The sequence below is a fragment of the Vibrio sp. 10N.247.311.14 genome (assembly GCF_041467715.1).
Taxonomy (GTDB): Bacteria; Pseudomonadota; Gammaproteobacteria; order Enterobacterales; family Vibrionaceae; genus Vibrio; species Vibrio crassostreae_C.
Genome location: NZ_JBFSVE010000030.1, coordinates 1 through 57,671, shown reverse-complemented (window position 1 = coordinate 57,671; position 57,671 = coordinate 1). Strand labels below are relative to the sequence as shown.

Sequence of the window (57,671 nt, the reverse complement as noted above, 5' to 3'; positions counted from 1 at the left end):
TACTGTCGGCCACGTGGTTTACCCAGTGGATCAAGAGCGTAAAACAGAACTGCTTTCTGAGCTGATTGGTCGTAAAAACTGGCGCCAAGTGCTTGTTTTTGTTAACTACAAAGAAACAGCGAACGATGTAGTTAAAGAGCTTAAGCTAGACGGCATTAAAGCAGTATTGTGTCACGGTGATAAAGCGCAAAGTGCTCGTCGTCGTGCTCTAGACGATTTTAAAGAAGGTAAAGCGCGTGTAATGGTAGCAACCGACGTTGCGGCTCGTGGTCTTGATATCGAAGACTTACCACACGTAATTAACTACGACATGCCTTTCCTAGCAGAAGACTATGTTCACCGTATTGGCCGTACAGGTCGTGCAGGTAAGCAAGGTCACGCTGTCTCTTTCGTTAACCGCGAAGAAGAGCTGACTGTCGTTCAAGTTGAAAAACTGATTCAACAGCGCATTCGTCGTGTTGAACAACCGGGTTATGAACCGAAGAAACGTGATGCTTACATCGAGAAGCTGAACACTAAATCGGCTTACAAAAACCGCCAAGGTCGTAAGAACAACGCGAACGAAGAGACGCAAGATCAAGCAAGCGCTGAACGTCGTTTGACTATGATGAAGCGAATTAAAAACCGTCGTAAGTAATTACGGTTGGTGATTGAAAAGAGCCACTGTTATGTGGCTCTTTTTGTTTGTATTGATCGCAATATTGTTTATTGTCATTACTGCTTCGTTTCAACCTCGCTTCATTTCAAGCCCGATCAAGAAACAAGAACTAATAAATAAAAACAAGTCGATAAGGTAATAATATGGATAGCGCACTACTTTGGGCTTTTATTCCCACGTTTTTCTTCGTGTCAATCACGCCCGGTATGTGTATGACTTTGGCGTTGACACTTGGAATGAGTGTTGGATACAAGCGTACATTATGGATGATGATCGGTGAACTGGCTGGTGTCGCTGTGGTTTCTATTGCCGCGGTATTGGGTATCGCTTCGATCATGTTGAATTACCCATGGCTATTTACGGGCTTTAAATTTGTTGGTGCGGGTTACCTGTTTTATTTAGGCGTTCAGATGTGGCGTTCGAGAGGCAAACTGGCGATCAGTACTGACAACCAAACAACAAAAGTCAGCAATGATTGGGACTTGGTGGTTCAAGGTTTTGTCACTGCAATTGCGAACCCAAAAGGCTGGGCGTTTATGATTTCTTTGCTGCCTCCTTTTATTAACAGCAATAAAGACTTAGCACCGCAGTTACTCATTCTCGTGTCGATCATTCTGGTTTCTGAGTTTGTTTGCATGACTTTATACGCGACCGGCGGTAAGAGCTTAAAACATATGCTCGGCAAGGCGGATAACGTTAAGTTGATGAACCGTATTGCTGGTACGTTGATGATGGGTGTTGGTGTGTGGCTGTTCGTGAGTTAATTCTGAAAAGCGATAACGGTTAGAGATCTCCGACTCAGTCGTCCCTCCTTCTCGAGGATGACTAGAGCTTGGTATGACGAGCTCTTTGGATGATGATAAGTTTTTAAGGCTTGGTTCCTTACTTAAACCGAAGAATGCATAGAATATAAAAAGAGCAATAGGGCATTTGGCCTTATCGCTCTTTTTGATTTTACTGAGCTAGCGAACAGAAACTAGATAACAGAAATGTTTCTGCTCTTAGCTAGATTTGCGTATTAAACCGCGATTTCACCGCCGTCTTCACGACGAATCACAACCGTAGATGCTCTTGGACGAACATTGCCTTGAGTTTGTGCTGTTGCATCTTCAGACGATGGCCAGTTTGCAGGGTGTTGAATGTTCACAAACAGTGATTTGAAATCTGGGCTGATGGTAAAGCCAGTCACTTCACAACCGTTTGGACCCACAAAGAAGCGTTTAAGCTGTGCTTGGTTGTTTGCATCAATCACCGCACTGTTGCCGTTGTCATCCGTTAACTGAGATGGAACCACTGCCAGCATTTGGTCATTGGTGTAGCCAGTTACTTCGTCTGCGCCGTTATCTGTCTGAATCCACAAGATGCCACGAGCATCAAACGCTAAGCCGTCAGGGCTCGCGAATTGGTTCATGTCTGTTAGACCAGAGCGGTTAATAGACTTGTCTTCCACTGCTGGTGAACCAAATACGAAGATATCCCAATCGAACTCGCCTGCCGTTTTGCCTTCATCCCAACGGATAACATGACCGAACTTGTTGTCTACGCGAGGGTTCGCAGAGTTCGCTTCTTTACGCTTGTTGTTATTAGTCAGCGTTAGGTAAGCCGTACCCGTCATTGGGTCAACAGAGCACCATTCAGGGCGATCCATTGGCGTTGCACCAACAAGGTCGGCAGCGCCCGCTGTATTGATGATAAGCGCTGCTTGAGAGTCAAATGAATCACCTAGCTTGCCGCCGTTTGTAGTCTTGCTGCCCAACGTTAGTGGTAGCCACGTACCTGAACCGTCATCGTTGAACTTAGCCACATACAGCGTGCCTTTATCCATGTACTTGTCACCCGCACTTAGGCGATTACTCGGTTCTGCGTCACGCGGGTCCCATTTCTCTTCAGAAACAAATTTGTATAGGTATTCAAAGCGAGAATCGTGACCAGAGTAGAATACGATTGGCTCGCCTTCGGTCAACTTACCAAACGTACAGCCTTCGTGACGGAAACAACCCAGTGCAGAACGTTTCTTAGCGCGAGAGTTTGCTGTGTATGGGTCGATTTCAACAATGTAGCCGTGACCGTGTGCTTCGTTACGGTAATCGTCCATTGCTGACTCACCTGTTGGTGTTACGTCAAAGCGAGCAAATTCGTCTAGGCGTTCTTGTTTGTCACCAGAAAGCGTGTCCCAACCGTAACGTGTTTTGTCGGTAGCGATACCAATACGTTCTTGCGCTGGTGTTGTCTCGCCTTTGTTAACGAAATAACCCGGCCAGTTTTCTTCACACGTTAGGTAAGTGCCCCATGGTGTGTAGCCATTACCACAGTTGTTCAACGTGCCACGAGCTTGGCTGCCGTCTTGTGAGAACTTGGTTTTGGTAAATTCACTGTGTGCAACAGGACCAGACAGATCCATTACGGTCGCGCCTGTGTAGCGGCGGTTCAGAGGATCGTTATCGACCATCACCCATTGGTTGCCTTCAAGTTTTACACGAACCACACTCACGCCGTGTGCGTTGATCTCTTTACGTACTTCATCAAGGCTAGGGCGGTTGCCTTCATCGTATGTAGGACCATTAGCGTGCAGTGCTTTTTGGTCGATGTATTCGTGATTAATCACCAACAAACCGTCGTTGCTGTTGCCATTAAGCGGGAAGAAGTGCATGCCGTCGTGGTGCATGCCCAGTGAGTTTGCTTGATCTTGGGCGTTGTTGGTTCCATCTTTTAACCAAGCATTGCCTTGCTTGTTAAGTGGAGTACCCCAAGGAGCCAATACTTGTGCTGTATAGCCTTTTGGCACAACGACACTGTCTGTCAGTGAGCCTTTAACCGATTCGAATGCAAGTGTAGCAGTGCTTTTTTGCGGTGCGCTAGATGATGCTGTCGCCGCGTGCGCTGTGCTGTGGCCTGCTAAACCAAAAGCACCAAACGCCGTCATTGCACTGATGCCTAAACCGCCTTTGAGAACATTTCTTCTTGAAAGGTTCGCATCTAAAACTTCTTCGAAGGGTTTGTTTTTGCTCTTATTAAAACGAGTGCTATCAAATGTTTCCTTGCTCATCTCGACTGCTTCCTATTGGCTGATTTTATTATTCGTTATTCATGACTTACCCACCTACTAACTAATTGGTTAATAAGCTGGGTCAATGTGTGACTAATCGTGAAGCAGTTAAGTGACAGATTTTTATAGATTTGATTAAGGTTTTGTTTCTGTAGCACGATTTTTGCCATTAACACCCTTGTGTAATACAAAACTCTTGGGGATTGATGTGGAACTGTGTATAAATGCTTTATCAAACGAAAAGAGAGGCAGTTATGAAATTAGATAAAATCGAAAACAAAAATCGTCGCCTACGCAAAAAGCTATACCTAGGTGAATTCGCGATTCTGGGTTTTGAAGTAAGCTGCAAGACATCGATTACTGATTTTGATCAATACGATGTGTTCATTGATGAGTTCATTGATTTCATCGACAGCATCGGTCTGTGCTTTGGTGGCGGCGGCCTTGAGCTGTTTGAAGGTTTCTTATGCTCAATTGAGCGCTACCGTTCAGTAACAGAAGCAGAACAACTGCAAGTTGCTCAATGGCTTGAAGCTCGTGCTGAAGTAAGCAAAGTGGAAGTTAGCGAACTGATTGACGCAAACTACGCGTTCTAATTTGATGTTGTGTTGTTAGCTCGATTGAAAGGCCAAATACGGCTTAGGAAAGAGTAACAACAGTACGCTAGAATAAAGGCCGAATCGTTAAATCGATTCGGCCTTTTTGCGTTTTATTCGTTCCATTTCTATTCTTTATCTTCTTTTCTATCCCTTCTGACGTAAATGATAAATTGATATTTTTCGATTAAATATTAGTACTTTATCGCTATTTTTATTTGCAGTAATAAGTTTGGATAAACTTGTGAGAGTTTTATGAGAATTCAATGAAGTTGCTGATAGATTTGATCGTTATTCTTAGAGTCAACAACACCACAGTTCGTTCTGGCAAAGGTAACGGTATATCGCTGTTATTCGTTTTGTTGGCAACGATAGGACTCGATAAAGGATGGAATCAAAATGAATAAACGTACTCAAATCAGCTTAGTGATCAGCTCGGCTATGTTGGCCTTCGGAGCGGCTCAAGTTCAGGCTGCTGAGCTTGAAGTCACTGTCACTAATGCAACGAAAGGGATCTACTTTACGCCTATCTTAGCGGCGGCTCATGACTCAAGCTTGTTCATGTTTAGAACGGGTGAAACGGCTTCTTCGGAACTAGAGTCCATGGCCGAAGGTGGCGATATTTCAGGTTTATCTGGTGTCATTGCCAACGCGGGAGGCGTGGTGGTTGAGAACCCAGCGGCCGGCATCCTCAATCCAGGCGTCGCAACTACGTTTGATATCAGTACTGGTGATTTAGAGTACCTATCATTGGGTGCAATGTTGCTGCCGACAAACGACGGCTTTGTTGGTCTAGATAGCTGGAAGATCCCAACTCAAGCGGGCACCTACAAAGCGACTCTAAATGGTTATGACGCAGGCACAGAAGCCAATGATGAGCTGGCGGGCAGTATGCCGAACCCTCCATTCATTACCTTTGGCGCTGGTGGCACAGGTGTAGAAACGGCAGTATCAAACGCTAAGGTTCATATTCATCCAGGTAACATTGGTGATGGTGATGGTGATGGTGATGCGGCGGGCGGCATCAGTGACCTCGATAGCAGTAGCCATCGATGGTTAAACCCTGTTGCAACTATCACCATTGTTGTGAAGTAAGGGGGATGTATGAAAGCTAGAATTCTATTTATCGCTGCATCAGTAGCTGTGTTAGCGGGTTGTCCGGACGATGACGACGATTACTATCGCTATGATGTGAGTGTTACTAACCTCACCCCCAATCAACCAATGTCACCACTCGCGGTGTTGACTCACAATACGAATTTTGATCTGTTTGAAGTTGGGCAAAGTGCCTCTGTCGATCTGGAATACTTGGCGGAAGGGGGTAGTAATGCACAATTGCTTGCGCTCAGTGACAGTGACGCCAATGTTTATCAAGGCATCTCAGGCAATGGACTGATTCTTTCAGGTGAGCAAGACACGGTGTCGATTCGTGTCGACCCAAATCAAGAAGGGTATATCTCAGTTGCTTCCATGTTGGTGAACACCAATGATGCGTTTGTCGGCGAATCCGGATTATCGCTCAAGTCATTAGCGGTGGGTGATACCTTTACCATGAACATGAATGTTTGGGATTCGGGAACTGAGCTGAACGATGAGCTTGCTGCAACCATTCCGGGACCAGCAGGCGGTGGTGAAGGTTTTAATACCACACGAGACGACACCGATATAGTGAGTTTTCACTCTGGCGTAATCAGCCAAGATGATGGCCTTACGACTTCTACTTTAAGTGCAAATCATCGTTTCCTTAACCCCGGTGCAAGAATCACCATTACTCGAACTCAGTAACAGGTTGAAAGCACGATGAAAGAATTCCTGCTCTGTTCCGGTCAATTGAAAGGTGGGCGGACTCAGAATAGAGCAGGGATCATGAATAGTGCTGCGGTAAATTTGATGGCAAACATATTGTTGGTTGAAGACGATGATGACTTGGCTGAACTGGTGCAGATGCATCTTAAGTTCCAAGGGCATAACGTAATCAGAGCTAATGTGATTGAAAAGGCTCAGGCGCTCTATAAAGAGGGTCATTTCGATTTGATCGTACTGGATCGTGGCTTACCAGACGGTGACGGACTCGATTTCTGTCGAATGTTGCGTCAGCAAGAGGATTGGACGCCAGTACTCATGCTAACCGCAAGAGACGCTGAGTTAGATAAGGTGTCAGGCTTAGAAGCCGGTGTTGATGACTACATAACGAAACCTTTCAGCGTTCTCGAGTTTCAAGCAAGAGTGAGGAACGTGCTTCGCCGTTTAAGCCATGTCGAATCAGCGACTCAAGAGGTTGTGACAGCAGAATCGATTATGAATTTTGGCGGGCTCACTATTCAACCTGAACGCCATCAGGTGTCACTCAATAACCAAGACGTACCGCTGACAGCTACCGAGTTTACCTTACTTCATTTCTTAGCAACCCGCCCGGGGCGTGTGTATAGCAAAGACGAGCTGCTCGATCATGTTTGGAATACTCATCACTCTGGCTATCACCATACCGTGTGTAGCACAGTCAACCGTCTAAGAACCAAGCTTGCGATGCCGAATAGTGATGATGATTTCATTAAAACCGTTTGGGGTGTTGGTTATAAGTTTGAGTCGAAAGCTTAGGCCTATGTGTCGCGTCCGAAGTTTACTAAAAGGCCAGTAACACCTAAGAGCCATCGAGGAGAGAACATGAGTTTCAAATCGCGTTTAGTGTTGTTCACCAGTTTGTGGTTTCTGCTCGTGAGTGTGGTGATTGCTTACACCTATAATTGGCAAAAAGAGACCATAGAACAAAGAACTAAACAAAGCTTACATAAAGAGCTCGCGGTTCACATGCGCGATGATAACCCTCTGATGATTGGTACCGACTACAACCCTAAAGCGCTCAAATCCATATTTCACACCTTGATGTTAATAGGGCCAGATTTCGATATCTACTTCCTCGACAGTCAGGGCAAAATTACGACTCATGCTGCGCCAGAAGGCACTGTGTTAGCCAACCAGATAGACTTAGCACCCATTCAACAGTTTTTAAACGACGAGCCTTATCCCATTCTGGGGGAAGATCCGATCAATCCCGGGGCTCGTAAGGTGTTTTCCGTAGCAGCGATTGAAGAGCTAGGTTCGACCGTCGGGTATCTGTACGTTTTGATTGGCAGTAATCGTCACACCGTGATTGCCAATTCGCAGGTCGACACGCCATACATTGTACTCGCGGGGCTCATGCTGATCTCTATTTTGGGTTTTGCAGTTGGGGCTTATCTATTGGTTAAACGTAGCCTGTTAAACCCAATAGAAGCAGTAACCAACAAGCTGCAACAACAAGCAGAGCAAGATTTTCGATTGGACCCGAACTTCATTCATCAAGTACCAGAATTGGTGCCGATTGCACGCTCGTATCAGTTGATGGCGAAGCACATTCAACAGCAATTTTTGCAACTTGAATATCAGTCGTCACATCGAAGACAAAGCTTATTACAGCTCAGTCATGATTTGAAAACGCCATTGTCGAGTGTATTGGGGTATCTAGAAACGTGGAGGATTCAAAACCCACATTCGGATCCACTCATAGATGTGGCATATCGCAATGGCAACAAGTTATCTGAACAGCTCCATTCGCTGTTAGATAGCGCCAAGAATGATAACCCGGTACCCACATATCAATACGCTTCAATCGATTTCAATGGGCTGATGAGCGAATGCTTAGAAACGATACAAAGCAAATATCGCCATAAAAATGTTGAGTTGAACATTAATATGCCTATTGGAATCAAGGCTGTGGGTGACAGTGATCTGCTTGAGAGGTTGATTTTGAATCTGTTAGATAATGCATTGAGGCATAGCCCAAGTGGCACTGTGGTGTCGTTAGATGTTGGTTTTGAAGCGGATTCCAAACGGGTGAAGGTGGTGATTCATAATGAGGTTGAACTGGAAGCGCCGAATGGTTCTTTGGGAATAGGAACCAAGATCGCGCAGTCGATACTGATGTTGCATCACAGTGTGCTAGAAACAACAAAGGCAGAGAACTCCTTTCAGCAAAGCTTTTACTTGCCTTCGGTATAGCTCTGTCTGCCTTCGTTTAGCTCGATGTATACTTACGTAGAAGTAACGTTAAGCGTCTTTTCTGTCTTCGTTACCTTCGTTCACTTTCGCGTAGAAGTGAAGCAGCTCAGTTAATTCTTTAACCCAGCCAAACGCATCTTTAGGTGCGTTCTTTAAGATCTTTTCTACTTTCTCACAGTGCACTTCGATTGCGATGGCTTCTTCAAGGTTGAAAGAAATTGAGTAGAAGTGCCAAAGCAGTAGGCGAGTCATTCGCTCGATGTTCTGTTGCGAGTTATCCGACTCTGAGAAGGCTAGGTTTACTTCACCAAGCGCGATAGCTGTCATTCGAAGCATTGCGTCAAATTTCGCTGATTGCATGCGTTCTTCGCTGGTGACTTCTTCTTGCTCGAACGTAAACAATTCCGTCATTGCATCTTCAGGTACAAGGCGATGAATCATTCTTAAACTAAATTCTTCTAGTTCATGGCGAGGCATGGTGATTAAGCAATTTAAGGTGTAGTCGCGTTGCATGGTGTTCTCTTGGATCTGCAAAAAGGTCGGACAGTTTAATGGAGAAGCGAGTTTAGAAAAAGCAGATTTTAGATAAGCCTGCGTTGGCAGGCTTATCTGTGTACTACAAGCCCTAAAATCGATGCTTAGGGGAACTGTATTTAGGTTTGAACGCAGTATCAGGCTTTGCTATGGCTTGGCGGTTGGTACTGCATCGACTGGTCGTTTCTCATGAATATGTTGCTCGCGACCAAACTGCCGATGCAAATAGAACCAAGGGCGAGCCAAGTCATCGCATCAGGAATCTCGTTGAATAGTGGGATCGCCAACAAGGTCGCCACTGCGGGTGTTGCACTGCCAAAAGCGGCAGAGCGTTCAGCCCCTAAGGTATTAACCGCATAAAGGTAAGTGAACGCAGCGATTAAACCCGCCCCAACGCCTTGCACTGTTGAATGAACGGCAAGCTCCGTGAAGGGCCAATTAGCGATTGGTGTGTCCATTAGGTGGCTTGGGAGGGTTCCAGTCAGGATTAGGACGAGTAAAAGCAAAGTAGAACAGAGAGAAATAAAACCGGCACTGACTAACGCATTAAGATTAGCGACACGGGCTGAGATGGTGAACATCGCCCACATTAAGCTTCCGCTTAAAAACAATAAATGACCTTTGGTGTATTCAAAGTTGAAGCTGCTTAAGCTACTTCCTAAAAACAACAGTATACCGAGTAAAACCAAACCTAAACCAACAACACGGTGTCGGCTGAGTGGTTGCTTAAAAAAGAGTACCGCAATTCCTGTGACGAACAGAGGGAGCGTGCCCGGAACAAGAGCACTGCCATGTGAGACCGGAACAAACTGCATGGCCGTTCCCGCAACAAGCAGATAAGGCAATCCGCTACCGACAAACATACCCGTTAGATACCGTTTAGGGACGACGGCAATCGCGCTGCGTGCTTTCCACATCAAAGGCAATAACACCAAAGCCGGTATGAGAAATCTTGTGAGGGCGATATCTGCAGGTGTTAAATCTGAATTTGCGCCGCCTTTAAGAGACAGGAAAAAGCTCGCCCAAATGAGTAGGGTGACAGTAATAGATAAGTAGCCAAGATTCATAATATTGAAGGAGAGTGGGTGATGACTCATTATGGAACAGTTGTTGTGCCACAGGTTGGCAAGTTTTGGCCTAACTTGAACTATCGTTGATAATTTCTGCTAATATTCACCAAATAATTAACGGATTTAACTAATGTTTGGCATTTACTATGGATAGAATTGATAGACATCTTCTCGAACTGCTACAAAAAGATGGCAGGTTAACCACGGCTGAACTTGCTGATGAAGTGGGTTTATCACCTTCGCCTTGTGCAAGACGAGTCAAAAGGCTAGAAGAAAAGGGCATTATTGACGGTTATCGTGTGAGCTTGTCACGAGAACAAGTCGGCATCGCAATGAGTGTGTTTGTTGAGGTGAGCCTAAACAACCACCAAGAAGTGTCGATAGATAAGTTTGAGGCGGCTGTTGTAGAGATGGAAGAGGTGATCAGTTGCCACGTTGTATCTGGGGCTTATGACTATTTGCTAGAAGTGGTTAGCCCGAACTTGATGGCCTACGAGGCATTTACAAGAAAACTTCAAAGGCTCTCTAACGTGAAAGATATTCATACCCACCTTGCGATAAGACAAGTAAAAGGCAATGCACCACTGCCAATTTATACCGATTAAGCCAAACTCTGAGCAGTAACACGAAGGCAGAATGAGCTGAAAACGAAATGGTTTACTCCTGAAGTAGAAGCGCGGTCAATATCAAAAATCATCCATTAAGTGTCAGGCTTCAGGCAATAAAAAACGGAGCACCTCGTGAAAGGTACTCCGTATATGATAGGTGCAAAACTTAGTGATACTTAAAGTTAGAGATTGAACAATCCCCAGTTTGTGCATTAATTCTGAATGAAAAAGCATGTGAATGATAATCCACGCCGTCATTCCAAATTGTCTCTCCAAATATCTTACATAGCTCTAGCTCACTTACTGAACCGAACTCTTCCATGTGTTTAGCTACAGATAAAAGTTTACCTCTTATCTCTGCAGTCCATTCCGTGTTACTCAAGCAGTTGAAAGCCATAGTCTTTTGCATATTACCTAGCCAAAATGTTTCTTGTTATTAAGTTATATGAAGATTCATGATAACAATTTTCTGGCGTTTGTAAATCTATTTTGTGATGAATATCTCACATACTCGCTTGCATTGGTCGGAAATTGAACTTCATTGTTGATAGATAGCACATTACTTTTACAACCTATTGATAAAGCTTTGATTAACGAGTTCTTAGAATATTATGAATGGGATTGAGCATATTTATCGGAAAAGTCCAGTCGAACGAGTGAGAGAATCTAATGGTGATTTCAGTTTGATGCATCGTTTGCTGGTTGGTTTATGTGGCGCGCTTCATCAATCATCGTCCCTTCTCTGTGGTATTTTGAAGACAGCTGACGGAATTTTTCACTGAGTGTATGGAGATCTCGGGAGAGTGATTGTGAGCTTTGTACGTGCACCTTTGCGCTTTCTGCCTGGCGCGGGAGTCTTGCTTTGGTGCAGTGTTTGGCGACGGCTTGCCATGAATACGCTAGAGAGTCAGCGCCTTCAAGTTCACTAGACACAACATACGCCTGTTGTAGCAAAACCTCGGAGACGTCATACGCGGTATTCATATGACTATTGAGCTGCACATTAAACCTTTCTTCGTACTTTGCCCAAAGCTCAATGATCTGCTTTTCATTAAAGTGTTTAGATAACAATGTCTGTGACTCATAGGTTGAAAGAACTTGGTTGAACTCTTTGGTGTACTGACTATAGCGACCTTCAAAAGAGAGCTGACGATCCAACAGTGTTTGCCAGTTTTCACGGTCACAATGATTCGCTAGAGCGACATTGGCACTCAAAGTTACGCTTACAATGATAACTTTCCCCCAAAAACTCATGACTTTCCTCTACTTACCGTGCGCTCTATTGAGAGTATAGATGAGCAGCAGCATGAGTTGATGTACACTTGAGACATACCTATAACGGAAGAGCTGGTGGATTTGATGAAAAAAGCGCTGATCGCTTTACTTGTGTTGTTGATATTGGGCGGAGGGGGAGGAGCGGCATACTACTTCTTAGTCATGAATAAAGACCCAATCCCACAAGAGAAAACGGAAGAGCCGGCGTTAGAAGCTACCGAGCAATCTGAATCTGACCTTGTACCCATCATGGATCTTCAGCCTGAACCCGAGCAGACGGAATTTTACGTTTTGGAGAGAAAACTTGAAGTGGTCGAGCAACCTGAAATTGATGGCTTGATAACAGATTACCTCTATAAAGGGGAAAAGGTGGTGGTACTCGAGAAACAAGGCGAATGGGCACGTATCTCAGACTATATAGTCCTTAAAGAAGGCGGCCCACAGACGGCGGAATGGGTCTCTATGTCAGGCTTATCTAATGATGAAGTCATTATTTCGGAAAAAGAAAGCAAAGAGATATTGGATTCCTATTTGGTTAAGTCTGATGACCTCAAGATCCATCAAGAAAAATTCCGTAATTCGGTGGCTAAACTGATCTCTGAGGGGGAGTGTGCCCCAAGTGATTTTGAAGAATTAGGCGGATGGGTGAAATCTGTTAAGTACAGCAATCGAGATGTCTATTTTATTTATTGTGGTGGGTTGTCCCTTGAAAACAAAATTTATCTTGATGTAAATACAAATGAAATATTTACGAAGTAAGATCCCACGCTCAATTTATTAATGCTATTTACTTAAGCCCACTCATAGATTGAGTGGGCTTTTTTGTCTATTCATAATGCTCATCGTCCCCATTTAGAACGTTAATTATATTGAAGCTCATATAGAATTATTAGGAACCATTTATTAATTTCTAATAATAGTTTTATTATTATTCTCGTGATCAATCATTTCAAATTCCCACATTGCATTATTCTTGAAACAAGCTGGGAGATATAGATTTATCTCGTATTAACAAAGGCTTATCTGCTTGTTGATAAAAGTAAAATTAAATAAACCTTATTAATATCAGAGCTTTGCGTTAATTTACATGTTCGTAACATTTCATTAATTTTGGGATGCAAGTCTAGTTTTTAATCATAATACGAAAATATTTTATATTTGTAATAATACTTTTTGATTTTGAGTTGTAGGGTTTAATTAAAGCAAAACGTAAAGTTTAATTATCAGCTAAGACATTATCTTATTAACATCATTATTATTTAATTGCTTGTAAGGGATGGAACCATTAATGAAAAAGCTTGCTTTAATTACAGGGTCAAAAGGCGGTATCGGCTCAGCAATTTCCTCTAAATTAGTTGCAGACGGCTATCGTGTTATCGCGACTTATTTTACTGGAAATTACCAATGTGCCTTGGATTGGTTTAACGAAAAACAATTCACCGAAGATCAAGTGAGATTGTTTGAATTAGATGTTACCAATACTGCGGAATGTGCGCTGAGCTTAAGCAAGTTGTTAGAAGAAGAAGGCACGGTGGATGTACTAGTCAATAACGCAGGTATTACACGTGATAGCGTCTTTAAAAAGATGGATGCCGAAGCGTGGAAAGACGTGATTGAAACAAACCTAAACAGTCTGTTCAACGTGACTCAACCTTTGTTCGCTCCTATGTGTGAGAAAGGTAACTGCCGTGTCATCAACATCTCTTCCGTCAATGGTCTTAAAGGTCAATTTGGACAGACTAACTACTCAGCAGCGAAAGCTGGAATGATTGGTTTTTCTAAAGCTTTGGCTGCAGAAGGCGCTCGTAGCGGCGTAACCGTGAACGTGATTGCCCCTGGCTACACAGCAACTCCTATGGTTGAGCAAATGAAGCCTGAAGTACTGGATTCAATCAAGAACCAAATTCCGATGAAACGCTTAGCAACACCTGTTGAAATTGCAGACGCAGTGGGCTTTTTAGCGAGTGAATCTGGCGCGTACATTACAGGCGAAACATTGTCTGTGAATGGCGGCTTGTACATGCAGTAATTGGCGAAACTGAAGGGGTTGGAATGATGGAAAAAGTATTTATTGTTGCGGCTAAGCGCACTCCTATTGGTGCATTTACCGGGTCGCTAAAAAACGTATCTGCGGGTGAACTGGCTGGCGTTGCGATCAAAGGTGCACTTGAGTCTGTCGATCTTTCGTTAGATGCGATTGATGAAGTAATCGTCGGCAACGTGATTTCGGCAGGTCAAGGCATGGGGGTTGCTCGTCAGGCTTCCATCTATGCAGGGCTTCCTGAGGAAACACCAGCATACGGCGTGAACATGATTTGCGGCAGCGGAATGAAATCAGTGATGGACGCAGCGGCGCACATCAAAGCACAAGATGCTGAAGTGGTTATTGCTGCTGGCGTTGAAGTGATGTCACAAATTCCTTTTGTGGTACCAGCGAGCGTTCGTAATGGTCACAAAATGGGTGACATCTCAATGAAAGACTTACTGGTTGGTGATGGCTTAACCGATGCGTTTAATCACTACCACATGGGCATGACCGCTGAAAATATCGCGAACACGTTGAATATTTCGCGCCTAGCTCAAGATAACTATGCCTTAGAAAGCCAACAAAAAGCCGTTGCTGCGATTGAGGCGGGTAAGTTTAACGAGCAAATCGTGCCTGTAGAAGTTAAGCAGCGCAGACAAACCGTCACTTTTGATACCGATGAGTATCCGAAGTCAGACGCGACATTCGAAGGTCTGCAAAAGCTTCGTCCAGCTTTTGACCGTGAAGGGTCTGTTACGGCAGGTAACGCTTCGGGCATCAATGATGGCGCGAGTGCAATCATCTTAGCCTCAGAGAGTGCAGTAGCGAAATACGGACTGACACCACTGGTAGAGCTAACGAGCTACGCACAGTCTGGATTAGATCCAAAGATTATGGGGTTAGGCCCAGTAGAAGCCGTTTCTAAAACGCTTGATAAGGCGAATCTCACTCTAGAAGAAGTAGATTTGTTTGAATTGAATGAAGCGTTTGCAGCACAAGCTCTTGGCGTAATGTACCAATTGTCAGAGCAGCATGACTTACCGCTTGATGAGTTCAAGCCAAAGGTCAATGTGAATGGTGGTGCAATCGCGCTTGGCCATCCTTTAGGTGCTTCAGGCAATCGAATTATTGTTGCACTCATCCATGAAATGCTTGAACAGAAAACGACTTATGGCGTTGCTTCACTCTGTGTGGGTGGGGGAATGGGAACCGCTGTTTTGCTAAAAGGTATTGAAGGTTAGAGCCTGATATATCGGTAGCAAGCTTAAATATCGGATCAGCTTTTCAAAGCATCGCGAGTTAATCGATGAGCGTTGGCTGAAACGATAGTGACACAAATTTATTAAACTATGTATTCATCAGGAGTTACTTATGTACACGGATATTTTCAAAACAATTACTGACCAAACTGAAAAGCAATTTGAACCGTACTTAAAGTTCAACAAGTTGGTTGCAAAGAACGTCCAAACGATGACAGAACTGCAAATGAATGCAATGCAGACTTACACGAACATGGGTCTTGCGCAAATGAAAGCAGTGACTGAAATCAAAGACGTGACTAGCCTAACGGCGTTCAACAGCCAGCAACTAGCAGCGCTAACTCAATTGTCTCAACAGATGATGAGTGATAGCTCAAAAATGCAAGCTGCTGCAAAAGAGTTCAAAGAAGATGTTGAAACACTAACAACTGAAAACTTGAAAACAGTTACACCTGCATAAATAAAATCGCCATCGAGTCAGCACAGTGTTTACTGTGAGGCTCGGTGGCGATTTTCCGATTATTGGAGTCATGTTATGTTTCAACACTTCTTTTCGGACTACCTTGTTAAACTTCAACAAACAAACCAGCAATGGTGGGAAAACTTTGAACAAAACAAGGAAGCCGCGCAATCTCCCCTAAATCAAGCGATGCAAGAGTTGAATTTTGATGATGCGTCAAAAATCTTCGAGCAAGCCGCCAACCAACCCGCCGTTCTGCTTCAGTTACAATCTCAGTGGTGGGAGCAGCAACTCAAGATCTGGCAAAATGCCGCGCTGATGGGCAACACCGAGAGTGTGATAGCTGAAGATCGTAGCGACAAGCGCTTTATTGACGAGGCGTGGAAAAACGACCCGTTTTACAGCTTTATCAAGCAATCCTATTTGTTATTCAGCAAAAGCTACATCGATACCATCAACTCTATCGAAGGCATCGACGAGAAAACCAAAGAGCGTGTGGCGTTCTTTTCACGTCAGGCCATCAATGCTCTCTCTCCAAGCAATTTCATTGCGACTAACCCAGAGCTGATGAAACTGACGCTTGAGCGAAATGGTGAAAACCTGCTTGATGGGTTAGAGCAACTGCAAGCAGACGTTGAAGCGAGCGCTGATATCCTCAAAATCCGTATGACCAACAATAATGCCTTTCGATTAGGTGTTGATGTTGCAAATACTGAAGGTGATGTTGTTTTTCAAAACGACCTGTTCGAGCTTATTCAATACTATCCAAAGACACCTCAGGTGAATGCGACACCTTTGTTGATCGTTCCGCCGTTCATCAATAAGTACTACATTCTTGATCTTCGTGAGAAGAACTCGATGGTGCGCTGGTTGCTTGAGCAAGGACACAGCGTGTTCATGATGTCTTGGCGTAATCCGGGTGAGGCGCAAAAAGACCAAGAATTCGGTGACTATGTCACGGAAGGTGTAGTGAAAGCGGTAGCGGCGATTGAAGACATTACCGGTAAAGAGCAGATCAATGCTGCAGGTTACTGTATCGGTGGCACTGTATTGGCTTCTACGGTTGCTTACTACGCGGCGAAGCGCATGAAGAAGCGCATCAAAACCGCGACCTTCTTTACCACCTTGTTGGACTTCTCGCAGCCGGGTGAGGTTGGCGCGTATATCAACGAAACGATCATTAACGCGATTGAGAAACAGAACGATGCCAAAGGTTATATGGATGGTCGCTCACTGAGCGTGACGTTCAGTTTGCTTCGCGAAAACAGTCTGTACTGGAACTACTACATTGATAACTACCTAAAAGGCAGCAGCCCAATGGAGTTTGACCTGTTGTACTGGAACAGTGACAGCACCAACGTGGCTGCCAAGTGCCATAACTTCTTGCTGCGAGAGCTTTATCTGGAGAACAAACTCGTTCAAGACAAAGGCGTGAAAGTCGGCGGCGTGTGGATTGATTTAAATAAGATCAAAATACCAAGCTACTTCATCTCAGCCAAAGAAGATCATATTGCCTTGTGGCAGGGGACTTATCGTGGTGCACTGAACACAGGTGGCAACAAAACCTTTGTGTTGGGTGAATCAGGTCATATTGCAGGTATTGTTAATCATCCAGACAATAAGAAGTATGGGTTCTGGTTGAATGACAACCTTGATGATTCTGCTGACGAGTGGCTATCAAATGCGAGCCATAACGAAGGTTCATGGTGGACACACTGGGATCAGTGGTTACAGGGCTTTGAGACTGACGAGAAAATCGAACCTTTCAATCAAGGTTCTGAGCTTAACCCTGTGATTGGCAAGGCACCAGGTAACTATGTAAAACAGGTACTGCCGATTGTTGATCAAGAAGCGGTCGATAAAGAGCCTGCTGACACAGAAGCTCCGAAAAACGAAGCCTAGGTTTTGTTATATAAGGCTTTCTTAGTTTTAGCTGCGATGTCGCTTTACTAAGGTTTCATCATCCCCCTAGCTGGAAACAGAAACGCCAGATAATAAAAAAGCCACTGAATTCAGTGGCTTTTTAGTGTCAACTTGTCTCAAGCATAACTGGAAAAGTTAACGCAATGTCGATTCTTAATCGATTTCTTTGTCTTTACCCATAGATAAAATCCAAAGAGATACGGCTGCAACACCTGCGAAGCCGCCCAGAATGATAACTGGCATAGCGCTGTAACCTAGGATGTGCCAAATTACGCTTTCTAAAGTACTCATTCAATCGCTCCTTATTGCCAGCCTTCAACGCCGTGCATGTCTGGTAGTTTATGTGCAATACCTTTGTGACAGTCTACACACGTTTTCTCACCAGAAGCCAGCGCTGTCGAGTGCTGTTTCGCACTACGAGGGCTCTGCTCTGAGAAGTCCATGTAATCGAACTGGTGACAGTTACGACACTCAAGTGAATCGTTCTTTTTCAATCGAGCCCATTCGCGCTCTGCTAAGTGATGACGACGCTCTTTGAATTTCTCAGGCGTATCAATCGTCTTAGAAATAAAGTGCGCGTATAGCTCTTTTGATGCTTGAACTTTACGAACGATTTTATCAGTCCACTCATGTGGTACGTGACAGTCTGAACAGATTGCACGAACGCCTGAACGGTTAGAGTAGTGAATCGTTTCTTGGATCTCTTCAACAATAGGTGCGTGACAGCCAGAACAGAATTCTTCCGTGTTGGTTGCCTCCATACCCGTGTTGAATGCACCCCAGAACAAAAGACCACCCGAGAAACCCAAGAACAAAACAACGCCTACGGCTGCTTTGCTTGGTGTCGCAAGTCTTTTCCAAAACGCTTTAAGTAATTTTATCATATATAGCCTCTCTTACAGTCCGGCTACGATTAACGCAGTGAATCTACAGGTTTGAACTCGTTCTCAACTAGTGGCTTAGCATTAGCTTGAGGTACGTGACACTGTAGACAGAAGTAACGACGAGGTGATACGTCTGCAAGTACCGCATCTTCACGGTTCATGTAGTGAGTTACACTCACTTTAGTAGCACCCATTTCTTTTGCGTTTTTCCAGCTGTGGCAAGACAGACATTTGTTTGCGTTCAGAGAGACTTCGTAGCTACGGATATTGTGAGGTACCAATGGTGGCTGGTATACGTAATCGCTCTCAAGCACTTGGTCGCGAGGGTACTTTTTGAAGTCGTCAGCTGCTCGTGTTGCTTCAAGCTCACTTACACCACGTAAAGACTCTACGCCACCAATGCCGCCAGGGTTATCCAGCTCAGCTTGAGCTACGCCAGCTAGCAAAAGACCGGCTGATAGTAGGGCAGTAATCAGTTTTTTCATGTTAATTTCTCCGCCTAAAGGCTAATTCTTTGAGAGGACTACTTCTTCAAAAGGATGAAAAAGTAGTCGCAATATTAAATACTTAAGATCGTTTCTCTAAGCCTAGGGCTTAAGCAACTTTAGTGATCTTAACTGGACACTTCTTGTAGTCTGTCTGTTTAGACAGAGGATCCGTTGCATCCAAGATCAACTTGTTGATCAGAATTCTTGCATCAAAGAATGGTACGAATACCAAGCCCTGTGGTGGACGGTTACGGCCGCGAGTTTCAACACGCACACGAACTTCACCACGTTTGTTTTCGATAAGAACTTCATCACCACGACGTAGGCCACGAGCTTTAGCGTCAGCAGGGTGCATGTAGCAAAGTGCATCCGGTACTGCTTTGTAAAGTTCTGGTACACGACGAGTCATAGTACCTGTGTGCCAGTGCTCAAGAACACGACCGGTACATAGCCACATATCGTATTCATCGTTTGGTACTTCAGGTGGCGCTTCGTATGGTGCATTGATGATCAGTGCTTTACCATCTGGTTTGCCGTAGAAGTCCCAATCAGAACCTTTCTTAGCATATGGATCTGAACCTTCTTTATAGCGCCATAGTGTCTCTTTACCGTCAACAACAGGCCAACGTAGACCACGAACTTGGTGGTAGCGATCGTATGGTGCTAAATCGTGACCGTGGCCGCGACCAAAGGCTGCGTATTCTTCGAATAGACCTTTTTGAACGTAGAAACCTTGAGCTTGTGCATCGTCGTTAAGCTCTTGAGCTTCAGACAGTGGGAATGCATCAACGTTGCCGTTTTTGTAAAGCACGTCGTACATGGTTTTGCCACGGTACTCAGGCATTTTCGCAACCAGTTCTTCACCCCAAACTTCTTCAATAGTGAAGCGCTTAGAGAATTCCATGATTTGCCATAGGTCAGACTTAGCTTCACCTACAGTTTTCACTTGTTGGTACCATGCTTGTGTACGACGCTCTGCGTTACCGTAAGCGCCTTCTTTCTCAATCCACATTGCTGTTGGAAGGATGAGGTCAGCCGCTTGAGCTGTTGCCGTTGGGTACGGGTCAGAACATACAATGAAGTTATCTGGGTTACGGTAACCTGGCAGACGTTCAGTGTTGATGTTTGGACCCGCTTGCATGTTGTTGTTACACATTACCCAGTAAGCGTTGATTTTACCGTCTTTCAACATACGGTCTTGAAGAACAGCGTGAGCGCCGGGTACCGGTGGAATGGTGCCTTCTGGAAGTTTCCAGATATCTTCTGCAATTTTACGGTGTTTAGGGTTAGCAACCACCATATCGGCAGGTAAACGGTGAGCGAATGTACCAACTTCACGCGCTGTACCACACGCTGACGGTTGGCCAGTTAGTGAGAATGGGCTGTTACCTGGAGTAGAAATCTTACCTGTAAGAAGGTGGATGTTGTACACAAGGCTGTTCATCCATACGCCACGAGTATGTTGGTTCATACCCATAGTCCAAAGTGACATTACTTTGATGTTTGGATCGGCATATTGCTTAGCCAGCTTGATAAGGTCTTCTTGAGATACACCTGACATTTCAGACGCTTTCTCAACTGTGTATTCAGCAACAGACGCTTTGTAGTCTTCGAAAGAGATAGCAGTCATTTCGCCTGAGTTAGGGTTTGCGGCTGCTTTCTGTAGTGGATCATCGTCACGCAGACCGTAACCGATGTCTGTCGTTGCTTGCTTGAAGTTCGTGTGCTTGTTCACGAAGTCCCAGTTAACGGCATCGTTTTGAATGATGTAGTTAGCAATGAAGTTAGCAATTGCTAGATCTGATTGAGGTTCGAAGATGTAACCCGTGTCTGCAAGCTCGAAAGAACGGTGGTAGTAAGTAGACAGTACGTTTACTTTAACGTGTGGGTGGCTTAGACGACGGTCTGTAATACGAGTCCATAGTACTGGGTGCATTTCTGCCATGTTTGAACCCCACAGTACGAATGCGTCTGCGTGTTCAAAGTCATCGTAACAACCCATTGGCTCATCAATACCGAAAGTGCGCATGAAGCCTACTACAGCAGAAGCCATACAGTGACGAGCGTTTGGATCTATGTTGTTTGAACGGAAACCCGCTTTCATCATCTTAACGGCTGCGTAGCCTTCCATTACTGTCCATTGGCCTGAACCGAACATACCAACACCTGTTGGACCGTTCTTCTTCAGTGAAGCTTTCCATTTCTCAGCCATCACGTCGAACGCTTTGTCCCAAGATACGGGTGCGAAATCACCATCTTTATGGAACTCACCATCTTTCATACGAAGAAGAGGTTGTTCTAGACGGTCTTTGCCGTACATGATTTTTGAAAGGAAGTAGCCTTTGATACAGTTAAGGCCTTTGTTTACAGGAGCTTCTGGATCGCCTTGAGTCGCAACCACTTTACCGTTTTGAGTACCTACTAGTACTGAACAGCCCGTACCACAAAAACGACAAGGCGCTTTATCCCACGTGATTTTTGTTTGATCAGAGCTAGCAATCAGGTTGGTTGCTGTTGCCGGTAGAGTTACACCTGCAACGGCTGCCGCTGATGCAGCTGCGTTTGCTTTCACAAACGCACGTCTTGTCATTTTCATACTTCACCCTCAAGTTGAGAATTGTTACTTCCAGTTTCTAAATCCGTTTCGTCGAGTCCAGTTTCGATTTGGTGATAAACCAAAGCTGTCCCCAAAACGTTCTTAATGTTGTTTATTGCTTCGATGGTGTCCGTTACAAAACCTTGGTTTTCAGTTTCTAGGACCACGATGATTTTGCCTTCAGGGCTATCTCCGTAGATTTCAGCGTTATCGAATTGATCGATCTCCGCTTTGATCTCATTTAGATGCTCAGGGCTCACATGCACGACTAAACTTGATATATGCACTTCATTTAGTGCCATAAATTGCTCTCGTTATTTTTGTTTTATGCATTACTCACAAGAATAGCCGAAGTAGGGCAAATTGCTACGCAGGCGCCACAACCGCTACACTCATCTAACTTGATTTTTGGTAGAGCAACACTGCCTGCTCTAAGTTGAAATTGAATGGCCATAGGTTCACACATGTCACCACAGCTTCGGCATTCAACATTTTGTTGCGCTAAACACTTATCAGAGATTTGTGCTTTTGCTTGCCAAGGCTCTCCTTGCTTTGGCTTAAAAATGGGTTCGGGACAAACATCTGCACATTGATAGCAGAACGTACACTCATCAATAGAGAAATCTACAGTGGGAAAACCACCATCGCCTACAATGATTATCTTAGTCTCACAACTCTCGATGCATTTACCGCAGCGAGTACAGTCATCTGTAAAGCTTTCTAGGCTGTCAATCCAAGGCAAACGAATCTGGCTTGAGTCAACTTTTCGTCTAGAAAAAAGACGGCGTTTTGATAGATCTACCATTAGATACCTATAGATGTTACTAAGATGTTGTAATTGTAGGTCATTATTCTATTAATATCTTGTAATGAGTCCTCACAAGTAGTGTAGTTTTAGAAACAATTGTATAAATACCCCCTAAGGGCTAATTGGGGGCATATATTGTCTTAGATCAATAAATTACGGAGCGAGTGATCACATATTGAATGGAGCTATGATTTTTGATGTGTGACAATACGATATCGCTGGCAAGTCATTTATCAATAGGAAGGCACTTTTGCTTATAAAACCGGTTTCATCTGTAACAAGTACGATAGCAAAATCTTTGCTCTCTATACTGCTGTTGTCGGTTGCTACGACTGGCTTTGCCATCTTTACTTTGGCTTCAAGTTTGAATGATGCGGAAGCGGTTAACGTGGCCGGTTCAATGCGAATGCAAAGCTACCGTTTAGCCCATGATATTCAAATAGAATCTGTCGATTATGAATCTCATATTCGTGAATTCGAAAGTTCTCTTTACTCGCCATCCATGGCTAATTTGGTCAGTTGGAATGTTCCGACAGACATCACAGAAGATTACTATTTAATTATCGGCCGTTGGCATGAGCTAAAACAGGTCTTGAATAGCGAAGAGCGCGATCACTATCTCGTGTTGGTTGAAAACTTCGTGGCTGAAATCGATGGCTTCGTTTATAAGCTGCAAGAGTTCTCTGAAGACAAGTTAATAAAGTTAGCGTGGGCTGGTGGTATCGGCCTTGGTGGGATTCTGGTCATATCTCTTTTTGTTGTTCACTTTGTACGTAAACAGGTTGTTAAACCGCTACATGCTCTTGTCGGTGCGAGCCAAAGAATCAAAAACAGCGACTTCGAGGTAGAACTCAAGGTGACCAGTAACAACGAAATGGGCATTTTGACCAAAACCTTCAACTCGATGGCCAAAGATTTAGGCGTGCTTTATCGAAACCTTGAAGATGTGGTGGATGCAAAGACGATTGAGCTGCAAAATGCGAACCAGTCGCTGCAGGCACTTTATAACTCGTCACAAGAGCTCACGGTGACGCGTATTGCTCCTGAAAACTTCCGAGCTATCTTGCAGCATCTCGTGAGCTTGGAAGGGATTGGATCACTGAGGCTCGAGATTGTCGATAACTCAGGCCGTTCATTGATTATGGATGAAGGTTACGATTCGAATTTAGACTACGAAAAGTTTGAGATGAAACTCGACGATAACGAACTTATTCTCGGCTATTTATACTGTTCATATCACCACGGGCACTCAACTAAAGCTCTGATCGAAAGCTTCATTCAACTGCTATCGAGAGCGATCTACTACAATCGTGCTCAAAAGAAAGCTGAACAGCTTATTATCATGGAAGAGCGTGCCACGATTGCACGTGAACTCCACGATTCATTGGCTCAATCACTGTCGTACTTGAAAATTCAAGTTACACTATTAAAGCGTGTGATTGGCAAACTGCCAGAGCAACAGCACCGAGAGCAATCTGAACAAATCGCGTCTGAGATCGGAAACGGCTTAGCCGACGCTTATACCCAGTTAAGAGAGCTACTCACCACATTTAGGTTGACCATTAAAGAGGGCAACTTTGGAGACGCCTTAAGTACCATGCTTGAGGCGCTCAGCGAGAGAACCGATGCGAAGATTAACCTCACTAATAATCTCTCATCGATCGAGCTTGATGCGCATAGTCAGGTTCACTTGCTTCAATTGATTCGTGAAGCAACAATAAATGCAATAAAACACGCCAATGCCGACTTGATAGATGTATGCTGTATCGATGAGGACGGTGAAGTATTAGTCGTGATAAAAGATAATGGAGATGGCTTTGACTCAAGTAGTTCCAAGGTGAACCACTACGGGATGAGCATTATGCAGGAGCGTGCGGCAAGACTGAATGGCGACTTGACGATTGAAGCGGCGCAAGGTGAAGGCTGTACAGTCATATTGAAATATAAAAGTTTGAAGGAAGTTAAAGTTGACGATTTGTAAAGTAATGCTGGTTGATGATCATCCATTGATGCGCAGAGGTATAAGCCAATTACTGAGCTTTGAAGACGAATTCGAAGTGATTGCAGAAGCAAGTAACGGCACTGAAGCGGTTGCTCTTGCTCATGAAGAAGAACCTGATTTGATCCTTTTGGATCTCAATATGAAGGGCATGTCTGGTTTAGATACCTTGAAAGCACTTCGCACTGACGGTTCTAGCGCAAACATTGTTATTCTAACGGTTTCTGATAGCCCTGCAGACATTGAAGCGATTGTAAAAGCAGGCGCTGATGGCTACTTGTTGAAAGACACTGAACCCGATGAGTTAATTGAACTGCTTAAGCAAGCACACAGCGGTGACAAGGCTTACAGCAGTGTGGTTGCTCGTTACCTAAATGATGCTGGAAGCCGCAATGATATCTTCGAACAACTGACTGAACGCGAAATGCAGATCCTTCAAGAAGTCGCGAAAGGTTACCGCAATAAGCAGATCGCTGATCACCTGTTCATTTCTGAATCGACAGTTAAGGTACATATGAAGAGTCTACTGAAAAAGCTGCAAGTGCCTTCCCGTACCGCTGCCACGGTTCTGTATCTAGAACGCTATGGTGAAATGAAGTAGGGCTTGGTCCTTTGAGATAACACTATTTCAAGCCTGACTGTTTATACATGTCTCGATAGTTTTGACGATGTGAGAAAGTGACATTAAAAAAGGCGCTGAACTTACTAAGTTCAGCGCCTTTTTATTAGGGCATTTTATATCCAAATAATCATGTCTGTTTTACTGACAATTAAGCTGCCATTGGTACTAGAACAAGCGTACCGAAGATCACCGTGATAAGACCACAGATTACTGGTACTGAAGTACGTTTAACGACTTCAAACGGGCTGATTTTACCCATGCCAGAAGTCGCTACAATTACACCCGAAACAGGAGAAATTGTACGGCCTAGGTTCGATGCTTGAAGCATTGGGATGATTAGGAACGCAGGGTTCAAGCCCATTTTCGCAGCAAGTGACGGAGCCAGTTCTACGAATGCATAGAATGGCGCGTTACCAGAACCTGTCGCGATAGCAGCAGCAACTGTTAGACCAGTCAGGATAAGCATTAATGCGATACCGCCAGCGCCAGCTGATTCAGCAAGGCCGATTAGGTTATCAATTGCACCGATAGACATTAGGCCCTGAGCAAATACGCCCGCCGCAACCAACAGCATTACTACGCCTTTAAATGCTTCGGCCATACCTTGGTAGCAAGAATCTAGGTCTTCTAGTGTTTTTTCGCCGTCAAACTTCTTCACAACGTAATCGATAACAGCGCCCACGAAAATTGAACCTACTACGATGGTGTAGATATCAAGTGAAAGGCCCGGAATGGTACGACCGTTGAATAGAAATACTCCAAAAATAGGTAAGAATGGAAGAGCAGCATAAAAAGCCGGCGCATTCGTTTCAATTTCTGAAACGTCTACTTTTTCCATTGGCGTGTTTTCTTTCTTATCTAGGTATTTGTTCCAGAAGAAAGCCGCACCCGCCATCACGATGATCGCACAGATAGAAACAGGCAGTACCGTTTGAACAGCAAACACATCAAGAGACATACCTGATTTTTCTGCTGCGATAACCACATCACCCGACGTTGGTGAAAGAATGATTGCTGCAGGTGATGCACAAACCGCCACCGCTGCTGGACGAGAAATACCCATTGCCGTCATCATTGGGAATAGGGTTGCCATCAATAGCACGCCAAGGCCTGTTGCAGAACTTACTGCTAGAGACATTAGACACGCTACGATGTAAGCCGCAACAAGAAGTACGTATGGAGATTTGATAGCAGCAAGCGGTTTAGAGAATTGTTTTACTACCACATTGTTTGCGCCGATATGCGTCATGTAAGAAGCAAAGCCACAAAGAAGCATGATTTGCATGCCTAGGCCGCCTCCACGGTACTGAAGCATGTACTTAACGAATTCTAGTGAGTCGGTAACCATGTTACCTGTTGAAGCTACCTTAGCTGGTAAGACTGTGTGACCAATAAGGCCGGTGATAAGAAGTAGGGCAAGGCCAGCAGTTAGTAATACACCCGCCGCTTTATAGCCTTTTACAATAAAGTAACCAACAGCAATAGTAATCACTAATCCGATCAAGAGCTCTAACATAGAAATCTCCACAAAGTTTAAAAAATATAAGAAAGTGTTTCAGAATATGACAATGAATGTACAGAAAACTGCACTGTGGCACGAGGCATAGTTGAGGTTGATATGATCTAAGACAAACATTTTTTTCGATGTTAATTGTGGTTGTAAATCGTGAATAACTACTGTTGTTTAGATGTTAATAAACAAATTTTGTGGCTTGTTAGAATATAACTTGGATCACCTTTGATTGTGAGGAGTTGCATACAAAGTTGTGGATTTATAAATCTATGACTTTTGGGGCCTAACGTACAAAAATAAAGAGAAATGTGTGCTTTTACATGATATCTGATTAGTTTATGAACTGAAGCCGACTGGGAACGGAAAGTTAAGTAGGCTTCAGCGAGGGTTGAATTGATGTGGAAATGCATAGGTCCTAACGTATTGGCTTAAGTACAGCTACTGACCGAAATAGTTGATAGTTAGCCGATTAGTTAATGTTCAATTCAGGATCTGCATTTGAGTAAGCAGGTAGGTCAGAACATATTACTTTTTTACAGAAGTGAATCATTCCGCGCTGAGTGACCAATAATAATTCATCATTATTTAGTGGGATATAAGCCATGGTATCTGAAGAAAGCACTGCACCTTCACTGATCATCACCTTTTCGTAAAATGTGAGCTCTCTATTTGGTATGATTTGTTCATGTTGAGTCTCGTCTAAAGAAATGTCGTGTTGGGTTACCACGTAAGTACCTGACGACGCAAAGCCAGCTTCTTTCGTAGAGACATATAACAATTCATAGCTGTTATTCTTCTTAAACTCGATATTAACGGCAGCTTGATTATAAATGACTTTTTCTTGTGGGTTGACCACCGAGGCTGTGTTGGATAAATAATGACCTTTAAGATAACTTTGAGGAATAAAGGTTGTCATCCATCCGGCCATAATACCGATTATGGCGATTGCAACGAAGATCTGTTTTTCTTTATTCACAAGTCACTCCTTTAAATTCACTTGGGAAGCTCAGAGATTTTCCTGAATTATCGATGATGATTTTTTTTCCCTTATATTCGTAAAGCGTCACGTTGAATAACTCATTAAAAGTGAACTCGTCGGATTCGATTTTACAAGAGATAAAATGTTGACCCACGAGATCTTCGCCTAGGCTATTTCTATCTAAATAAGAAAACAGATAATGGGATAAACCTGCAGTCACTACAAATAATACAATCAGTGCTAGTACACTACTTGTTTTTTTCTTAGCCGCGGTTGGTGATCTGTCTGGCGCTGTGTTGTCTTCAGGTTGTTTCGTTTCTTGTATTGGTTGCGATTGAACTATACGCAGCGCGCGTTCTTTGTCTTGTGTCACTTGTCCTGCAAATCGGTAGCCTTTACCGCGCTCAGTGACGATGATCATCCCCCTCTTATCTTCTAACGCTTTTCGGCAAATCGAGATGGTTTGCATTAGACTGCCATCTTCAACGTAGATACCTTTAGACACCCACACTTGTTCAATAAGAACTTGGCGCGTGATCACCTCATTGGGTCTCGAGATAAAAAACTTAAGTAGCTCTGATTCGTTAGAACCTATTGGGTACGTACGACCTGTCTTAAAGTGATGGATTTCACTCTCTTCTAAATTGACCTGTATATCATCATTGATAATAAATTCAGCAGACATCTGGGTTCTCATTGTTATAAGCGTTCTCACTTAAATATAACAAATACCACTATAAATATAAACTCACTCACTTTGTCTTATTTTATGTTTAAATAATTGAATTTGTTTGATTATCCCTCTTTTTATATTCCCTTATAAACCTTTTTGAGGTTGTTTAATGTGGTTTCAGGTGCTTGCCGCCAGTCGCTATTAGATCATTAACGGGTGACGCTGATTTAGTGGGTGTGGGTTAACTGCTCAAATTTCTTACGTAGTTTTATCAACGTGTCATTCCAACTCTGTGTTGCCTTGCTCTCTACGAATAAAAGTCGAGCTTACCTCCGACTCAATCGGCAATTCAAATAACGATAAATCGCATGACCACACCAGTTAAATGCGAAAGCTACGAAGGAGCTGTTTTGAAAGATTTCAATAAGCCGTATATATGTGGACTAATTACGCTTGCCTTACTCGGCTGTCAGTCTGAAGACTCGGCTCAAGATGCCGTATTGATATTGGTTCCCTACAACATTAATGAATTACCAAAACCGAACGATGGTTATGGGTATGACGAGGATGGAACAATATCCGGTGTCGGTGAAGACGTTGTCGTAATGTCATCGACTAACGACGCGTATTATCAGGACTACAACAACTCATACGCAGCCCTAGACGGTTGGGGACTTTGTGCAGAACCGATTTTGATTCCTCTAAAAAGTGTTAATTCTGATAAACGTTATCCACTCAATAACGAAACCTTAGCCGGGAATGTTGTATTAATTGATGAAATAACAGGTGATGAAGTTGACACTCAAATATCGGCCGATGGTTCCAATATAATTATTCAGTGCGAATCAGGATTAAAAGAGGGGACGACTTATTCGATCGTTGTTACTGACGGGGTAAAAACTGAATTTAATGAGCCTTTAAAAGCAGATGCCAGTTTTGATGAGTTGATTTATTCAGACGTCCCATTAAATAACGAAAAAGAAGAAGTCCTTCAAGATCAAGTACTGAGTGCTATTGAATCATATTATGCGTTATATCCAGAGAAAGGTATTCCCGTTTATGCTGCGCAGTTTAAAACACAGAGTTCGTATTCGTCGCTAGATGCAATGAAAAGAAACCATCTGCAATATGGTAGTTCATTCACCCAAGAAGAGCCTGTAATTGTAGAGGAAAAGCGGGGATATAACCTGTATACAAAAGTGCTAAAAATTCCGTCGTACTTACCTTTTACAAAAGAGAGGGAGGCGGAATGTATCGTCGATGAATTTGACCCGAAAGAAAATTGCCCACCACTGTATGAATGGATTACCAACACTTCCGGTAGTTTTCCAACTGCGGAGAATCCAATGCCTCAAAAGACAGAAGACCTTGAGGTGACGGCAGATATATACGTACCAAAAGAGTTTAACTGGAATAGTTTTATAGAGTTACCTGTCGTTATTTTTATTCATGGTGTTACAGCAGAGCGCGGCACTGCTTCTTTAATGGCTGCGGAATATACTGATAAAGGTTATGCCGTGGTTACGATCGATATGCCATATCACGGTGAGCGGATACGTTATGACTCAAGCCCTGAGCACGTGGAAATTAGTGCCCGAGCAAACAAAGCCTTCTTCATCAATATTGATTCCCCTTTAGCGCTTCGTTCTAACCTCCAGCAGTCTGTTTCTGATTTTCTGGGTCTACGCTATGCGTTGAGCCAAGAAGGTTGGGTTGATAACAATAACGTTCATCTAATCGGACAATCGTTGGGTGGGATCATGTCGGTAATGGTGAGTGAGTTTAGTCAAGCAAGCCCTGATTTTCTCTCGGATACTAATCCTAATTTTGAATTCAATACGGTGAACTTTGTTGTTCCGGGGCAGGGGCTAACCAACTTGGTTCTGTCTTCTCAAACCTTAGGCCCTGAAATGTCAGAAGGGGTTAAGAAATCCCCAGATGTTCAGCGCGGCATTGCTGAAACGGTGATACCAGATACATGTACAACAGAAGCAACGAATCAGCAGTGCATTGAAGCGCTTCGTGATTTTGTCGCACTTTCAACAGATAACGCGCTGCTTGTTAGTCAGCTAGAGGATGACATCTTCGATTTGGTTGTGACAGACCTTAAACAAGGGGTCCAAGCAACAATTGATAGTGCTGACCCTGCGAGCTTTATCTCTCGCCAAGTCGCTGCTGAGCAACCAACTCTTTTGTTAGCTGCCGTTGGAGATTGCGGGGAGACTTGTGACGTTGGTGTTGATTATGTCCCAGATAGCGTAATTCCCAATACCGCGCCAGGTAACATTCGTACTGGTACTGAACCACTGATTACTGCGCTTGGCTTAGACCCAATAACAGGCACATCAGAAAATATTAATGAAAAGCGTGGAGCAGTACGAACCACAACCGGCGGGCATGGTACGTATCTGTTCCCCTATGAAGGTCCCGTTGATGAAAATGGCTTACCGGGCACACCAGGTGAAAACATGTCAGACGTTCGTGAAGCGGTGGACACTCAACAAATTGCCGTTGCTTCGATGGTGATGACTGACGGTTCGCTTGTTGTCATTAATAACGAAGATCATATCGAAACAGAGGTGCCTCAAAATGAAGAATAAACTTTTTTTGGGCACTGCAGTTGCTCTTGTTCCTTGCCTGATTAACGCGGCCGGTTTTCAACTTAACGCACAGTCCGTAACAGGGTTAGGTCGTGCATTCGCGGGTGATGCTGTTATGGCCGATAGTGCGGCAATTGTGGCTAAGAACAGCGCTGCGATGGCTTACATCGAGCAACCAACACTTTCTGTAGGTGCTATCTATGTCGATAGTGGTATTGATGTGTCTAATGTTAGCTACACGCCAATGATTGGTGATACTGAAATGTTGGATGACCAATCATTAGACGCAGGGACATTAGTTCCAAACATTCATTATGTTCATTCTATCGAAGATTCGAAGTTCACATTAGGTGTAACGGTTCACTCCAATTTCGGTACTGACGTTGAATTTGATAACTCGTTCGAAGCTGATGAGTTTGGAGGAAAAACGGCGCTTTCCAGTATCAATGTGGGTTTCGCTGTGGCTTACGAGTTGTCTAAAAAAAATAATTTGGGCATAGGGCTAGATGTTATTTACGGTGAGGGCGAAATATACCGCCAAAACTTGTTAAACGTAGATGCAGACGGTTTCGTTTTGGGGGCTAACGTTGGTGCGACCTATCAAGTCAATGAACATAACAAGTTTGGTATTACTTACCGTTACAGCCCAGATATCGAAGTGGAAGGTGACATTACTAAAGGTGGTGTCCCTGCCGACAAGATGAATGTCCCGTTACCTGACACTCTAGAGTTTTCCGGTTGGCACCAGCTCAACGAACAGTGGGCTTTTCACTACAGCCTGCAGTGGGTGAACTGGTCTGAATTTGACTCGCTAACATCTAACTCTTATGACGACTCGATCAAAGAATATCAATGGAAAGATGCAGGGCATGTTTCTGTCGGTGGTACGTACACCATGTCGAAAGACATCGTTCTACGAGCGGGTTATATGTACGACATTTCCCCAACTGATGAACTTACATCGTTATCAATTCCTGATGTTAACCGTCATTGGCTCACGGTCGGAGGGACATATAACTTCACGGCTGCCAGTTCTGTGGACATTGGTGTCGGATTTATCATCGGAGAATCACAAGGTATTGACGAAAGCCTGACGACGATCCCAGGAACGAGTTCCAATATAACTGCTGATGTGACTGCCGATGCTCTCTTGCTCGGTGTTCAGTATCAGCATCGTTTTTAACTTTTACTTTGGAGTTCAGAACGTAAAAATTTAGGAATCATATAAAAATTGCAGGGCTCGACAGTGAGTTGAGCCCTTTTCTCATTATTAGCTGTTTTAGTATTATTTAAATAGCTGGAAGCTCATTAAGTAAGAAATAGCTGCTTAGAAAAACGTTTTAATTCAGACGAATTCAACGGTTATGGTTATTAAAAATGAAATTTACAAAGCTTAGTAAAACAATCTGTTTGGCACTGTTTGCCTTACATATCTCTCCATCGTTTGCCCAAGACTCAAACTTAATTCCTGTGACTATCGAAAAAGCGCACAAACAAGCATTCATATCTTCAATCAACGAGGTTGGCAAAATCAGGGCAACGGATTCTGCAGCATTAACATTCAGTGCCTCCGACAAAATTCTCAACATCCATTTCAAAGATGGAGATTCAGTTAAAAAAGGCGAACTGATTGCTCAATTGGACAATACCAAAGCGAAAGCCGATTTAGATAAAGCAAGAAGCTCTCTAGCGCTAGCAAAGTCGAAATTAAAGCGAGTACAAGAATTACTAAAGAAACAGCCTGACTCTATGTCTCAACAAGATGTTGAAGAACTGGGCGAACAGGCGAATCTAGCAGCGGCTGATTTCCGTCAGAAAGAAGCGCTAATGAATGACTATTTGTTGGTTGCGCCATTTGATGGGCAGTTAACCAACTTTACCCACTCAGTGGGCAGTAAGATTGATAGTGCAACCGCGTTGGTGAGCTTGATCAAACTCGATCCTGTCGAAGTTCAGTATTCAATTGGACAGTCGGATTTAGGTAACGCGCAGCTTGGACAGAACGTTTCCATCCAAGTTGATGCTTTTGTCGATGAAGCCTTTTCTGGCGTAGTGGATTACATTGCCCCTGCGGTGGACGAGAGTTCAGGCCGTGTAGAAGTACACGCGCACGTAACCAACCCAGACCATCGCTTGGTTCCAGGTATGTTTGCCAAAGTAAGCCAAATGACGAGCGAAGACACGACTCAAATGGTAGTTTCCCAAAATTCCGTTCAAGCAAAAGATGCAGAGCGCTTTGTGTGGGTCGTGAATGGTGAAAAGATCGATCAACGCATTGTCGAATTAGGTGTGAATACTAACGATGGTTACGTTGTAGTAGAGAAAGGCTTGAAGCTTGGCGATAACGTCGTTGTGACGGGACAACAGAACCTCAAGAAAGCGTCGTTAGTTAAGGTCATGAACCCAAATGCTGAGCAGAAAACCGTTGAGCTAGTAACTGAACCGACAAGCAAAGAGAACGCTCAACAGATCGCTGAACCTAAAGTAGAAAAGACCGTAACGCAGGTGGATGAACCACATCCGATTGAACCCTCGGTTGATTGGACGGAAGCATCGAAAGGTGTAGACGAAGCGATCAAGGAAAACAGCGAGCAAGCAGAGACCCGTGCGACTGTTGAGGATTCATCGTGCGAAACTCACAGTAAGGACACACTAAGCAAGGAAGCTGTAACGAAGGAGAATCTGAATGAAGCTTCCTGAGATTTGTATTAAGCACCCTGTATTTGCATCAGTTCTGAGTATCGCAATTGTCTTATTTGGCCTACTGTCATTTCAAAAGCTCTCGATCCAATATTTCCCAGAACATAAAACACCGTCGGCGACTGTAACCGCGGCGATCAACGGCGCGAGCGCTGAGTTCATGTCACGCAATGTGGCAGATAAGCTTATTACCGCAGCAACGGGCCTCGACAGCGTGAAAACCATGACGACGGACTGTCAGGAGGGCTCGTGTAATCTAAAAATCATCTTTGAAGATGACATTAATGATGTCGAATACACCAGCTTGATGAACAACCTGCGCAGCAGCGTCGAAGCGATTGGTGATTTCCCGCCGAGCATGACGGATAAGCCAACGGTCACGGATGACTCTTCTGACACCAGTATGCCGAGTAACATCATCACGTTTGTGAATACTGGCAAGATGTCTAAGCAAAATATGTACGACTACATTAGCCAGCAAGTAGTGCCTCAATTTAAGCATATTCAAGGTGTGGGTGGCATTTGGGGACCGTATGGTGGCAGCGAAAAAGCGGTGCGAGTTTGGTTGCAACCGGATCGTATGATGGCGCTCAATATGAGCGCATCAGACGTGGTAGGTACATTAAGTTCATACAATGCAACGTTTACCGCAGGTACCATCAAGGGGCAGGTAAGAGATTTCTCAATCAACCCAGTCAATCAAGTGACCAGTGTTGATGATGTACGAGACTTGGTGGTCCGTGTTGATGACGGCAAGATCATTCGTGTCGGCGATATTGCAGAAGTTAAAATGGGAGAAGAAAGCTTAACCCCGAGTATTCTTCGAGTCGATGACAACTTAGCAATGTCGATTCAGGTGTTACCGCTAAAAAGTGAAAACCCAGCCACAGTAGCGAATAAAGTTAAGAAACAAATCGATGTGATTCAGCCTCAGTTGCCAGAAGGCATTGAGATGAAGATGGTCTACAACCAAGCGGATTTCATTAAAGCTGCAATTGATGAAGGCTTCATGACTTTAGTTGAAGCGATTGTTTTGGTTTCAGCAGTGGTGGTTCTATTCCTTGGCTCTTTTCGAGTCGCTTCAATTCCGATCATCACCATCCCGGTGTGTGTGATAGGCGTATTTGCCGTCATGCATTTACTTGGGTTTAGTATCAACGTACTGACGATTCTCGCTATCATTCTCGCCATTGGTTTGGTGGTTGATGATGCGATTGTTGTGGCTGAAAACTGCTACCGTCATATCGAAGAGGGTGAAACCCCATTCAACGCTGCAATTAAAGGGTGTCGAGAGATCGTCTTCCCGGTGATTGCGATGACGCTAACTTTGGCGGTTGTTTACTTACCAATTGGCTTGATGGCAGGCCTAACCGCCGATCTATTTAGACAATTTGCTTTCACGTTAGCAGCAGCAGTGATCATCTCTGGGTTTGTGGCTTTAACGCTCTCGCCCATGATGTGTGCTTACTTAATGAAGCCAGTTACAAAGCCGGCAAGGTGGTACAAAAAAGTTGATGCGAAGCTGAATGTTCTGTCTGACTTGTACACCAAGGAACTTAGCAAATGGTTTGAGCGTAAAACACTGATGAGTGGTATTGCCTTGGCATTGATTGCTCTATCTGCTTTGGCGGTTTGGACAATGCCTCAAGTGTTGCTTCCAACGGAAGATACTGGTTTTGTTGAGGTCACTTCAACGCCTCCTACAGGAGTCGGACGTCAGTATCACCTAGACAACAACGAGCAACTCAACAGTGTGTTCAAAGGTGATAATTCAGTAGAAGCGAATTTATCTTACATCGAAGGGACTCCGACCAATCACGTTTTATTGAAATCATGGGGCGAGCGTGACCAGTCAGCTGATGAGTTGGTGAACGAGTTTATCGCTAAAGCGCAAAGTTCGGTCTCTGCTTATGGCATGTCTTTCAAGGTTCGCTCGGCTGATAACTTGAACATTGCCACTAATATGATCCTAGAGTTAACGACGGTTAACCGTGATACCACCGTATTGTCGGAAACGGCGAATGAGGTGGTGGAGGCGCTTGAGAGTTATGAGGGCGTGACCAACATTAAAAATTCGATGTTGCGTGACCAATTGCGTTATGACTTGTCGATTGACCGCAATGCTATCGTATTGTCTGGTGTGGATTACAGTAATGTCACCAATGCGCTATCTACTTTCTTAGGATCAGTGAAAGCGGCAGATCTACAAGCGGATGATGGCTATACGTACCCAATTCAAGTTCAAGTAAATCTTAGTGATCTTGGCGATTTCAAGGTGCTCGATAAGCTGTACGTGGATTCACAGTCGGGTCAAAGGCTTCCTTTATCTCAGTTTGTATCAATCAAGCAAGTGACATCGGAATCTAATTTCAAGACGTTCATGGGTAAAGACAGTGCTGAAATCACCGCGGACTTGATGCCCGGATATACGGCGAGCGACGTGAAGGCATACATTGATGACACGGTACCAAGTCTGTTGAAACCTGCTCAGAGCTACGAGTTCAATGGCGTAGTTAAAGACCTGGTTGATTCAACCGCGGGCGCACAAGTGCTGTTCGTATTGGCGTTGATTTTCATCTTCTTGATCTTGGCGGCGCAGTTTGAAAGCTTTGTTGACCCAATGATCATCTTGCTAACGGTTCCATTGTGTATTGTGGGCGCGATTTTGACGCTTTCGGTATTTGGTCAAAGCCTCAATATTTACTCGAAGATAGGATTGCTGACACTGGTTGGTCTCGTGACCAAACACGGTATTTTGCTGGTGGAGTTTGCCAACGAGAAACGCAAATCTGGCGCGAGTGCGAAAGAAGCGGCGATCAGCAGTGCACGTTCAAGGTTACGTCCAATCTTGATGACCTCACTGACGATGATCCTCGGTTCATTGCCATTGGCACTGGCAGATGGTCCGGGCTCATTAGGCCGTATCAATATTGGTTTGGTGTTGGTCGGTGGTTTATCTGCTGGTACGTTCTTCTCATTGTTTTTAGTACCTGTCGCGTATGTCGGTATGGCGAACTTAAAGCAAATGGATGTGCTGGCTCGACTGAGAGCGAAATCAGTATAGCGAGATCGTTCAAATTTAAGCTAGATACTTCAAGGCACTCATACGAGGGCCTTATTTGTATACGGGGTAGGAATCGAAGGGATCTTTAAAAGTCGTAGTTTAGATTCATTGAACTGTAGATTTCAGCGTTACTTTGGTCTGACGCAACGGTGGTGTTATAAATGTATTCGGTATCAAACGTGAGTGCCAAATTGCCCATCAGGATGTTCTTCAAATAGCCCTTGAGGTTGTAGTTGGTGTTCTCTTCACCGTAGGCTATGTTTGCGGTTGCACCCATAGAAAAGGTTTCAGTAAGCGTTAGTGAGCCATCAACACTCGCATTGACGATCAGCTCATAGTTCTCTTTATTCGGAAACTCTTCATCGGAGGATTGTCGTTTACTGATTCGATAACCCGGGCCTGCAGAGCCCTGCAGTTTAATTCGTTCAGTATCGTAAAAGTGGCGACCTAAACCTGTTGCGGTAATAAACTGCTTTCGATAAGTACCAAAGTGGTCGTGCTCAAAACGAGTTGTTGCGACCAAATAGGTGACTTCGTTTAAGTCATAGCTGATGCCATAGTTGGTGGTATAGCGATTGGTGCCATCTTCATCATTTTCGGCATCGGTATAATACGTATCGAACTGTACTCGTTGCCCCCAGTTTTCTTTTTTGTAGCCTACTGATATTCCTGAGTTAATCGACAACGATGAACTGGTGTTTTGAGAGTAGATAAAACCCAGTTTGGTTAACGTAGTGAAAGGCGATTCGTCTTCTTGTTCTGACTCTTCATTCAAAATTGCTTCATTTTCGAAGGATTGTTCTTCAGTAACCTCGGCTTGTTCTGTAACAACAGCTTCTTCCACCGGTGCCGTTTCTTCAGCGAATACTTGAAAAGACAGAACCATCGCCGCTAAAGGTAGCGGGTTGAAATATCGTTTGTGTAGAACAGTGTTTCTTAATGTGAATGTAGTTTTTGATATAGCGTTTATCGACATAATGGTTAGGTATATAAATTGATTTAACACGACCAACCAAGGGTTAATCGTGATGAGTAGACAGTGATCGAATCGAAAGTTTTAGTGAGCTACGACGCGATAGGCAAAGGGGAAAAGAGGGTTTTAATCGCAGAGAACCCGTTGCCCCTATGAGGGTTGAAATCTTCAATATGTACAAAAAATTCAAGGATCTCAGAGGGCTTGTCATCTTCAATCAATAAGAATTCCAACAACCCTTTTTCGATATGACACGAAAGAATGGTTTCGTTTGAATGGTCTGCTGAAACCTGTTCAACATTGATCACGACACTTGTTTCGGGTAATACATTGAAAGAGTCCTGCGCACATTTAAGAATACAGCTGCACACGTACTCTCGATATAAGGCGTTGCTTTCTGAAAGGGACAAGGTTTCTAACTTTACTTCGCCTTGGCATAAGACCTTTTTATCTTTAGGGATCACGTTGTGCTTATTAACCTGAATGTTGATTTCTAACAGGTGACCATTTTTATAGGTATTGAAGTTGTGGTTTATCAGCTTAGTGTCGACCACTGTCGCGTTCATCGGGTTCTGCTGAGCTTCAGAAAGGGCAGATAGCTTTGCTTGGCTATCGTTATTCAAAACGCCTTGCGACAATTGATTGCCTTTTGCCCAGTAACTGTAGTTCTGTACCCAATCTACAAATTCCGCTTTGTAGTGTTCGATGTCTTTCTCTGCTGCTAGCTCGACATTGTTTGTGAGGGTGTGAAACTTAGATTTGTTACCCAACAGTATATCTAGCCAGTATGGTTTGTATTCATTAAGCGCTTCCATGGCTTTGACTTTATGGTCGAAGCGAACTGTTGGCATTGCAGGCGCAGGTTCCATGGCAATCGACTCCCAATTCACTTTTGGTGTTGGAATGGTATGCACGGATTGGATTAAGTGGAGGTGCTGATTGAATAAGCTCACTTCACTTACAGCGTCCTCAAGTTGTTTGGTATTCATCTACATTCCTGTCGACTGTTGTTCTTTTAATTTGGCGCTTAGTTTATGGTCAAAGCGCCAGAACAGTATTTAAATGAATGTGAATGATCTTTCGTGAGGTTACTTGATATTGGTTTAGGAATATTTGGGGAGGAAAGTTGGGTTTATGATTGAAATAACTGCTCAGAAACACAGAGAGCAAGGCGCTCTCTGTGTTGGTCATTTTGCTACTATCGAAACTTGCTGATGAGCATTATCTCTGGCGTCTTGCGACCAAAGTAAATCGGTAATCGTTAGATGTGAAGTAGTTACGGCTGTACTCGAACACTGTGTTATTGGCGAGGTAACCTCGAGTACGTTTTTCAATGATAGGCTGAGTTGGGTCAATCCCTAACTGTTTAGCAACGTCTTCAGGCGGAAGAATCGGCACCAGTTCTTGCTCACTTCTATCAATCACCATGCCTTTGGTGTTCTCAATAAAGTCGTACTTTGATGTCTGCATCACTTGATAGGTGAGATCTGGGAATAGGGCAACAGGTAACCAAGTTTCTTCAACCGTGATTGGATTGTTGTCTATGAAGCGAACACGCTTTACGTAGAAAACTAATTCGCCTTCTTTAATATCTAGATGTTCAGACATCGCCAAAGAACAGGGCTTCATTTCAAAGGCTAGAACATCACTGTGTGTAACCACATCCAAATGCGCCCACTTTTCTTGAAAGCTCGACTGTTTGTAGATGTCGTAATTGATCTTGTTCTCTTTGACGTAAGTACCGCTGCCTTGAACGCTTTCAAGCTCATCGTTTTCGATCAGTAGTTTCAGTGCTTGCCTAACCGTTACACGGCTTACCGAGAATACTTCACGCAATTGCGCTTCTGTTGGGAGTGCTTCACCAACTTTGTATTCTCCAGAACTGATCTTTTCTCTTATTGCATCGGCGATTTGGCGATACATAGGGAGTCTTGCCATTTTTGCCTCATTTGTGCGCTAGGACAACTAGACTTTGATTAACAACCTGTACCTTAAATACGTAAATTTGCTCTATATAAGCCTTGCTTTAAAGGTTAGTGTGAGCGTCGTATCGGCGTTTTGTAGTACATATAATACAAATTAAACGATACATAACAAGCTTTCTTAAAGGATTTACCAATACGATTTAAATACAAATTAAATACAAATATGTATTGATGAGATCGTGATCACGGATTAAATGTCTTGAAGTTGTATTATTCTTCTCGTCGACAGGGACGACTGTCGTACTAATCCGTGACTATGGGACAAAGGTTATGAAACTTACTACTCTAACGAATAAGTCGCTCGTAAATCTGCAAACTACGTTTAGCAGTCGAGAAGAAGCGATTTACGCACTTGCTGACCAACTGGATCAGCAAGGCAAACTGCATAACAAGCAAGAGTACCTTGATGCAGTATTTGCTCGTGAAGAGCAAGGCCCGACAGCGCTTGGCGAAGGCTTAGCAGTACCGCATGGCAAGACTGACGCGGTTAAAGAAGCTGGCTTCGCTGTAGCAACGCTTAAAGAAGACATGAAATGGAAAGGCTTGGATGAAGACGAAGATGTAAATCTTATCTTCCTAATTGCGATTCCAAATGCAGAAGCGGGTTCTACCCACATGCATCTGCTTACTGCATTGACAACTACATTGGTTGATGACGATGTTCGCGAAGCTGTATTAAAAGCGACAACCGCTGAAGAAATCTTTGCGCTTCTTGATGGCGACAATCAACAAGAAGAAAAACAAGACAACTTAGATACAAATGCGCCGACAATTGTATGTGTTACTGCTTGCCCAGCAGGCATTGCTCACACCTATATGGCGGCTGAGTACCTAGAAAAAGCGGGAAAAAAGCTTGGCTACAAGGTTCATGTTGAAAAGCAGGGCGCAAACGGTATTGAAGATCGCTTAACTGCGGAACAACTTAACAATGCTGTGGCGTGTGTTTTTGCTGCTGAAGTTGCGATTAAAGAATCTGAGCGCTTTAACGGCATTCCTCGTGTTGAAACACCAGTTGCAGAACCGATTAAACACGGTGAGCGCATTCTTAATGAAGCGATTGAAGAGTCGAAAAAAGGTAATGGTGCAGAACGCACAGTGGCTACTGACAACAAGCCTAAAAAGTTGCCACTGAAAACTGAGCTTAAACAAGCACTGCTTTCTGGTATTTCTTACGCAGTTCCTCTGATCGTTGCTGGTGGTACTGTTCTTGCGGTTGCTGTTCTTATCGCACAAATTTTTGACCTGCAAGATCTTTACGCAACAAAAGATTCTTGGCTATGGATGTATCGCAAACTAGGTGGCGGCCTACTGGGTACATTGATGGTGCCAGTACTGGCGGCTTACACAGCTTATTCACTAGCAGACAAGCCCGCACTTGGCCCTGGTTTTGCCGCAGGTATTGCAGCAAACATCATTGGCTCTGGTTTCCTAGGCGGTGTTGTTGGTGGTTTGATTGCTGGTTATGTGATGCGTTGGGTAAAAGAGCATGTTCGCTTAGGTCCTGCGTTTAACGGATTCCTTACTTTCTACCTTTACCCTGTGATTGGTACTTTGGTAGCGGGTAGCTTGATGCTATTTGTTATCGGTAAACCTGTAGCGTTCCTAAACCAAGGTCTAACGGATTGGTTGAACGGTATGTCAGGCACCAATGCGCTGTTATTGGGTGCGATTCTTGGTCTGTTTGTATCATTCGACTTAGGTGGTCCGGTAAACAAAGCCGCTTACGCATTCTGTTTAGGTGCAATGGCGAACGGTGTTTATGGCCCATACGCAATCTTTGGTTCAGTAAAAATGGTATCAGCGTTCACCGTAACGGCTTCAACCATGATTGCTCCACGCCTATTCAAAGACTTTGAGATTGAAACCGGTAAATCTACATGGCTACTTGGCCTAGCGGGTATTACCGAAGGTGCAATCCCAATGGCGATTGAAGATCCAATCCGTGTAATCGGCTCATTCTTACTAGGATCAGTGGTTACAGGTGCGATGGTTGGCGCGGCAGGTATTGGTCTATCGACTCCGGGCGCAGGTATCTTCTCTATCTTCTTGTTACACGATTCAGGTTTGGGCGCATTCTCTGCTGCTGCAATCTGGTTCGGTGCTGCGATTGTCGGCACAGTGATTTCAACTGTTACTCTTCTGATGTGGCGTGGTCATGCTGTAAAAAAGGGTAAGTTTGAAGCAAGTACTGCAACACAGAACTAACTGAATTTTGAGTTAGCTCCTAACTCACTGCGAAATCAATATATAAAAAATAACAAACAACTGGCTGTCCTAAATACCTGTGCTCCTAACGGTTTTATTCACACAGATTCTTGGCGTGGTTTTCTGCACCCTAAATTTAGTGGCAGCCAATTTTAACCCCTTGAAAAACTTTAATTTAGTCGTATTTGAGTTCGAATTTTAGATTTACTCGAAGCGACACATTTAGGTAAATGATTATGACTACATCACGCGTACATATTACTCCACACATGCACTGGGATCGTGAATGGTATTTCACAACAGAAGAGTCTCGCATTCTTCTTGTGAACAACATGGAAGAAATCATGAACCGTCTGGAGAGTGATCCAGAATACAAATACTACGTTCTAGATGGTCAAACCGCTGTTCTAGAAGACTACTTTGCGATCAAACCAGAGAACACAGAACGCGTAAAAGCATTGGTTGAAGCGGGCAAGCTAATTATTGGCCCTTGGTATTCTCAAACCGACACAATGCAAGTTTCTGGTGAGTCAATTGTACGTAACATGATGTATGGCATTCGTGACTGTATGAAATTTGGCGATGTAATGAAGATCGGTTACCTACCAGATTCATTCAGCATGAGTTCTCAACTGCCGATGATCTACAACGGCTTTGACATTACACGTGCAATGTTCTGGCGTGGTTGTTCAGAGCGTCATGGCACGAATAAAACAGAATTCTTATGGCAATCAAACGACGGCAGTGAAGTTACGGCACAAGTGCTTCCGCTAGGTTACGCAATTGGCAAATACCTTCCACAAGACGAAGAAGGCTTGCGTGCTCGTTTAGATAAGTACTTCCCAGTGCTAGAAAAGCCATCGGTAACGAAAGACATTTTGCTGCCGAATGGCCATGACCAAATGCCGATTCAAAAAGACATCTTTGAAGTAATGGACAAACTTCGCGAAATCTACCCAGATCGCGAATTCTCAATGAGTCGCTTTGAAGAAGTGTTCGAAAAAGTAGAAGCGGCACGCGACCAACTCGACACAATCAAAGGCGAATTCAACGACGGTAAATACATGCGTGTTCACCGTACGATCTCTTCTACGCGTATGGACATCAAACTGATCCACGCAGAAATCGAAAACAAGATTGTAAATATCTTAGAACCGCTAGCGTCGATCGCTTGGACATTAGGCTTTGAATACCACCATGGTTTGATCGAGAAAATGTGGAAAGAGAGCATGAAGAACCACGCTCATGACTCTATTGGTTGCTGCTGTTCAGACAAGGTTCACGCTGAGATCCTAAACCGCTACATCCTTGCGGACGACATGGCGACCAACCTGATTCACTTCTACAAGCGTAAGATTGTTGACCACATGCCAGATCGCGAAGGTTGCGACAAACTAGCGATGTTCAACCTTTCACCATACGAGCGTGAAGAAGTGGTTAACACGACTATCACTATCCGTGCACAAGAGTTCTCTATCTTTGATGAAAACGAAAACCCTGTTGAGTACTTCATCCAAGACAAGCGCCAAATTGACCCAGGCAAAGTAGACCGTCAAATCGTTCATTACGGTAACTACGACCCGTTTATGGAGTTTGATATTCAAATCAAACGCACTGTGCCAGCAATGGGCTTCACCACGTTACACATCCAAGGTAACGAGAAGGGTGCAGTAAAAGTTGCAGAACAAAAAGACTACTTGCTAGAGAACGAGTACTACCGAATCAATGTAAACGACAACGGTACTCTGACTATTTTCGATAAAGAGACAGAGCAAGTATTCGACCAAGTCCTTCGTTTAGAAGACGGTTCTGATGACGGCGATGAGTACGATTACTCTCCATCTCGTCAGGAATGGTTACTGTACTCAGACGAATTCCCGGTGGAAACATCGATTGATCACCAAGGCTTCCAATCGGTAGCGCACATCGCTTTCCGCATGAACGTGCCTGCAAACCTAACAGAGCGTGAAGAACGCACGGGTCAAAATGGGTTCGTTGAAGCGCAATGCCAAGTGGTATTGAAGCAAGGTTCTCGCCGCATTGAAGTACGCATGGAACTAGACAACCAAGCCGACGACCATCGTGTACGTGTGCTAGTACCAACGCCATTCGTTTCTGAAACTGTGGTTGCAGATAACCAGTTCGGTTGTATTACTCGACCAACCAATGACCCTGCTATGGCCGTTTGGGAAGAAGAGAAGTGGAAAGAAGCGCCAGTTCCTGTGTATCAGTTAATGAACTTTGCAGCGTTAGAAAACGGCAAAGCGGGTATGGCGATCATGTCGAATGGTCTGCGTGAATTTGAAGTGATTGCATCTCAAGGTGACGAAAACCGAGATACCTTCGCATTGACATTATTCCGTGGTATCGGCGTGTTGGGTAAAGAAGAGCTATTGCTTCGTCCGGGCCGTCCATCAGGAATCAAGATCCCGACACCAGATTCACAAGTGCGCGGCAAGTTAGTGTGTGAATTCACGTTGTGCGGTTTCTCTGGTAACCATATTGACGCGAACATCATGGCGCAAGCACGTGACAATGTCACTCAAATCGAATGCTACAACAAGATCCCTTACAACGCGATGAAGCTGAATGTGGGCGAGCAGAACCTACCTATGAGTTTTAGCCTTCTGTCTAAGCAACAATCAGGCGCGGTGTTGAGTGTGCTGAAGAAAGCGGAAGACGAAGATGCACTGATCATGCGTGTCTACAACCCGGCAGAATCGGGTTCAGTATCGGATTCAATCTCTTTTACTCAAGCGGTTTCAAGCTGGAAAGAGACAAGCATGGACGAGCGCGTACGCGAAGGTGATGTAGCATCTGAAGAGTTCGGCCAGATAGCACCTTGCCAAGCAAAAACATTCCAAATCAAATTCTAATTTCGATAACCCGCTCACCTTGGTGGGCGGGAATGGTGAACGACAATGAAAATTGTAATTGCCCCTGATTCATTTAAAGAATCACTCGACGCTCATCAAGTTGCGTCTTGCATTGAGCGTGGATTTGCCGATGTTTTCCCTTACGCAGAGTTTGTGAAAATGCCACTCGCCGATGGCGGAGAAGGCACGGTAGACGTGTTGCTAGAGGCGCTCAATGGTAAGAAGCAACGGCTGCACACGACGGATCCAATCGGGCGTGAATGTACGGCTTATTGGGCTTCGTTGGAACAGACTGTTGATGGCGCCAACGTAAAAACTGCCTTGGTGGAATTTGCTCAAGCATCGGGTTTAGACCTATTAACCGTAGAAGAAAGAGCACCGTTAACCGCATCTTCGTTTGGTACTGGGCTATTGATCAAAGATGCACTAGATCAAGGTGTTGAACAAATCATTATTGGTTTGGGCGGCAGCGCAACCAATGATGCAGGTGCTGGCATCTTACAAGCGTTGGGAGGCAAGTTATTAGACAAGCAAGGCAACGAGCTATCTGGTGGCGGCGCCGAATTAAGCCGGTTAGCAAGCATCGATCTTGAAGGACTGCACCCTAGATGCAAAGAAGTGACGTTCGTGGTCGCGTGTGATGTGAATAATCCATTATGTGGCGAAAGCGGAGCCAGTACTGTGTTTGGTCCGCAAAAAGGCGCATCAAAAGCTCAAGTTGAACAACTTGATACTGCGATCGGGCACTTTGCCGATATCGCTCAAGCACATACGGGTACTAATCATCGCGACACAGCTGGATTTGGTGCTGCTGGTGGTACACCTCTGGGGTTAAGTCTTGCATTCAATATCCAAATTAAAGCGGGTATTGAGATGGTATTAGATGCCTTGGATGCAGATAAGGTTCTTGAAGGTGCTTCACTGGTCGTGACCGGAGAGGGGCAGATGGACAACCAAACCCTGCAAGGTAAAACACCTTTCGGCATCGCTCAGCGAGCTCAAAAGTTGAGTATTCCAACCATTGGAATTGCGGGCTCTTTGGGGCAAGACGTTGAAAAACTTTACGGCTCAATGTCTAGCTTATTTGGAACCGTACGTTCACCTCAGTCTTTAGACCAAGTTTTATCAGAAGCGAATCAAAACCTGACTCGCACTGCCCGTAATATCGCCGCCACGCTCAAGCTTGGTAGCCAGATTTTTAATGAGAAGTAATTATGTCTCTATTTAAACTCGACAACGTTATTCAAAACTACGCATGGGGAAGCAAAGACTCCATTAACCAATTGTTTGGTATTGTGAACCCAAACCAGGAACCTCAAGCAGAAATTTGGATGGGTGCTCATCCAAATGGTTGTTCAAAGGTAGGCGATACCGGTGAATCGCTTTCTCACATGATTGATGAAAACAAAATCGATGTCTTAGGCGGATACACGGCGGCTCGTTTCGGTGAATTGCCTTTCTTGTTTAAGGTGTTGGCCGCTGAAACACCGTTATCGATTCAGGTTCACCCGAACAAGCGAAAATCAGAATTAGGTTTTGAGCGTGAGAATGCACTTGGTATCCCTTTGAATGCGTCTAATCGCAACTACAAAGATCCAAACCATAAACCTGAGTTGGTTTATGCGTTGACCTTCTACAAAGCGATGAATGGCTTTCGTCCAATCGACGACATTATTGCCTTGTTCGAAGAAGCGGATATTCCTTCGTTAGCGATTGAGCTTAATGTACTAAAAGCCAATGCCGACAGTGATTCTTTGAAGTCGTTCTTTAGCGCCATTATGTCTCTTGAAGGTGACCGCAAAGCGTCTGCGCTTAATGAGCTTTATGCTGCACATGCGCGACCAGCCAAAACGGTCATGGGGCGTGAAGCTCTTCAATACAGCATCGAATTCAAACAGCATTATCCAGGTGATATTGGCTTATTTGCGCCATTAATGCTTAACACGGTTGAGCTGGCGCCCGGTGAAGCGATGTTCCTGTTCGCAGAAACCCCACATGCTTATGTTCAAGGTACGGGTTTAGAGATTATGGCAAACTCAGACAATGTGCTGCGTGCCGGTCTCACTCCCAAATATATCGATGTCCCTGAGCTTATCGACAACACAATCTTTGAGCCGATTAAGCCAGAAGATATCCGCCTTAAGCCTGTATTGAAAGAGGGCAAGATGAGTTATCCGATTCCAGTGGATGACTTTGGCTTTGATATCTTGTCTGCGACTGATGAGAGCAAGTCACAGTATCTACGTAGCGCGGAGATCTTGTTCTGTGTGGAAGGAGAGGCGACCGTCACTTCAGAAGGGCGGTCAGTTTCTCTTAAGCCCGGAGAATCGGTCTTTGTAAGTAGTAATTCAAGTGTTTACCAATATCAAGGGAATGGCATTTTGGCTCGTGCTTTTAACTAGTGCCCCCGTGCTAGCGATCAGCAAAAGAAATGTCAGAGTGCCACTGTAAAGTGGTACTCAATATTGGATTGATGGTTGTTACCTATCTGTCTTTGACAGTCATGATTATTGACCATACCCGCTACTCTGGCGGGTTTTTTCATTATTAGAATGAGCAGATATAAGCTTGTAGAAAAGACAAACCCTGCGATCAGAGCAGGGCTTTTTATTGAATTAGTACTGAGTGACTGGTTAGGCAATGTGCGTCATTTTATTAAGCACAAAGGTTTCAATACAACCTTCAGTCGCAGCCATGTAGTCAGCGATGTGTTGGCTCGCTAAGTGTTTCTCTAGATGAACTTCAGACTCCCAGTTCTCATGAAAAACGAAGTGAGCAGGGTTACTGTTATCTTGGTGCAGATCGTAGTTAATACAGCCGTCTTCAACACGGGTTTTATCGATCAATTTAATCATCTCAGCTTTTACAAGCTCAGTTTTGTCTTCTTTAGAGACGATCGTTGCAATAATAGTCAGTTTGCTCATTTTCAATTCCTTCGCTTTAAACTCGGTAAGTTTAAGTAATATAAGTATAAATTCAGAATGAAGAAAGAGTTCTGAAATCCAATAACTATGGTTCTTACCATCCACAATTCAAACTCGAGAGCATAGGGCCAGAGCCGAGTAGGTTATGCTTATTAAAAAAAGCCCTCATAGCAATTGAGGGCTTTTGAATAAGAATCAAACTGTGTTGTTACTGGGGTGTTAAGCGTACTGTTTTAGCTTAAGCGTATTGCTCAACCGTCATTGCCCAATTTTTCTTCTGTTGTTCGAAATTCATTTTGATTTGCTGATAACGAACCTTAAGAACAGAGTGTTCGTACTTCTTCACAACGTCTTCGCGCTTGCTTTCAAGTAGCTGTTTTTTAACTTCGTAATATTCGTTCATGTTTGATACTAGAGCATCAAACTCTTGTTGAAGCTTCTCTGCGATTTGTTGCTTGTCGGCACGATGCATGATTTTTTGCTGGGTGCGTTTAAGTAACATTGACGCTTCAGCTTTCTCAATACGAGCTTGAGGGGTTTTCTTAAGCTTACTTGCCAGTCCCATCAACGAAGCACTCTTAATCAACCATTTTGTTGGATCGTATTGCCACCAGTAGATGCCGTTACGGTAGTCGTTCTCAAAGATGTGGTGGAAGTTGTGGTAGCCTTCGCCGAAAGTGAGTACTGCTAACACACCGTTATCACGCGCTGTGTTTTTGTCAGTAAAAGGTTGGCTACCCCAGATGTGAGCAAGAGAGTTAATAAAGAATGTTGTGTGGTGGTTAAGTACCAAACGAACTGCACCTACGATTAACAACATGCCAATCACGTCACCGTAAATCACGCCTAAAGCGATAGGAACACCGAAATTCATTAGTAATGCTAACAGAACATAGTGCTTGTGCTGCCACATAACAATCTTATCTTTTTTAAGGTCACGGCAGTTTTCGTAGTTTTCGTACATTGAGGTGCTGTAATTACGAATCATCCAGCCAATGTGTGAGTACCAAAATCCACGTTTTGCAGAGTATGGGTCTTTGTCGTTGTTATCGACATGCTTGTGGTGAACACGGTGATCAGAAGACCAGTGTAGCGCGCTGTTCTGCAGGGCAAATGCACCACCTAATGCAAACAGGAATCTTAGGCTTGAATGCGCTTCAAACGCTTTATGTGACCATAAGCGGTGATAACCTGTCGTGATTGAAAGGTTACAGAACGTAAAGCAGATTGCTAGCCATATCCAGTGCTCCATGCCATAGCCAAAAAAGTAGCCATAAACGGGAGCCGCTACAACAGCAAGCAGCATACTAAAAGAGAACACAAAAATATTGAGCCAGATTAATGGCGGCTTTTTTGTAGATTGTTTGTCGGCACTATTCATTAGCAAATTTCCATTGGGCTTACATCTGTGCGCTAGAATATCAGCGTACACGTGTAAGTCAATATTGAAAGTGTAAACGTGTATTAGTATGTTTTGCTTAAATATTGTATAAAGGTAGTGTGAAATGTAGTAGCAAGTCATAAATGGAAGTACTAAGGGCTAATAAATGGAAATTAAGGTAGCTGAATATAAAGATTATGAGCGGATTGCCCAATTACACGCGGATAGCTGGAAGCTATATTACCGTGGCATTCTTGCTGATGATTACCTAGAACATGATGTTTTGGAGGACAGATCTGTTATTTGGCAGACTCGTTTGATTAATCCTCCTTTCAACCAACATGTTTTATTGCTTGAGGAAGGCGGTTTACTGGTTGGTTTTGTCTGCGCGTTCGGTAATCACAACTTTGAGCGTGGTACGTTCATCGATGCGTTACATGTAGATAATAATTATCGTGGACGAGGTGTAGGCAAGCGTCTGTTGTCTGAATTGTCGAAGTGGTTGCAGCAATACTATTCGGACTCAGGGCTTTACCTAGAGGTGATGTCTGAGAACCACCAAGCGATTGCTTTTTATCAGGCGATTGGTGGCAAAGAAGAACTAGAGCAAGTTTGGAACGCACCATGTGGCAGCCAAGTGAATGAAAAAGTGATTTCTTGGAGCTCTCCCGTTGAACTTGAACAGAAAACAGCGAGCGTTGTGTATTCTTAGTCGATTCTTGTTGAATACTGTTTTTTTGCTGAGTAGCAGGTTCTTAACGAAGCTATTTTAAAGCATAAGAACAAAGACAAAAGCCCCGAGTATTAAGTTGCTCGGGGCTTTTTTGATTGAATTAGTGGTCGTTTTAATGATTCGCAAAGATGCGTGAAATATTGGGCGATTAATCACACCATGTGATCTTATTCCTACCGCCTTTTTTCGAAATGTAGAGTGCTTGGTCAGCGTCGTCGATAAGCTGCTCGACAGAACCAAGGGCTTGAGGGGCATGTTTCACACCGATTGAAATTGTTACTTCTAATCTAAGGCGAGTAGGGGATTCTAAAAGGGCATTAACTAGCGATTCAATTGAAGCCTCGGTTTCTCCTTGGACCAGCACCAAAAACTCTTCACCGCCGTATCGAAAGCAGTTACTGCTAGTCGGTAGTCGTTTTTGAATCTCATCGGCCAGTTCTTTAATCACCATGTCACCCATTTGATGGCCGTAGGTGTCGTTAATCGATTTGAAATGATCAATATCTATCATGATCGATGTAATGGATCGCTGACGGTCTATGCTCGGTTCTATCACCTGATGAAGATAAAGGCGGTTGTAGCAACCTGTTAGTGCGTCTTGATAGGAAAGGGCCTCGAACATATTGGACTGTTTGCGAAGCTGAATCGCTTGTTTGCGGAGTTGCTCGGATTGAGCGAAACGTTTGTGTACTTCCAGGTCACGTCTAATACAGGCCGCTGAGATTAGGATGTAAGCCGAGATATAAACGGAAATTATTTCTATTTCATGCTCTGGCTCCGCTTCATAAAGCAGTGGCGCAAGGCCGATGAGATAAGCCAAAAAGATAAACGACAGCGTAGATATACTGTATCTGGCTGACAATCTTGAAAACGTACCAATGTAGATCATCACTAAAATGATGCCACCTTGGTAATCGAAGTTGTTCAGCTCGATGGCTAGTCGACCGACATAGACCAAGAAAAGTGAGCTAATTACAAGGAAGGCACTTTCTACGAGTTCCAAAACGTTGGGTTTGTTTGTAATACAGTATCTGGCGGCGGCCATCATCAATAAAAAAAGTATGACTCGGAAAATGATAGGCGTAATGCACTCGCTACCAAAGTGGATGTAGTCGGTGACGATAAAAGCACAGAATATTGAGATAGGGATGTAGATGAAATTTATGTACGGCAAATAAATTTCATTATCGAAATAGGTTTTAAATCTTTGATTCTTGAACCCAGAATAAGAGCGCATTGAGAAATTAGCCGAGATTGATACACAATAATTTGCTTAGTATGTCACAGTCTTTGGGATTGTAAACGACCATTTCTATAGATTTGTCAGTATGTTAGCTAGATCAACAAACGGTAGCGGGCAATATTCACGCTCTATTATCGATAGAGCGTGAATATCTAGAGGCTGGTGTAACAGTGGTAAACAGAAATTAAAGCAGATTATAAAAACTAATCGCGATTAACGCTTGTTCTTCAGGTAACGCTTACGACGCTCTTCTTTTTTCTTAATCTGTTGTTCCGCTTTCAGCGCAGCCGCTTCTTCAACTTCGATCAGCTCTTGTGTGATCATTTCTGGCAACTCAAGCGTTACCTTACCTAAAGTGCCATTACGCAATTCGTGAAGCAGGATTTCTGAACATTTGTGAATGTCGATATGACCACCGGCACGAAGTGCACCACGCTTACGGCCAATCGCTTCCATCAGTTCGATGTCAGACTCAGGCAGCTCTTCAATTTGGTAGCGCTCTTGCAAAAGGTTAGGGTACTGTTTTGCTAGGTACTCTACTGTGTAAAATGCCACTTCATCGTATTCCATTGCTGTATCTTTTACAGCACCTGTTGCAGCCAAGCGGAAGCCACTGTGTGGGTTTTCTACTTTAGGCCAAAGGATTCCTGGAGTATCTGAAAGGATCACGCCATTTTGCAGATTGATACGTTGTTGGCGACGAGTTACCGCAGGTTGGTTACCAGTAACCGCAATCGTACGTCCAGCCAAGCAGTTGATGATGGTCGATTTACCCACGTTCGGGATGCCCATGATCATTGTACGAATGTTTTTGCCCATCTGTTCACGGTGCGGTGCCAGTTTACGTACCAGCTCCATAACGTGGTTAACTTCTTCTTTTACGCTAGTCGTAATCGCAATCGCTTTAACGCCTTGCTCCTTCTCGAAGTGCTCAATCCAACGTTGAGTCAGTTCAGGATCTGCAAGGTCACGCTTGTTCAGCACTTTTACACAAGGCTTATCGCCGCGCAGTGAAGAGATCATTGGGTTTTCACTACTGAACGGGATACGAGCGTCCAGTACTTCGATGATCACATCAACTTGTGGGATAACTTCTTCGATTTCTTTGCGGGCTTTATGCATGTGACCCGGAAACCATTGAATAGACATAGAGATAAACCTTGATAAATATATTTGCTGCACATTGTAAGGGTTGGATGATACGTGTAAAGGTATATCTATCCCGACCTTCAATGAGCTCAGTGAGTTTGCTTGAAGTATAGGCGACTTGGTGATGTTTATTTAGCTGATGATTGACCTATTGAAGGTGGGAGCCGCTAATCTTGTAAAGCGTAAAAAGCCGCTATGTCTTTCAAATCTTGATCGTTAAGCTTACTTAGTTGCGCTCGCATCATATCCGCGTAATCGCCCTGCCTATCTCCGGTTTGATACGCTTTCATTGTATTAAAGAGATAGGTTGGGTCTTGGCCAGAAAGCTTAGGATAGGAGTTATTAGTCGATTGACTGGTAGGGTTATGACAAAAAACGCAGCTTGGTGATTTAACTTTACCTAGTTCAGCGTCGCCAAAATCAGAGGCATGAAGGTTAGAGGAAAGAGCTAGCAATATTAGAGCGAAGGTTGGGTAATGCACGTTTTTACTCCGGTAAAAACATGATTATAAAGCTTCCCCTAAGAGGAAGCTCAAGTCTTATTTGTTCTGGGTGAACATTTAGTATGGCTTAAAGCGCATTTTCCAACTTAGTTAGGAAAGTAGCGATGTCTTCTGAACTGATATCTCTATGAGTAACAAATCGAACAGGGTTCCCTGGTGACATCGTAATGCCTTGTTCGCCCAGTTCGCGTGCGATTCGGTTGATATCCACAGACTCATCTAACTTAGCAAATACAATGTTAGTTTGAATGAAATCAGGGTTAACAGAAAAACCTTCTAGTTTGCTTAAACCAATCGCTAGATTTTTTGCGTTCTCGTGGTCAGCTTTAAGTTGAGCAACGTTCTCAGTCAGTGCCATTTTACCTGCTGCAGCAAGAATGCCTGCTTGACGCATACCGCCACCCACCATTTTACGTAGTCGACGTGCTTTAGCGATGTACTCTTTACTACCAAGTAGCAGAGAGCCAATCGGAGCACCTAAACCTTTAGATAAACAAATCGTCATCGAATCGAAGTGTTGCGCGATCTCTTTAATGTGAACGTCTAACGCGACTGCCGCATTGTATACGCGTGCACCGTCTAAGTGCATCTGTAAACCATGTTGGTTTACGAACTCACGAGCTTCCGCTAGGTAAGACATTGGCAGCACTTTACCATTGATCGTGTTTTCTAAACTAAGAAGCTTAGTACGAGCAAAGTGGCTGTCGTCGGGCTTAATCGCAGCGGCAAGCTTTTTAAAGTCTAAAGTACCGTCTGGGTTATTCTCGATTGGTTGAGGTTGGATAGAACCAAGGACCGCAGCGCCGCCAGCTTCGTATTTGTAGTTGTGCGCCTGCTGGCCACACAGATATTCATCACCACGCTCACAATGCGCCATTAAGCCAAGAAGGTTGGCTTGTGTACCTGAAGAGGTAAACATTGCCGCTTCAAAGCCTGTCTCATTTGCTGCCCACTGTTCTAGTTCGTTGACGGTTGGGTCATCGCCATAAACATCATCGCCCACTTCTGCGTTTGCCATTGCGTCACGTATAGCTTGCGAAGGTTTAGTTACGGTATCAGAACGAAAGTCCATGTTTCTCTCCTAGAGTACTTTAGGTAGCCATATAATTGGCTATAGATGGCCACATAGTTGGGCTTTACTTAAACAAGCGATAGTTTTGGTATCAGTGATTTGATCGTGTCGTATTTTGTCGTGCAGTTCTTCTAGGCTTAGTTCGATCACCTCTATGACTTCATCTTCGTCGCATTTAAAGCGGGTAGTGAGGCTTAAGTCTTTGGCGACGAACAAATGCTGAATCTCATCACAGAATCCAGCTAAAGGGGTGACTTGCCCCAAGCTTTGAAAAGAAGTTGCACTGTAACCTGTTTCTTCTTCCAGTTCGCGTTGGGCACATTGAAGAGGTGTCTCATCTATTTCCATCGTGCCTGCGGGTAGTTCCAAAAGCCATTTCTTTAGAGAAGGGCGGAACTGGTTAATGAGGATGATTTTTCCAGACGAAGTGATAGGAAGAATAACTGCCGCGCCAGGGTGATTGATTGTTGTATGTTTTACCACGACGTTCGTAGGGAGCGTCACGTTCTCCTCTATGAGAGAAATACTTTTCCATTTATGGATAACTTTACTCATGCAGTCTGGCCACATTCCTTGCCAATTTTTCGTATAACGGAAGACGTGCACCACCATAACGTCTATGGTGTCGAAAATAAAAGAAAAATTAGGTTTCGTATTAGATTTAGTTTCACGCCGTTCGTGATGTTACTCTCATAATTGGAATCTATGATTGCGCCAAAATTACCGACGTAACCATCTGATATAAATGCAACTCAATAATAAAATGCACTTGTAACAAAGCGCTAACAAATGTATAAAAACAATTCTACACTCTCAACTGTTCAAAGATTTTCGGAGTAACGCATGAACCCTTCTATTTCTTCACATGCTGACAAGGCGCTACTCTCTGAAAGAATCAATAAATTAGCGCATGCTCTGTCTGATGGTGTCTACGAAAGAGAAGACACCATTAAGCTTTGTTTACTGGCTGCTTTGGCTGGTGAAAGCGTGTTTCTATTAGGCCCTCCGGGCATCGCAAAAAGCCTTATCGCGAAACGTCTCATTCAGGCTTTTGATAACAGCAGCTATTTCGAATATTTGATGACTCGTTTCTCTACTCCCGAGGAAGTGTTCGGCCCACTAAGTATCCAAGAATTAAAAGACAACGGTCGTTACGTAAGACTAACCGAAGGCTACCTACCAACTGCACAAGTCGTCTTCCTCGATGAGATCTGGAAAGCCGGCCCTGCAATCCTAAACACGCTACTTACTGTCGTTAACGAAAAGACTTTCAAAAACGGCAGTGATATTGAACGTGTACCGATGCGTCTACTAGTATCGGCATCCAACGAACTTCCAGATGAAGACAGCGGCTTGGAAGCACTTTATGACCGTATGTTGGTACGCGTGTTCGTGAACCGTATTCAAAACAAACAAAACTTCAAATCGATGCTGACGACGGGTACTTCTCAAGAAGCGGTAATTCCAAAAGGTTTGGCGATTACGGACATTGAATACCATCAATGGCAGAAAGAGCTCGATAAGCTGGAACTGACAGACAATTCGTTTGATAAGTTGTTTGAACTAAAAACCATGCTTGAAGAGACGGTTAAGAAGCAAGGCTCTGCTTCAGAGTCAGAATTGTATGTATCAGATAGACGCTGGAAGAAGGCCGTTAAACTATTGAAAGCGAGTGCGTTCTTTAGTGGTCGCGATAGCGTGAACCCTCTGGATATTATGCTTCTGCAAGATTGTTTGTGGCATAGCCCAGAATCACGTGATGTGGTTCGTAGCGTGGTGAAAGACTTTGCATTGAACCGAGCGTTTGATCAACAAGAGTCGAAAGCTCAAATTGAAATATCTCGTGAAGAGTTAGAAGAGATTCAAGACGATGTTGAATCAACGTTGTCGGTGTCACTTTCTATGGAGTCAACCAGTGGCTTGTTGCGTAAAGATGTTTACCAGAATGACATCAAGAACGCGAAAATGTACAGCGTGGGCAGTGCTTACAATCTAGTGAAACTGGTTATGCTGCAAAGCAACATGTCGGTTTCTGAATCTGAGAAAGGCGATAGCCGTTGGGTATACGTAGCCAAAGACGATTTTGATCGTGTTCTTAAAGAAGGTCACGGTGATATTTACGGTTACGTAAACGAAAATAAAAACCTATGCCGTTTAAAACTCGACTTGGATGCATCAAACCAATTAGTGATTAAAGACATCGCCAATCGCTCTGTATTGGTGAGTGTGGTTACTACTGACGGTTTAGACCAAGAACTGTACAACAAGTGGTTGAGTGGCGCTGAGAAAGCCTTAGAACAGTTAACTGAAGCTGAATTCAAGTTAAAACGCGTTCGTACTGAATTCCATGATGCATTACCTCATAACTATATTGACCCTGATTTACCAAAAGCGATGGAAGCAAGTTTGCAATCGGTAACGCAAGATCTTGAAACCACGAAAGTGAAGAGTGCCAAGATTGCTCAGCGTATTAAGTTTATGAGCCAGTACTTCGAGTAAGAGGAGAGCATATGTTAGGAGCAGACGGCTTAAACCTCGCTTTGATGGTGGCTGATTCAGGAATCATTGATACCGCGATGAATGATCTCATCGCTCGTTCTCAAGTCATGATGGCTGCAGAGAACAAAGGTGTGAAAACCTCAGTGAAAAACCACTTAGTTAAATGGCGCGGTAAAGTTAAAAAACGCGTTACTAAGGTGTGTGAAACTGATCGATTCCAAGAGGAAATCGCCCTTTACCAAGAAGTGATTTACTGGGATGAACCTCAGTTCTTTGATGAGATTGACAGCGTTATCAAAAAGCTGGAGTGGCACTCAGCGTTTTATCTACAAGCTCGACGCCTTATGGAGAACAACAAGGGTGTTTATAACGCGATGTTTCCACACTACTTTTGCGACCAATGGTACCAATCACTTTCTGATGCGATTAAACAAGCTCAAGTAACTGAACTTGAAACAAGCAAAGAAAAAGTCTTAGCCGATCTTTATCAGCGCATGGAAACCATGAAAAACATGGATAAAGTGACTGAGTCGGGTGATGAAGGCAGTGTAGGGCGCTTGTGGGACATGGCTTCTGCCAAATTAAGCAAAACAGACCTTACCATCATGAAACGTCATGCTGAGTTCTTGAATAAGCACAAGGGCTTGCAAGAGATCGCTGAAAAGCTAGGCCGTATGGCTGGTGAGGAAGATGATCCTTCGCTACACAAAGCCCCTGTAGAAGAATTGCAGGTGGTTGAAGAGAAAAGCGATGAAGCGGTCGATGATATTGTCGGGATTCATGAAAGTGATGACCTTAACAAGATGCTGCCAAACGAAACCATGTTCTTAGCTTATCCTGAACTTGAGGTTATCTTTTACAAGCACTTGGCCGACAAGCGTTTACTGAGCTATCGCTCGCAAGGTAAATCACGCACGTTACGCAAAGTGAAGGCGCAAAAACCAGATAGCAAGAACATCGATATTGAAAAGGGCCCGTTTATCGTCTGTGTGGACGCTTCGGGTTCTATGAGTGGTTTCCCTGAGCAGTCTGCTAAAGCAATGGCTTATGCCTTAATGCAAATTGCTCTTGCAGAAGAGAGAGACTGTTATGTGATTCTTTTTTCTTCTGAGCAGATTACCTATGAGTTAACAAGGCAAGATGGCCTACGTGAAGCGAGCGACTTCTTAAGTTACTCATTCCACGGCGGTACGGATTTGGAACCTGTTCTCATGAAGTCGATTGACCTAATGACTGGTGATAAATACAAGAATGCCGATTTAATCGTACTTTCTGACTTTATTGCGCCGAAACAATCAGACGAAATGATTGCTCAGGTTGAAAAGTTGAAAGAACACAAAAACCGTTTCCATGCGGTTAGTCTTTCTAAGTATGGCAACCCTCAACTTATGACTATGTTTGACCACTGCTGGGCGTATCATCCGAGTCTTGTCGGTCGTTTTATGAAGAAGTGGTAGCGCTAGAACATCTTGTTTAACTCGATTTTGCTGTGTGTTTTTTGATTAAAGAGATCGAACATGCAGCAATTTGATTTAAATGTCAGCAAACGGAATTTAAATTCACTTTTTTGTTTGACTATCTCCCCTCAATCCGTAAAGTAGGCACCCGAACACAGCGGTGCGGCTTACTTAAGTCCCTAAAGTGTTGAATTAAAAAAGGCGCCTTGGCAGAGTGGCTATGCAGCGGATTGCAAATCCGTGGACCTCGGT

General features: G+C 43.9%; 51 protein-coding genes (1 of these 51 running past the window's edge). 27 read left to right on the top strand and 24 right to left on the bottom strand.

Annotated features, from left to right (window positions below; all coding sequences use genetic code 11):
* Window positions 1-637 carry the 3' end of a DEAD/DEAH box helicase gene (locus AB6F11_RS12705; protein WP_017069159.1) on the top strand. Its footprint begins 650 nt before the window's first position, so only the last 637 of its 1,287 coding nucleotides appear in the window; its start codon lies off the left edge, out of view; the stop codon is at window positions 635-637.
* 164 nt (window positions 638-801) lie between these two features.
* On the top strand, window positions 802-1,422 hold the full coding sequence (locus AB6F11_RS12700; RefSeq protein ID WP_017062631.1) for a LysE family translocator: 621 nt from the start codon (window positions 802-804) through the stop codon (window positions 1,420-1,422).
* 254 nt (window positions 1,423-1,676) lie between these two features.
* On the opposite strand, the gene AB6F11_RS12695 is transcribed toward AB6F11_RS12700, so the two are convergent.
* Window positions 1,677-3,704, bottom strand: coding sequence for a PhoX family phosphatase (locus AB6F11_RS12695; RefSeq protein ID WP_104216297.1), 2,028 nt, complete (start codon window positions 3,702-3,704; stop codon window positions 1,677-1,679).
* Window positions 3,705-3,958: 254 nt separating this feature from the next.
* Between AB6F11_RS12695 and AB6F11_RS12690 the strand changes: the two genes are divergently transcribed.
* From AB6F11_RS12690 to AB6F11_RS12665, 6 genes are all read left to right on the top strand, one after another.
* On the top strand, window positions 3,959-4,300 hold the full coding sequence (locus AB6F11_RS12690; protein WP_017062629.1) for a YggL family protein: 342 nt from the start codon (window positions 3,959-3,961) through the stop codon (window positions 4,298-4,300).
* 266 nt (window positions 4,301-4,566) lie between these two features.
* Window positions 4,567-4,707 carry a hypothetical protein gene (locus AB6F11_RS12685; protein ID WP_017067451.1) on the top strand — a complete coding sequence of 47 codons (141 nt, stop codon included), beginning with the start codon at window positions 4,567-4,569 and terminating at the stop codon, window positions 4,705-4,707.
* Window positions 4,700-5,395 (top strand): spondin domain-containing protein, encoded by a 696-nt coding sequence (locus tag AB6F11_RS12680; protein WP_104216298.1) that lies wholly within the window; start codon window positions 4,700-4,702, stop codon window positions 5,393-5,395. Before AB6F11_RS12685 ends, AB6F11_RS12680 begins: the two co-directional genes overlap by 8 nt.
* A gap of 9 nt (window positions 5,396-5,404) precedes the next feature.
* Complete coding sequence (locus AB6F11_RS12675; protein WP_017072230.1) at window positions 5,405-6,085, top strand: spondin domain-containing protein; 681 nt, start codon at window positions 5,405-5,407, stop codon at window positions 6,083-6,085.
* Between the two features lie 81 nt (window positions 6,086-6,166).
* Window positions 6,167-6,898: a response regulator transcription factor gene (locus tag AB6F11_RS12670; RefSeq protein WP_050648356.1), complete on the top strand. Its 732-nt coding sequence runs from the start codon at window positions 6,167-6,169 to the stop codon at window positions 6,896-6,898.
* A 66-nt stretch (window positions 6,899-6,964) separates the two neighbouring features.
* Window positions 6,965-8,338, top strand: coding sequence for a HAMP domain-containing sensor histidine kinase (locus tag AB6F11_RS12665; RefSeq protein ID WP_104216299.1), 1,374 nt, complete (start codon window positions 6,965-6,967; stop codon window positions 8,336-8,338).
* Between the two features lie 48 nt (window positions 8,339-8,386).
* On the opposite strand, the gene AB6F11_RS12660 is transcribed toward AB6F11_RS12665, so the two are convergent.
* Entirely contained in the window at window positions 8,387-8,851 is a 465-nt protein-coding gene (locus AB6F11_RS12660; protein ID WP_017064489.1) for a hypothetical protein, read from the bottom strand.
* 158 nt (window positions 8,852-9,009) lie between these two features.
* Window positions 9,010-9,939, bottom strand: coding sequence for a DMT family transporter (locus AB6F11_RS12655; RefSeq protein ID WP_104216300.1), 930 nt, complete (start codon window positions 9,937-9,939; stop codon window positions 9,010-9,012).
* Window positions 9,940-10,088: 149 nt separating this feature from the next.
* Between AB6F11_RS12655 and AB6F11_RS12650 the strand changes: the two genes are divergently transcribed.
* Window positions 10,089-10,547, top strand: a complete 459-nt coding sequence (locus tag AB6F11_RS12650; protein WP_017062622.1) for an Lrp/AsnC family transcriptional regulator — start codon at window positions 10,089-10,091, stop codon at window positions 10,545-10,547.
* A 169-nt stretch (window positions 10,548-10,716) separates the two neighbouring features.
* On the opposite strand, the gene AB6F11_RS12645 is transcribed toward AB6F11_RS12650, so the two are convergent.
* A complete protein-coding gene (locus AB6F11_RS12645) occupies window positions 10,717-10,959 on the bottom strand; it encodes a hypothetical protein (protein ID WP_017062621.1) in 243 nt (80 codons plus the stop codon).
* A gap of 269 nt (window positions 10,960-11,228) precedes the next feature.
* Window positions 11,229-11,804, bottom strand: coding sequence for a hypothetical protein (locus tag AB6F11_RS12640; protein WP_104216301.1), 576 nt, complete (start codon window positions 11,802-11,804; stop codon window positions 11,229-11,231).
* 96 nt (window positions 11,805-11,900) lie between these two features.
* Here AB6F11_RS12640 and AB6F11_RS12635 point away from each other — a divergent pair, with 96 nt between their 5' ends.
* From AB6F11_RS12635 to phaC, 5 genes are all read left to right on the top strand, one after another.
* Window positions 11,901-12,584 carry an SH3 domain-containing protein gene (locus tag AB6F11_RS12635; protein WP_017069149.1) on the top strand — a complete coding sequence of 228 codons (684 nt, stop codon included), beginning with the start codon at window positions 11,901-11,903 and terminating at the stop codon, window positions 12,582-12,584.
* 529 nt (window positions 12,585-13,113) lie between these two features.
* Entirely contained in the window at window positions 13,114-13,854 is a 741-nt protein-coding gene (locus AB6F11_RS12630; RefSeq protein WP_017062618.1) for an SDR family oxidoreductase, read from the top strand.
* A gap of 26 nt (window positions 13,855-13,880) precedes the next feature.
* Window positions 13,881-15,092: an acetyl-CoA C-acetyltransferase gene (locus AB6F11_RS12625; protein ID WP_102320772.1), complete on the top strand. Its 1,212-nt coding sequence runs from the start codon at window positions 13,881-13,883 to the stop codon at window positions 15,090-15,092.
* A 130-nt stretch (window positions 15,093-15,222) separates the two neighbouring features.
* Window positions 15,223-15,570: a phasin family protein gene (locus tag AB6F11_RS12620; RefSeq protein ID WP_017062616.1), complete on the top strand. Its 348-nt coding sequence runs from the start codon at window positions 15,223-15,225 to the stop codon at window positions 15,568-15,570.
* A 75-nt stretch (window positions 15,571-15,645) separates the two neighbouring features.
* A complete protein-coding gene (phaC, locus tag AB6F11_RS12615; RefSeq protein ID WP_104216302.1) occupies window positions 15,646-17,472 on the top strand; it encodes a class I poly(R)-hydroxyalkanoic acid synthase in 1,827 nt (608 codons plus the stop codon).
* Between the two features lie 174 nt (window positions 17,473-17,646).
* Here the strand turns inward: phaC and AB6F11_RS12610 are convergent, their stop codons facing one another.
* The 6 genes from AB6F11_RS12610 to napF form a co-directional block, all read right to left on the bottom strand.
* Window positions 17,647-17,784 carry a TIGR02808 family protein gene (locus tag AB6F11_RS12610; protein WP_010430103.1) on the bottom strand — a complete coding sequence of 46 codons (138 nt, stop codon included), beginning with the start codon at window positions 17,782-17,784 and terminating at the stop codon, window positions 17,647-17,649.
* 11 nt (window positions 17,785-17,795) lie between these two features.
* Complete coding sequence (locus AB6F11_RS12605; RefSeq protein WP_170964248.1) at window positions 17,796-18,377, bottom strand: NapC/NirT family cytochrome c; 582 nt, start codon at window positions 18,375-18,377, stop codon at window positions 17,796-17,798.
* Window positions 18,378-18,406: 29 nt separating this feature from the next.
* Window positions 18,407-18,862: a nitrate reductase cytochrome c-type subunit gene (locus AB6F11_RS12600; RefSeq protein WP_104216303.1), complete on the bottom strand. Its 456-nt coding sequence runs from the start codon at window positions 18,860-18,862 to the stop codon at window positions 18,407-18,409.
* Between the two features lie 109 nt (window positions 18,863-18,971).
* Complete coding sequence (napA, locus tag AB6F11_RS12595) at window positions 18,972-21,461, bottom strand: periplasmic nitrate reductase subunit alpha (RefSeq protein ID WP_104216304.1); 2,490 nt, start codon at window positions 21,459-21,461, stop codon at window positions 18,972-18,974.
* Window positions 21,458-21,763, bottom strand: a complete 306-nt coding sequence (locus tag AB6F11_RS12590; RefSeq protein ID WP_017062612.1) for a chaperone NapD — start codon at window positions 21,761-21,763, stop codon at window positions 21,458-21,460. Before AB6F11_RS12590 ends, napA begins: the two co-directional genes overlap by 4 nt.
* A gap of 23 nt (window positions 21,764-21,786) precedes the next feature.
* Window positions 21,787-22,266 (bottom strand): ferredoxin-type protein NapF, encoded by a 480-nt coding sequence (napF, locus tag AB6F11_RS12585; RefSeq protein WP_017067052.1) that lies wholly within the window; start codon window positions 22,264-22,266, stop codon window positions 21,787-21,789.
* 253 nt (window positions 22,267-22,519) lie between these two features.
* Here napF and narQ point away from each other — a divergent pair, with 253 nt between their 5' ends.
* Both narQ and AB6F11_RS12575 read left to right on the top strand, forming a co-directional pair.
* On the top strand, window positions 22,520-24,250 hold the full coding sequence (gene narQ, locus AB6F11_RS12580) for a nitrate/nitrite two-component system sensor histidine kinase NarQ (RefSeq protein ID WP_104216305.1): 1,731 nt from the start codon (window positions 22,520-22,522) through the stop codon (window positions 24,248-24,250).
* Window positions 24,237-24,869, top strand: coding sequence for a response regulator (locus AB6F11_RS12575; RefSeq protein ID WP_017062609.1), 633 nt, complete (start codon window positions 24,237-24,239; stop codon window positions 24,867-24,869). Before narQ ends, AB6F11_RS12575 begins: the two co-directional genes overlap by 14 nt.
* A gap of 169 nt (window positions 24,870-25,038) precedes the next feature.
* Here AB6F11_RS12575 and dcuC read toward each other — a convergent pair whose 3' ends face one another.
* The 3 genes from dcuC to AB6F11_RS12560 form a co-directional block, all read right to left on the bottom strand.
* Entirely contained in the window at window positions 25,039-26,406 is a 1,368-nt protein-coding gene (gene dcuC, locus AB6F11_RS12570; RefSeq protein WP_016788598.1) for an anaerobic C4-dicarboxylate transporter DcuC, read from the bottom strand.
* A 466-nt stretch (window positions 26,407-26,872) separates the two neighbouring features.
* Window positions 26,873-27,379, bottom strand: coding sequence for a hypothetical protein (locus AB6F11_RS12565; protein WP_102398573.1), 507 nt, complete (start codon window positions 27,377-27,379; stop codon window positions 26,873-26,875).
* Window positions 27,372-28,067, bottom strand: coding sequence for a winged helix-turn-helix domain-containing protein (locus AB6F11_RS12560; RefSeq protein ID WP_017072311.1), 696 nt, complete (start codon window positions 28,065-28,067; stop codon window positions 27,372-27,374). The genes AB6F11_RS12565 and AB6F11_RS12560 overlap by 8 nt, the downstream gene beginning before the upstream one ends.
* A gap of 356 nt (window positions 28,068-28,423) precedes the next feature.
* Between AB6F11_RS12560 and AB6F11_RS12555 the strand changes: the two genes are divergently transcribed.
* The 4 genes from AB6F11_RS12555 to AB6F11_RS12540 all read left to right on the top strand — a co-directional run bounded on the left by AB6F11_RS12555 (window position 28,424) and on the right by AB6F11_RS12540 (window position 36,419).
* A complete protein-coding gene (locus AB6F11_RS12555; RefSeq protein WP_104216306.1) occupies window positions 28,424-30,655 on the top strand; it encodes a lipase in 2,232 nt (743 codons plus the stop codon).
* Entirely contained in the window at window positions 30,645-31,838 is a 1,194-nt protein-coding gene (locus AB6F11_RS12550) for an outer membrane protein transport protein (protein ID WP_104216307.1), read from the top strand. Before AB6F11_RS12555 ends, AB6F11_RS12550 begins: the two co-directional genes overlap by 11 nt.
* 194 nt (window positions 31,839-32,032) lie before the next feature.
* Window positions 32,033-33,355 (top strand): efflux RND transporter periplasmic adaptor subunit, encoded by a 1,323-nt coding sequence (locus AB6F11_RS12545; protein WP_104216308.1) that lies wholly within the window; start codon window positions 32,033-32,035, stop codon window positions 33,353-33,355.
* Window positions 33,342-36,419 (top strand): efflux RND transporter permease subunit, encoded by a 3,078-nt coding sequence (locus tag AB6F11_RS12540; protein WP_102393138.1) that lies wholly within the window; start codon window positions 33,342-33,344, stop codon window positions 36,417-36,419. The genes AB6F11_RS12545 and AB6F11_RS12540 overlap by 14 nt, the downstream gene beginning before the upstream one ends.
* An 85-nt stretch (window positions 36,420-36,504) precedes the next feature.
* Here the strand turns inward: AB6F11_RS12540 and AB6F11_RS12535 are convergent, their stop codons facing one another.
* The 3 genes from AB6F11_RS12535 to AB6F11_RS12525 all read right to left on the bottom strand — a co-directional run bounded on the left by AB6F11_RS12535 (window position 36,505) and on the right by AB6F11_RS12525 (window position 39,330).
* A complete protein-coding gene (locus tag AB6F11_RS12535; RefSeq protein ID WP_017070594.1) occupies window positions 36,505-37,305 on the bottom strand; it encodes a YdiY family protein in 801 nt (266 codons plus the stop codon).
* A 179-nt stretch (window positions 37,306-37,484) separates the two neighbouring features.
* Window positions 37,485-38,381 carry a hypothetical protein gene (locus AB6F11_RS12530; protein ID WP_102393139.1) on the bottom strand — a complete coding sequence of 299 codons (897 nt, stop codon included), beginning with the start codon at window positions 38,379-38,381 and terminating at the stop codon, window positions 37,485-37,487.
* Between the two features lie 232 nt (window positions 38,382-38,613).
* Window positions 38,614-39,330 carry a GntR family transcriptional regulator gene (locus AB6F11_RS12525; RefSeq protein ID WP_010430026.1) on the bottom strand — a complete coding sequence of 239 codons (717 nt, stop codon included), beginning with the start codon at window positions 39,328-39,330 and terminating at the stop codon, window positions 38,614-38,616.
* Window positions 39,331-39,647: 317 nt separating this feature from the next.
* Here AB6F11_RS12525 and mngA point away from each other — a divergent pair, with 317 nt between their 5' ends.
* From mngA to manA, 4 genes are all read left to right on the top strand, one after another.
* Window positions 39,648-41,582, top strand: a complete 1,935-nt coding sequence (gene mngA / locus AB6F11_RS12520) for a PTS 2-O-a-mannosyl-D-glycerate transporter subunit IIABC (protein WP_104216309.1) — start codon at window positions 39,648-39,650, stop codon at window positions 41,580-41,582.
* Window positions 41,583-41,818: 236 nt separating this feature from the next.
* On the top strand, window positions 41,819-44,458 hold the full coding sequence (gene mngB, locus AB6F11_RS12515) for a mannosylglycerate hydrolase (RefSeq protein WP_104216310.1): 2,640 nt from the start codon (window positions 41,819-41,821) through the stop codon (window positions 44,456-44,458).
* A 45-nt stretch (window positions 44,459-44,503) separates the two neighbouring features.
* Window positions 44,504-45,670 carry a glycerate kinase gene (locus tag AB6F11_RS12510; RefSeq protein WP_102320779.1) on the top strand — a complete coding sequence of 389 codons (1,167 nt, stop codon included), beginning with the start codon at window positions 44,504-44,506 and terminating at the stop codon, window positions 45,668-45,670.
* Window positions 45,671-45,672: 2 nt separating this feature from the next.
* Window positions 45,673-46,860, top strand: a complete 1,188-nt coding sequence (manA, locus tag AB6F11_RS12505; RefSeq protein ID WP_017070588.1) for a mannose-6-phosphate isomerase, class I — start codon at window positions 45,673-45,675, stop codon at window positions 46,858-46,860.
* A gap of 231 nt (window positions 46,861-47,091) precedes the next feature.
* Here the strand turns inward: manA and AB6F11_RS12500 are convergent, their stop codons facing one another.
* Together AB6F11_RS12500 and AB6F11_RS12495 are read right to left on the bottom strand one after the other, a co-directional pair.
* Complete coding sequence (locus AB6F11_RS12500) at window positions 47,092-47,382, bottom strand: putative quinol monooxygenase (protein ID WP_017062602.1); 291 nt, start codon at window positions 47,380-47,382, stop codon at window positions 47,092-47,094.
* A 238-nt stretch (window positions 47,383-47,620) separates the two neighbouring features.
* A complete protein-coding gene (locus AB6F11_RS12495; protein ID WP_017062601.1) occupies window positions 47,621-48,763 on the bottom strand; it encodes a fatty acid desaturase in 1,143 nt (380 codons plus the stop codon).
* Window positions 48,764-48,929: 166 nt separating this feature from the next.
* On the opposite strand from AB6F11_RS12495, the gene AB6F11_RS12490 reads away from it, so the two are divergent.
* Complete coding sequence (locus AB6F11_RS12490) at window positions 48,930-49,475, top strand: N-acetyltransferase (RefSeq protein ID WP_017062600.1); 546 nt, start codon at window positions 48,930-48,932, stop codon at window positions 49,473-49,475.
* A gap of 169 nt (window positions 49,476-49,644) precedes the next feature.
* Here AB6F11_RS12490 and AB6F11_RS12485 read toward each other — a convergent pair whose 3' ends face one another.
* The 5 genes from AB6F11_RS12485 to AB6F11_RS12465 all read right to left on the bottom strand — a co-directional run bounded on the left by AB6F11_RS12485 (window position 49,645) and on the right by AB6F11_RS12465 (window position 54,018).
* On the bottom strand, window positions 49,645-50,670 hold the full coding sequence (locus tag AB6F11_RS12485; RefSeq protein WP_170964249.1) for a GGDEF domain-containing protein: 1,026 nt from the start codon (window positions 50,668-50,670) through the stop codon (window positions 49,645-49,647).
* Window positions 50,671-50,952: 282 nt separating this feature from the next.
* Complete coding sequence (gene ylqF / locus AB6F11_RS12480; RefSeq protein WP_029405588.1) at window positions 50,953-51,888, bottom strand: ribosome biogenesis GTPase YlqF; 936 nt, start codon at window positions 51,886-51,888, stop codon at window positions 50,953-50,955.
* A 167-nt stretch (window positions 51,889-52,055) separates the two neighbouring features.
* The gene (locus AB6F11_RS12475; RefSeq protein WP_017069125.1) at window positions 52,056-52,370 is read right to left on the bottom strand and encodes a cytochrome c; all 315 of its coding nucleotides are present in this window, start codon (window positions 52,368-52,370) and stop codon (window positions 52,056-52,058) included.
* Between the two features lie 88 nt (window positions 52,371-52,458).
* The gene (gene ltaE, locus AB6F11_RS12470; RefSeq protein WP_104216312.1) at window positions 52,459-53,463 is read right to left on the bottom strand and encodes a low-specificity L-threonine aldolase; all 1,005 of its coding nucleotides are present in this window, start codon (window positions 53,461-53,463) and stop codon (window positions 52,459-52,461) included.
* Window positions 53,464-53,502: 39 nt separating this feature from the next.
* On the bottom strand, window positions 53,503-54,018 hold the full coding sequence (locus AB6F11_RS12465; protein ID WP_104216313.1) for an NUDIX hydrolase: 516 nt from the start codon (window positions 54,016-54,018) through the stop codon (window positions 53,503-53,505).
* Between the two features lie 288 nt (window positions 54,019-54,306).
* On the opposite strand from AB6F11_RS12465, the gene AB6F11_RS12460 reads away from it, so the two are divergent.
* Together AB6F11_RS12460 and viaA are read left to right on the top strand one after the other, a co-directional pair.
* The gene (locus AB6F11_RS12460) at window positions 54,307-55,962 is read left to right on the top strand and encodes an ATPase RavA domain-containing protein (protein ID WP_017062563.1); all 1,656 of its coding nucleotides are present in this window, start codon (window positions 54,307-54,309) and stop codon (window positions 55,960-55,962) included.
* A gap of 11 nt (window positions 55,963-55,973) precedes the next feature.
* A complete protein-coding gene (viaA, locus tag AB6F11_RS12455) occupies window positions 55,974-57,419 on the top strand; it encodes an ATPase RavA stimulator ViaA (protein ID WP_017064542.1) in 1,446 nt (481 codons plus the stop codon).
* Window positions 57,420-57,671 lie beyond the last annotated feature (252 nt).

Excerpts from the sequence above, each read along its gene's own strand:
- AB6F11_RS12560 (WP_017072311.1), bottom strand. The coding sequence starts at position 28,067 with ATGTCTGCTGAATTTATTATCAATGATGATATACAGGTCAATTTAGAA.
- AB6F11_RS12650 (WP_017062622.1), top strand. The coding sequence starts at position 10,089 with ATGGATAGAATTGATAGACATCTTCTCGAACTGCTACAAAAAGATGGC.
- phaC (WP_104216302.1), top strand. The coding sequence starts at position 15,646 with ATGTTTCAACACTTCTTTTCGGACTACCTTGTTAAACTTCAACAAACA.
- AB6F11_RS12675 (WP_017072230.1), top strand. The coding sequence starts at position 5,405 with ATGAAAGCTAGAATTCTATTTATCGCTGCATCAGTAGCTGTGTTAGCG.
- AB6F11_RS12690 (WP_017062629.1), top strand. The coding sequence starts at position 3,959 with ATGAAATTAGATAAAATCGAAAACAAAAATCGTCGCCTACGCAAAAAG.
- mngB (WP_104216310.1), top strand. The coding sequence starts at position 41,819 with ATGACTACATCACGCGTACATATTACTCCACACATGCACTGGGATCGT.
- AB6F11_RS12590 (WP_017062612.1), bottom strand. The coding sequence starts at position 21,763 with ATGGCACTAAATGAAGTGCATATATCAAGTTTAGTCGTGCATGTGAGC.
- AB6F11_RS12510 (WP_102320779.1), top strand. The coding sequence starts at position 44,504 with ATGAAAATTGTAATTGCCCCTGATTCATTTAAAGAATCACTCGACGCT.
- AB6F11_RS12625 (WP_102320772.1), top strand. The coding sequence starts at position 13,881 with ATGGAAAAAGTATTTATTGTTGCGGCTAAGCGCACTCCTATTGGTGCA.
- AB6F11_RS12665 (WP_104216299.1), top strand. The coding sequence starts at position 6,965 with ATGAGTTTCAAATCGCGTTTAGTGTTGTTCACCAGTTTGTGGTTTCTG.
- AB6F11_RS12695 (WP_104216297.1), bottom strand. The coding sequence starts at position 3,704 with ATGAGCAAGGAAACATTTGATAGCACTCGTTTTAATAAGAGCAAAAAC.
- AB6F11_RS12465 (WP_104216313.1), bottom strand. The coding sequence starts at position 54,018 with ATGAGTAAAGTTATCCATAAATGGAAAAGTATTTCTCTCATAGAGGAG.
- AB6F11_RS12540 (WP_102393138.1), top strand. The coding sequence starts at position 33,342 with ATGAAGCTTCCTGAGATTTGTATTAAGCACCCTGTATTTGCATCAGTT.
- ltaE (WP_104216312.1), bottom strand. The coding sequence starts at position 53,463 with ATGGACTTTCGTTCTGATACCGTAACTAAACCTTCGCAAGCTATACGT.
- AB6F11_RS12685 (WP_017067451.1), top strand. The coding sequence starts at position 4,567 with ATGAAGTTGCTGATAGATTTGATCGTTATTCTTAGAGTCAACAACACC.
- AB6F11_RS12535 (WP_017070594.1), bottom strand. The coding sequence starts at position 37,305 with ATGGTTCTGTCTTTTCAAGTATTCGCTGAAGAAACGGCACCGGTGGAA.
- AB6F11_RS12680 (WP_104216298.1), top strand. The coding sequence starts at position 4,700 with ATGAATAAACGTACTCAAATCAGCTTAGTGATCAGCTCGGCTATGTTG.
- AB6F11_RS12490 (WP_017062600.1), top strand. The coding sequence starts at position 48,930 with ATGGAAATTAAGGTAGCTGAATATAAAGATTATGAGCGGATTGCCCAA.
- AB6F11_RS12655 (WP_104216300.1), bottom strand. The coding sequence starts at position 9,939 with ATGAATCTTGGCTACTTATCTATTACTGTCACCCTACTCATTTGGGCG.
- AB6F11_RS12645 (WP_017062621.1), bottom strand. The coding sequence starts at position 10,959 with ATGCAAAAGACTATGGCTTTCAACTGCTTGAGTAACACGGAATGGACT.
- AB6F11_RS12670 (WP_050648356.1), top strand. The coding sequence starts at position 6,167 with ATGAATAGTGCTGCGGTAAATTTGATGGCAAACATATTGTTGGTTGAA.
- mngA (WP_104216309.1), top strand. The coding sequence starts at position 39,648 with ATGAAACTTACTACTCTAACGAATAAGTCGCTCGTAAATCTGCAAACT.
- AB6F11_RS12495 (WP_017062601.1), bottom strand. The coding sequence starts at position 48,763 with ATGAATAGTGCCGACAAACAATCTACAAAAAAGCCGCCATTAATCTGG.
- AB6F11_RS12500 (WP_017062602.1), bottom strand. The coding sequence starts at position 47,382 with ATGAGCAAACTGACTATTATTGCAACGATCGTCTCTAAAGAAGACAAA.
- AB6F11_RS12550 (WP_104216307.1), top strand. The coding sequence starts at position 30,645 with ATGAAGAATAAACTTTTTTTGGGCACTGCAGTTGCTCTTGTTCCTTGC.
- manA (WP_017070588.1), top strand. The coding sequence starts at position 45,673 with ATGTCTCTATTTAAACTCGACAACGTTATTCAAAACTACGCATGGGGA.
- AB6F11_RS12610 (WP_010430103.1), bottom strand. The coding sequence starts at position 17,784 with ATGAGTACTTTAGAAAGCGTAATTTGGCACATCCTAGGTTACAGCGCT.
- ylqF (WP_029405588.1), bottom strand. The coding sequence starts at position 51,888 with ATGTCTATTCAATGGTTTCCGGGTCACATGCATAAAGCCCGCAAAGAA.
- AB6F11_RS12630 (WP_017062618.1), top strand. The coding sequence starts at position 13,114 with ATGAAAAAGCTTGCTTTAATTACAGGGTCAAAAGGCGGTATCGGCTCA.
- AB6F11_RS12700 (WP_017062631.1), top strand. The coding sequence starts at position 802 with ATGGATAGCGCACTACTTTGGGCTTTTATTCCCACGTTTTTCTTCGTG.
- AB6F11_RS12460 (WP_017062563.1), top strand. The coding sequence starts at position 54,307 with ATGAACCCTTCTATTTCTTCACATGCTGACAAGGCGCTACTCTCTGAA.
- AB6F11_RS12600 (WP_104216303.1), bottom strand. The coding sequence starts at position 18,862 with ATGAAAAAACTGATTACTGCCCTACTATCAGCCGGTCTTTTGCTAGCT.
- AB6F11_RS12530 (WP_102393139.1), bottom strand. The coding sequence starts at position 38,381 with ATGAATACCAAACAACTTGAGGACGCTGTAAGTGAAGTGAGCTTATTC.
- AB6F11_RS12620 (WP_017062616.1), top strand. The coding sequence starts at position 15,223 with ATGTACACGGATATTTTCAAAACAATTACTGACCAAACTGAAAAGCAA.
- napA (WP_104216304.1), bottom strand. The coding sequence starts at position 21,461 with ATGAAAATGACAAGACGTGCGTTTGTGAAAGCAAACGCAGCTGCATCA.
- AB6F11_RS12640 (WP_104216301.1), bottom strand. The coding sequence starts at position 11,804 with ATGAGTTTTTGGGGGAAAGTTATCATTGTAAGCGTAACTTTGAGTGCC.
- AB6F11_RS12545 (WP_104216308.1), top strand. The coding sequence starts at position 32,033 with ATGAAATTTACAAAGCTTAGTAAAACAATCTGTTTGGCACTGTTTGCC.
- viaA (WP_017064542.1), top strand. The coding sequence starts at position 55,974 with ATGTTAGGAGCAGACGGCTTAAACCTCGCTTTGATGGTGGCTGATTCA.
- AB6F11_RS12525 (WP_010430026.1), bottom strand. The coding sequence starts at position 39,330 with ATGGCAAGACTCCCTATGTATCGCCAAATCGCCGATGCAATAAGAGAA.
- napF (WP_017067052.1), bottom strand. The coding sequence starts at position 22,266 with ATGGTAGATCTATCAAAACGCCGTCTTTTTTCTAGACGAAAAGTTGAC.
- dcuC (WP_016788598.1), bottom strand. The coding sequence starts at position 26,406 with ATGTTAGAGCTCTTGATCGGATTAGTGATTACTATTGCTGTTGGTTAC.
- AB6F11_RS12555 (WP_104216306.1), top strand. The coding sequence starts at position 28,424 with ATGACCACACCAGTTAAATGCGAAAGCTACGAAGGAGCTGTTTTGAAA.
- AB6F11_RS12605 (WP_170964248.1), bottom strand. The coding sequence starts at position 18,377 with ATGATAAAATTACTTAAAGCGTTTTGGAAAAGACTTGCGACACCAAGC.
- AB6F11_RS12660 (WP_017064489.1), bottom strand. The coding sequence starts at position 8,851 with ATGCAACGCGACTACACCTTAAATTGCTTAATCACCATGCCTCGCCAT.